Annotated in this window: 51 protein-coding genes and 2 tRNA genes (1 of these 53 cut by a window edge); 25 read left to right on the top strand and 28 right to left on the bottom strand. The window is 67.9% G+C overall.

What is annotated here, in order from left to right; translation table 11 throughout:
• Positions 1-153: 153 nt before the first annotated feature.
• A complete protein-coding gene (locus ACIA75_RS20690) occupies positions 154-399 on the bottom strand; it encodes a hypothetical protein (RefSeq protein ID WP_397106274.1) in 246 nt (81 codons plus the stop codon).
• Between the two features lie 281 nt (positions 400-680).
• Here ACIA75_RS20690 and ACIA75_RS20695 point away from each other — a divergent pair, with 281 nt between their 5' ends.
• Complete coding sequence (locus tag ACIA75_RS20695; RefSeq protein ID WP_397106276.1) at positions 681-1,886, top strand: ankyrin repeat domain-containing protein; 1,206 nt, start codon at positions 681-683, stop codon at positions 1,884-1,886.
• A 34-nt stretch (positions 1,887-1,920) separates the two neighbouring features.
• Here ACIA75_RS20695 and ACIA75_RS20700 read toward each other — a convergent pair whose 3' ends face one another.
• Together ACIA75_RS20700 and ACIA75_RS20705 are read right to left on the bottom strand one after the other, a co-directional pair.
• On the bottom strand, positions 1,921-3,099 hold the full coding sequence (locus tag ACIA75_RS20700) for a VWA-like domain-containing protein (protein ID WP_397106278.1): 1,179 nt from the start codon (positions 3,097-3,099) through the stop codon (positions 1,921-1,923).
• Positions 3,100-3,116: 17 nt separating this feature from the next.
• Positions 3,117-4,346 carry a sigma 54-interacting transcriptional regulator gene (locus tag ACIA75_RS20705; RefSeq protein WP_397106280.1) on the bottom strand — a complete coding sequence of 410 codons (1,230 nt, stop codon included), beginning with the start codon at positions 4,344-4,346 and terminating at the stop codon, positions 3,117-3,119.
• Positions 4,347-4,871: 525 nt separating this feature from the next.
• Between ACIA75_RS20705 and ACIA75_RS20710 the strand changes: the two genes are divergently transcribed.
• Positions 4,872-5,828: an EamA family transporter gene (locus ACIA75_RS20710; RefSeq protein ID WP_397106281.1), complete on the top strand. Its 957-nt coding sequence runs from the start codon at positions 4,872-4,874 to the stop codon at positions 5,826-5,828.
• Positions 5,829-5,870: 42 nt separating this feature from the next.
• Here ACIA75_RS20710 and ACIA75_RS20715 read toward each other — a convergent pair whose 3' ends face one another.
• The 4 genes from ACIA75_RS20715 to ACIA75_RS20730 all read right to left on the bottom strand — a co-directional run bounded on the left by ACIA75_RS20715 (position 5,871) and on the right by ACIA75_RS20730 (position 7,793).
• Entirely contained in the window at positions 5,871-6,524 is a 654-nt protein-coding gene (locus ACIA75_RS20715; protein ID WP_397106716.1) for a hypothetical protein, read from the bottom strand.
• A gap of 6 nt (positions 6,525-6,530) precedes the next feature.
• Positions 6,531-6,866, bottom strand: coding sequence for a helix-turn-helix domain-containing protein (locus ACIA75_RS20720; RefSeq protein WP_397106283.1), 336 nt, complete (start codon positions 6,864-6,866; stop codon positions 6,531-6,533).
• Complete coding sequence (locus tag ACIA75_RS20725) at positions 6,863-7,237, bottom strand: type II toxin-antitoxin system RelE/ParE family toxin (protein WP_397106285.1); 375 nt, start codon at positions 7,235-7,237, stop codon at positions 6,863-6,865. Before ACIA75_RS20725 ends, ACIA75_RS20720 begins: the two co-directional genes overlap by 4 nt.
• A gap of 82 nt (positions 7,238-7,319) precedes the next feature.
• Positions 7,320-7,793: a MarR family winged helix-turn-helix transcriptional regulator gene (locus ACIA75_RS20730; RefSeq protein ID WP_397106287.1), complete on the bottom strand. Its 474-nt coding sequence runs from the start codon at positions 7,791-7,793 to the stop codon at positions 7,320-7,322.
• 76 nt (positions 7,794-7,869) lie between these two features.
• Between ACIA75_RS20730 and ACIA75_RS20735 the strand changes: the two genes are divergently transcribed.
• The 3 genes from ACIA75_RS20735 (at position 7,870) to ACIA75_RS20745 (ending at position 9,889) form a co-directional block, all read left to right on the top strand.
• Positions 7,870-8,241, top strand: coding sequence for a VOC family protein (locus tag ACIA75_RS20735; protein WP_397106289.1), 372 nt, complete (start codon positions 7,870-7,872; stop codon positions 8,239-8,241).
• Positions 8,242-8,315: 74 nt separating this feature from the next.
• Positions 8,316-8,999 (top strand): TetR/AcrR family transcriptional regulator, encoded by a 684-nt coding sequence (locus ACIA75_RS20740; protein ID WP_397106291.1) that lies wholly within the window; start codon positions 8,316-8,318, stop codon positions 8,997-8,999.
• Positions 8,996-9,889 carry an alpha/beta fold hydrolase gene (locus tag ACIA75_RS20745; RefSeq protein WP_397106293.1) on the top strand — a complete coding sequence of 298 codons (894 nt, stop codon included), beginning with the start codon at positions 8,996-8,998 and terminating at the stop codon, positions 9,887-9,889. Before ACIA75_RS20740 ends, ACIA75_RS20745 begins: the two co-directional genes overlap by 4 nt.
• Before the next feature lie 138 nt (positions 9,890-10,027).
• Here the strand turns inward: ACIA75_RS20745 and atzF are convergent, their stop codons facing one another.
• The 8 genes from atzF to urtA are packed head-to-tail and all read right to left on the bottom strand — an operon-like array spanning position 10,028 to position 21,170.
• Positions 10,028-11,860 carry an allophanate hydrolase gene (gene atzF / locus ACIA75_RS20750; RefSeq protein ID WP_397106296.1) on the bottom strand — a complete coding sequence of 611 codons (1,833 nt, stop codon included), beginning with the start codon at positions 11,858-11,860 and terminating at the stop codon, positions 10,028-10,030.
• Complete coding sequence (gene uca, locus ACIA75_RS20755; RefSeq protein WP_397106298.1) at positions 11,857-15,516, bottom strand: urea carboxylase; 3,660 nt, start codon at positions 15,514-15,516, stop codon at positions 11,857-11,859. The genes atzF and uca overlap by 4 nt, the downstream gene beginning before the upstream one ends.
• A 50-nt stretch (positions 15,517-15,566) precedes the next feature.
• Positions 15,567-16,268, bottom strand: coding sequence for a GntR family transcriptional regulator (locus ACIA75_RS20760; protein ID WP_397106300.1), 702 nt, complete (start codon positions 16,266-16,268; stop codon positions 15,567-15,569).
• Positions 16,269-16,278: 10 nt separating this feature from the next.
• Positions 16,279-16,971, bottom strand: a complete 693-nt coding sequence (urtE, locus tag ACIA75_RS20765) for an urea ABC transporter ATP-binding subunit UrtE (RefSeq protein ID WP_397106302.1) — start codon at positions 16,969-16,971, stop codon at positions 16,279-16,281.
• Between the two features lie 6 nt (positions 16,972-16,977).
• Positions 16,978-17,865 carry an urea ABC transporter ATP-binding protein UrtD gene (gene urtD, locus ACIA75_RS20770; protein ID WP_397106304.1) on the bottom strand — a complete coding sequence of 296 codons (888 nt, stop codon included), beginning with the start codon at positions 17,863-17,865 and terminating at the stop codon, positions 16,978-16,980.
• Positions 17,862-18,977, bottom strand: a complete 1,116-nt coding sequence (urtC, locus tag ACIA75_RS20775; RefSeq protein ID WP_397106306.1) for an urea ABC transporter permease subunit UrtC — start codon at positions 18,975-18,977, stop codon at positions 17,862-17,864. Before urtC ends, urtD begins: the two co-directional genes overlap by 4 nt.
• Entirely contained in the window at positions 18,974-19,861 is an 888-nt protein-coding gene (gene urtB, locus ACIA75_RS20780; protein WP_397106308.1) for an urea ABC transporter permease subunit UrtB, read from the bottom strand. The genes urtC and urtB overlap by 4 nt, the downstream gene beginning before the upstream one ends.
• A 4-nt stretch (positions 19,862-19,865) precedes the next feature.
• Complete coding sequence (gene urtA / locus ACIA75_RS20785) at positions 19,866-21,170, bottom strand: urea ABC transporter substrate-binding protein (RefSeq protein ID WP_397106311.1); 1,305 nt, start codon at positions 21,168-21,170, stop codon at positions 19,866-19,868.
• Positions 21,171-21,490: 320 nt separating this feature from the next.
• On the opposite strand from urtA, the gene ACIA75_RS20790 reads away from it, so the two are divergent.
• Positions 21,491-22,096: a ClpP family protease gene (locus ACIA75_RS20790; protein WP_397106313.1), complete on the top strand. Its 606-nt coding sequence runs from the start codon at positions 21,491-21,493 to the stop codon at positions 22,094-22,096.
• A 147-nt stretch (positions 22,097-22,243) separates the two neighbouring features.
• Positions 22,244-22,834 (top strand): ClpP family protease, encoded by a 591-nt coding sequence (locus ACIA75_RS20795; protein WP_397106315.1) that lies wholly within the window; start codon positions 22,244-22,246, stop codon positions 22,832-22,834.
• Between the two features lie 154 nt (positions 22,835-22,988).
• On the opposite strand, the gene ACIA75_RS20800 is transcribed toward ACIA75_RS20795, so the two are convergent.
• Positions 22,989-23,357 carry a helix-turn-helix domain-containing protein gene (locus ACIA75_RS20800; RefSeq protein WP_397106317.1) on the bottom strand — a complete coding sequence of 123 codons (369 nt, stop codon included), beginning with the start codon at positions 23,355-23,357 and terminating at the stop codon, positions 22,989-22,991.
• A 272-nt stretch (positions 23,358-23,629) separates the two neighbouring features.
• Positions 23,630-23,947, bottom strand: coding sequence for a hypothetical protein (locus tag ACIA75_RS20805; RefSeq protein WP_397106319.1), 318 nt, complete (start codon positions 23,945-23,947; stop codon positions 23,630-23,632).
• A gap of 343 nt (positions 23,948-24,290) precedes the next feature.
• On the opposite strand from ACIA75_RS20805, the gene ACIA75_RS20810 reads away from it, so the two are divergent.
• The 3 genes from ACIA75_RS20810 (at position 24,291) to ACIA75_RS20820 (ending at position 28,011) form a co-directional block, all read left to right on the top strand.
• Complete coding sequence (locus ACIA75_RS20810; protein ID WP_030521844.1) at positions 24,291-24,494, top strand: cold-shock protein; 204 nt, start codon at positions 24,291-24,293, stop codon at positions 24,492-24,494.
• Positions 24,495-25,259: 765 nt separating this feature from the next.
• Positions 25,260-26,858 (top strand): phosphoglycerate dehydrogenase, encoded by a 1,599-nt coding sequence (gene serA / locus ACIA75_RS20815; protein WP_397106321.1) that lies wholly within the window; start codon positions 25,260-25,262, stop codon positions 26,856-26,858.
• Between the two features lie 145 nt (positions 26,859-27,003).
• A complete protein-coding gene (locus tag ACIA75_RS20820; protein WP_397106718.1) occupies positions 27,004-28,011 on the top strand; it encodes a 3-isopropylmalate dehydrogenase in 1,008 nt (335 codons plus the stop codon).
• Positions 28,012-28,203: 192 nt separating this feature from the next.
• Here the strand turns inward: ACIA75_RS20820 and ACIA75_RS20825 are convergent, their stop codons facing one another.
• Complete coding sequence (locus ACIA75_RS20825) at positions 28,204-29,430, bottom strand: MFS transporter (RefSeq protein WP_397106323.1); 1,227 nt, start codon at positions 29,428-29,430, stop codon at positions 28,204-28,206.
• A gap of 192 nt (positions 29,431-29,622) precedes the next feature.
• Between ACIA75_RS20825 and ACIA75_RS20830 the strand changes: the two genes are divergently transcribed.
• The 4 genes from ACIA75_RS20830 (at position 29,623) to ACIA75_RS20845 (ending at position 32,486) form a co-directional block, all read left to right on the top strand.
• Positions 29,623-30,384 (top strand): fumarylacetoacetate hydrolase family protein, encoded by a 762-nt coding sequence (locus ACIA75_RS20830; protein ID WP_397106325.1) that lies wholly within the window; start codon positions 29,623-29,625, stop codon positions 30,382-30,384.
• A 13-nt stretch (positions 30,385-30,397) separates the two neighbouring features.
• A complete protein-coding gene (gene gltX, locus ACIA75_RS20835) occupies positions 30,398-31,873 on the top strand; it encodes a glutamate--tRNA ligase (protein ID WP_397106327.1) in 1,476 nt (491 codons plus the stop codon).
• 321 nt (positions 31,874-32,194) lie between these two features.
• Positions 32,195-32,266, top strand: a tRNA-Gln gene (locus ACIA75_RS20840).
• 147 nt (positions 32,267-32,413) lie between these two features.
• A tRNA-Glu gene (locus tag ACIA75_RS20845) sits at positions 32,414-32,486 on the top strand.
• Between the two features lie 1,364 nt (positions 32,487-33,850).
• Here ACIA75_RS20845 and ACIA75_RS20850 read toward each other — a convergent pair.
• Positions 33,851-34,378 carry a pyridoxamine 5'-phosphate oxidase family protein gene (locus tag ACIA75_RS20850; protein ID WP_397106329.1) on the bottom strand — a complete coding sequence of 176 codons (528 nt, stop codon included), beginning with the start codon at positions 34,376-34,378 and terminating at the stop codon, positions 33,851-33,853.
• Positions 34,379-34,412: 34 nt separating this feature from the next.
• Positions 34,413-35,114, bottom strand: coding sequence for an IclR family transcriptional regulator (locus ACIA75_RS20855; RefSeq protein WP_397106331.1), 702 nt, complete (start codon positions 35,112-35,114; stop codon positions 34,413-34,415).
• A 143-nt stretch (positions 35,115-35,257) separates the two neighbouring features.
• Between ACIA75_RS20855 and leuC the strand changes: the two genes are divergently transcribed.
• The 3 genes from leuC (at position 35,258) to ACIA75_RS20870 (ending at position 38,138) form a co-directional block, all read left to right on the top strand.
• Entirely contained in the window at positions 35,258-36,673 is a 1,416-nt protein-coding gene (gene leuC, locus ACIA75_RS20860; protein WP_397106333.1) for a 3-isopropylmalate dehydratase large subunit, read from the top strand.
• Between the two features lie 53 nt (positions 36,674-36,726).
• The gene (gene leuD / locus ACIA75_RS20865) at positions 36,727-37,335 is read left to right on the top strand and encodes a 3-isopropylmalate dehydratase small subunit (protein WP_397106335.1); all 609 of its coding nucleotides are present in this window, start codon (positions 36,727-36,729) and stop codon (positions 37,333-37,335) included.
• Between the two features lie 155 nt (positions 37,336-37,490).
• A complete protein-coding gene (locus ACIA75_RS20870; RefSeq protein WP_397106338.1) occupies positions 37,491-38,138 on the top strand; it encodes an HU family DNA-binding protein in 648 nt (215 codons plus the stop codon).
• A 210-nt stretch (positions 38,139-38,348) separates the two neighbouring features.
• Here ACIA75_RS20870 and ACIA75_RS20875 read toward each other — a convergent pair whose 3' ends face one another.
• The 3 genes from ACIA75_RS20875 to cofC are packed head-to-tail and all read right to left on the bottom strand — an operon-like array spanning position 38,349 to position 42,260.
• The gene (locus ACIA75_RS20875; protein WP_397106341.1) at positions 38,349-39,314 is read right to left on the bottom strand and encodes an NUDIX domain-containing protein; all 966 of its coding nucleotides are present in this window, start codon (positions 39,312-39,314) and stop codon (positions 38,349-38,351) included.
• Positions 39,311-41,503, bottom strand: a complete 2,193-nt coding sequence (locus tag ACIA75_RS20880) for an RNA degradosome polyphosphate kinase (RefSeq protein WP_397106343.1) — start codon at positions 41,501-41,503, stop codon at positions 39,311-39,313. The genes ACIA75_RS20875 and ACIA75_RS20880 overlap by 4 nt, the downstream gene beginning before the upstream one ends.
• A 52-nt stretch (positions 41,504-41,555) precedes the next feature.
• Positions 41,556-42,260, bottom strand: coding sequence for a 2-phospho-L-lactate guanylyltransferase (gene cofC, locus ACIA75_RS20885; protein WP_397106346.1), 705 nt, complete (start codon positions 42,258-42,260; stop codon positions 41,556-41,558).
• Between the two features lie 30 nt (positions 42,261-42,290).
• Between cofC and ACIA75_RS20890 the strand changes: the two genes are divergently transcribed.
• Both ACIA75_RS20890 and ACIA75_RS20895 read left to right on the top strand, forming a co-directional pair.
• On the top strand, positions 42,291-43,286 hold the full coding sequence (locus ACIA75_RS20890; RefSeq protein WP_397106349.1) for an NAD(P)H-dependent glycerol-3-phosphate dehydrogenase: 996 nt from the start codon (positions 42,291-42,293) through the stop codon (positions 43,284-43,286).
• A gap of 56 nt (positions 43,287-43,342) precedes the next feature.
• Complete coding sequence (locus ACIA75_RS20895) at positions 43,343-44,458, top strand: D-alanine--D-alanine ligase family protein (RefSeq protein WP_397106352.1); 1,116 nt, start codon at positions 43,343-43,345, stop codon at positions 44,456-44,458.
• Positions 44,459-44,518: 60 nt separating this feature from the next.
• Here the strand turns inward: ACIA75_RS20895 and ACIA75_RS20900 are convergent, their stop codons facing one another.
• Positions 44,519-45,133 carry a DUF3515 domain-containing protein gene (locus tag ACIA75_RS20900; RefSeq protein ID WP_397106355.1) on the bottom strand — a complete coding sequence of 205 codons (615 nt, stop codon included), beginning with the start codon at positions 45,131-45,133 and terminating at the stop codon, positions 44,519-44,521.
• Between the two features lie 412 nt (positions 45,134-45,545).
• Here ACIA75_RS20900 and ACIA75_RS20905 point away from each other — a divergent pair, with 412 nt between their 5' ends.
• From ACIA75_RS20905 to ACIA75_RS20920, 4 genes are read left to right on the top strand one after another with little or no spacing between them, the layout of a single operon-like run.
• The gene (locus ACIA75_RS20905; protein WP_397106357.1) at positions 45,546-46,586 is read left to right on the top strand and encodes a thiamine-phosphate kinase; all 1,041 of its coding nucleotides are present in this window, start codon (positions 45,546-45,548) and stop codon (positions 46,584-46,586) included.
• Positions 46,587-46,597: 11 nt separating this feature from the next.
• The gene (locus ACIA75_RS20910; RefSeq protein ID WP_397106359.1) at positions 46,598-47,281 is read left to right on the top strand and encodes a uracil-DNA glycosylase; all 684 of its coding nucleotides are present in this window, start codon (positions 46,598-46,600) and stop codon (positions 47,279-47,281) included.
• Between the two features lie 37 nt (positions 47,282-47,318).
• The gene (locus ACIA75_RS20915; protein ID WP_397106361.1) at positions 47,319-47,558 is read left to right on the top strand and encodes a hypothetical protein; all 240 of its coding nucleotides are present in this window, start codon (positions 47,319-47,321) and stop codon (positions 47,556-47,558) included.
• A gap of 50 nt (positions 47,559-47,608) precedes the next feature.
• Entirely contained in the window at positions 47,609-48,472 is an 864-nt protein-coding gene (locus ACIA75_RS20920; RefSeq protein ID WP_397106363.1) for an alpha/beta fold hydrolase, read from the top strand.
• A 9-nt stretch (positions 48,473-48,481) separates the two neighbouring features.
• On the opposite strand, the gene ACIA75_RS20925 is transcribed toward ACIA75_RS20920, so the two are convergent.
• From ACIA75_RS20925 to rpmB, 3 genes are all read right to left on the bottom strand, one after another.
• Entirely contained in the window at positions 48,482-49,267 is a 786-nt protein-coding gene (locus ACIA75_RS20925) for an enoyl-CoA hydratase/isomerase family protein (RefSeq protein WP_397106365.1), read from the bottom strand.
• Entirely contained in the window at positions 49,264-49,662 is a 399-nt protein-coding gene (locus tag ACIA75_RS20930; RefSeq protein WP_397106367.1) for a GNAT family N-acetyltransferase, read from the bottom strand. The genes ACIA75_RS20925 and ACIA75_RS20930 overlap by 4 nt, the downstream gene beginning before the upstream one ends.
• Positions 49,663-49,944: 282 nt before the next feature.
• Positions 49,945-50,136, bottom strand: coding sequence for a 50S ribosomal protein L28 (gene rpmB / locus ACIA75_RS20935; protein ID WP_011210730.1), 192 nt, complete (start codon positions 50,134-50,136; stop codon positions 49,945-49,947).
• Between the two features lie 802 nt (positions 50,137-50,938).
• Between rpmB and ACIA75_RS20940 the strand changes: the two genes are divergently transcribed.
• Positions 50,939-53,077: a DAK2 domain-containing protein gene (locus ACIA75_RS20940; protein ID WP_397106370.1), complete on the top strand. Its 2,139-nt coding sequence runs from the start codon at positions 50,939-50,941 to the stop codon at positions 53,075-53,077.
• An 86-nt stretch (positions 53,078-53,163) separates the two neighbouring features.
• The gene (recG, locus tag ACIA75_RS20945; protein WP_397106372.1) at positions 53,164-55,434 is read left to right on the top strand and encodes an ATP-dependent DNA helicase RecG; all 2,271 of its coding nucleotides are present in this window, start codon (positions 53,164-53,166) and stop codon (positions 55,432-55,434) included.
• A gap of 442 nt (positions 55,435-55,876) precedes the next feature.
• On the opposite strand, the gene metE is transcribed toward recG, so the two are convergent.
• On the bottom strand, positions 55,877-57,671 hold the 3' portion of the coding sequence (gene metE, locus ACIA75_RS20950) for a 5-methyltetrahydropteroyltriglutamate--homocysteine S-methyltransferase (RefSeq protein WP_397106374.1). The gene runs 473 nt beyond the window's last position; the window shows 1,795 of its 2,268 coding nt (coding positions 474-2,268); the start codon falls outside the window, past its right edge; it ends in the stop codon at positions 55,877-55,879.

Raw genomic sequence — 57,671 nt, forward strand, 5'->3', positions numbered from 1 at the left:
GTGCGGGGGGGGGGGTGATTATGTTCTCTCCCGCTGCGGGGGGCCGCCCGCGGGGGGGGGGGGGGGGGGGGCCGCGGGGGGGGCTGGGGGGGGGGGGGGGGGGGGGGGGGGGGGGGCGCCCCGCGCCCGCCCCCCACTACCGCGTGCGCGAGGTCAGTTCTCCGCGCAGACCCACATCCATTCGGTGCCGTAGTGTTCGGCGGCGCCCTCGTCGAGGTGGACCCACTCGTAATGACCCGGCACGCCGCCACCCGCGGTGCACGGGTCGCCGACCTTCTGGCCGTCCGGCGGCGGGGGCGGGCCGGGCTGTTCCGTTCCCGGGAGCCCGGGCAGATCGGCGCTACCGGACGGGAGTGCGGCGGCCGTGGCCCCCGAGAAACCCATGACTGCCAGGGACATTGCCGCGATCATGCAGGCTTTCTTCATAAAATGCGTCTCCAGTCGACATTCGTTCACGGTCGGCCCCTGCGACCGGTCAGGGTCGCAAGGGGGAACGGAGTACGCCGCCTGCGCCCGAATCGGCCGGTCGTAGGAGAGCCGGTGCCATGCTAGTGGTGGAGCAGCTGTACTGCGAACCGGTACGCTCACGCTGCCAAGCGCTCAACGGCCGGTGGGACAGCTTGCGTCTATCACGGTATGAGGGTTGGCCGAAGCGCCGCGTCGGACGACATACTGCTGGGGTGGAACAGATTTCCTCACCGGAGCCTCCAGATCTGGCCGGGCCGGTCCGGGTGCGGTGTCGCGGCGCGCAACATTGGGTCGGTGTGGCAGGCGGCGTGGTGGTGGCGCCGGAACACAGCGTTGAAGAGATCCGGCGCGAGCAGGCGTTGCAGGCGTTGGGCGCGGAACTCGACGGATGTTTCGAGATGGTGCTGGGCGACGGCTATCAAAGGCAACTGGATCAGTTGCTGCGCAGTGCGATCGGCCGCGGCGATGTCGCCGCGATCGACACCCTGGTGGGGTGGGGCGCCGATCCGAACGCCCGGGTGAAATCCGGTCGGACCGCTCTCGTAGAAGCGGTACGCGGTGGCAGGCCGGATATCGTGCGGGCTCTGCTGGCGGCGGGAGCCTCCCTGTATTACTCCGAGGACGCCCTGGACGAGGCCGTCGGGACCGGAGTGATCGAGATCGTCCGGGATCTGCTGGCCGCCGGCGCGGACCCGAACCGGTTGCCCGGACGCTTCGGCGCATTGGCCAATGCGGTTGAGCGCGGCGATGCTGTGATGGTGCGGGTACTGCTCGACAGCGGTGCGGAGGTGCTCGACAGGCTCAACCCCGGCCGTTGGTCGATCCACCCGGGGTCAGTTCACGACACCGAGATCCAGCGCATCCTCGTCGAGACCGCCTGGCAACGCGACCGGCTCGACGCCACGGTGGTCCGGGACTGTATCTGGTCGGGTTTCATCGATCCGGACGAACCTGTCGGCGGAACGACCGCGCTGATCCGGAATGCCGGTGCCCGCAACGTGTCCGGGGTCCGGGTGCTGCTCGAGGGCGGTGCGGACCCGAACCTCGCGGATACCGCCGGGCGGACTCCCTTCGTCGTCGCGTTGGAGGCCGGCAGTTTCGAGATCATGGCACTGCTGGCAGATGCCGGCGCCGACGTGAATGTGAGCTGTTCGCGCGGGACGGCCCTGCACCTGGCCGCGGAGGAGGGCTCCCTGTGGTTCGCCCGGAAATTCCTGCGCGCGGGCGCCCGGGTCGATGCGCCCAGTAGCAACGGGTCGCCGCTGCACCGGGCGATCCGCCGGGGCCACGGAAGAATGGTTCGGCTTCTGGTCGTCGAGGAGGGTGCCGACGTGTCGGCGCGGGACCCGCTCGGCAGAACCCCCCGCGACCTTGCGGCGGCTCGCCCCGAGCTCCTCGAACTGCTCGGCGAGGTATGACGACCAGACCGGCGAAGTCCGGTTGTTCCGCGGGTCATGTCCGGCCGCGGGGGTCGATAACGACCGTTTCGACCCAATCGGGCGGCGCGGGCGCCTGTTCCCCGATGAGTACCGCGATCACCTTGGCGGAGGACGGTGTCAGGGGCCAGCCGGTGAAACCGTCCGTGAGCACAACCACTACCTGGGGGCGTGCGGGCAGCGCAATCGCGGCGTCGATACCGAGCGTGAGATCGGTTCCGCCGCCGCCCCGCAACTCGATACCCGCGACACCGGTGATATCGCCGAGTACATGGACTTCCGCATCGCAGGTGAGGGCCGTGACCCGGCCGGACCCGACACCCACGGCCCGCAATATCCCGGTGACCTCGCCGAGCGCGAGGCCGAGGATCTCCTCCTCCATAGACGCGGAGGTATCGATGACGACGGCAACGGAGAGGACCGGCCGAGCCAGGCGCGGGAGGGCCACACCCGGGAAGGCCGAGGCACGCCGGGACGGCCGGGTCCGGGTGTAGTCGGTGGCGCCGCCTGCCCAGGCCAGCGCCGCACGCAGGCTGCCGCCGAGCTGTTTGCGCCAATCGACCAGCGGCTGCCGGGTCCGGTTCGCCCAGCGCAGCCAACCTCCGGGGATCTCGCCACGCCCGGTGTTGTGAGCCACGATGGCCGCGGCCGTCGCCTGGCACAATGCCGCCGCCTCCATCCGGTCCACACCGGGTAGCGACCCGGCGGCGGATTCCCAGGGACGTTGCCCCGGTACCGCGCCCGACCCGCAATCGTGGTCGGGGTATTCGCCGGCGTCGAGGTGGTCCAATTCGGGAAGGTAGTTCTCGAACAGGTCACCGTCCGGAAGCCCGAAGGTGTACGGGTACACAGCCCCGTCCGGGAGCGGGATATCTGCGTCGCACAGGTCGTCGTTGATCTCGCAGTCCTGCGCGATGTTGATTGTGCGGGCAGGCATCCGCTCGGGCAGCTGGGCCGCCCGGTCGTGATGCCCGCGCAGCAGATGCCAGACCTCGTGGATCACCGAGCCGGCGAGCTCGGGAATATCGGTGTCCGCGACGAAATCCGGGTTCACGTAGCAGCGCCAGCGCGCGTCGACTGCGAGGGTGGGGACCCGCTCGGTGGGCACCATCTGCATCGCGTACAGCGCGGTGGCCAGGTAGGGGCAGGTGCCGGCGGCCCGGAAGCGCGCGGCCAGGAGCTTGGTGCGGTCCATCGCGGGAGAACCGTTCGTCACCGCGGTGTCAGGCGGCCGGACAGACGCAACACCTCGACGAAGGCGTCCAGAGCCGGCGGGGCGGGCCAATCCGTCCCGTTCCGCAGGACCGCCAAGTCGAGGGCGGCCTGCGCGGCGATATCGGGGGCACCGATATCCACTGCTTTTTCCAGTACCCGCCACGCCGCATCCCAGCGTGACCTGGTCGGTTCGGCGCGCACGGCCGCGACCACAGCCGTGAGGAACGCCAGTTGCCTGTCGCCACGATCGGGTAACGCGAAGGCGGCGGGATCGGCGAGAACCAGATCCGGGTCCGGCAGATCCGATTCGGCCAAGAATGTGAGGAATTCGATGCCGGCTGCCGGGCCGACCGCACCGGCCACGGCCAAGGCGAGGGTCTCGTGTTCGGCACGGCCGGCGAAGCCGAAGGCGAGCAGGCGCATGACCATCTCCCAGGTCCGCGGTGACGGCCACGCCCGGCCGCGCTCCTCGGCATCGCCGGGCAGCAGATGCACCAGACCCGGCCGGGCGGAGAGGAACCCGGCCACCGAGCCCCGCGCCCGAGCCACGGCCGATGCTGTGGCCTCAGGGTCGATCCGCGGGACAACGGCCGATGGCCAGGTGCCGCCGATTCCGCGCGCGACGACCCGCGGGTCGTGCACCCAATCCAGGTGTACGAAACGGTTCGCCAGCGGTGCGCTCAGATGCCAGCCGTCCGCCGCACTGGCCGCCGGATTCGCGGCCGCGACGATCCGGATCGGCGCCGGCAGTGCGAGACTGCCCACCCGGCGTTCCAGTACCACTCGCAGCAGCGCGGCCTGCACGGCCGGCGGTGCAGACGACAATTCGTCGAAGAACAGCAGCCCGTGTCCCGCGCGAGCGAGCCGCACCGCCCAGTCCGGCGGAGCCATCGGCACGCCGTCCCTGCCCGGATTCGGCCCGAGCACCGGGAGACCCGAGAAATCCGACGGCTCGTGGACGCTCGCGACAACGGTTTCGACCGTCACCCCGAGCCCGGCCCCCACCTGGTTCAGTACCGCTGTCTTACCGATGCCCGGCTGACCCCACAGCAGCACCGGCAGATTCGCACCCACGGCCAGTGCGAGTGCCGCGACAGCCGGTTGCGCCGAGGGCTCCGAACGGGATTCGGCGCACAATGCCAGCAGCTCGTCCGCGGCGGCGAGCTCGGGGGGTGCAGCGGCCCGGTCCACCGGTATGCCCGGATGCGAGCCTTCATTCTCCGTCACGACACGATTCTGTCGCCGATCGAAACACCGCGCCAGCGGATTCCCGCGCAGACGGCACGCACCGAGAGGGTCTCCGTACCGGCCGAGAATCCGGGCAACGGTATCCACGGATCCGCGCTGCGACTTGCGCCCGGATTGTGCCGCTACCGATCTCACAACGGAACTTGCGTAGACGTTATCTATCGGCGTTGGTGTCGATCACTGTTTCGCGCGGCGGGCCCAGGCGGCCAGGTCGACCCTGCCACCGGCTGGTCGCCGGGATCGGACGGAACATGCCCGCCTGCGTCCGAACCGGCCGGTCGTAGGAGCCGGTGTCATGGTAATGGCGGTGCGAGTGGACCGCGAACCGGTGCGCTCACGCTTGCGATGCGCTTGCCGGCCGACGGTAGTCACGGCGGCTCATCCGCCCGGGCAGTGAACGTTTCGTTAACTGTCCCGCCCGGAAACACAGAAACGCCGTCTGGTCATCGCCCGCGGTACATTCATTCGTCAGCCTGAGATTATTCGGCTGATTAGCGTGACGCCGTGACACTTGTGCCCGCGGTTCGCACCGCCCGATTACGTGGGCCGGGACGTGGCGAACGACGTTCCGTTCTGCCCGCACCGGTACTCCTGGTCGCCGCGATGGTCAGTATCCATCTCGGCTCGGCCCTCGCCAAGAATCTGATCGAAATCGCCGGCGCACACACCACCGTCTGCCTGCGTCTCGCCCTCGCCGGAATTCTCGCCCTCCTGATCTGGCGGCCCTCGCTGCGTGTCGACCCGCGCGCGTATCCCGGCATCATTGCGCTCGGCGCCGCAATGGCGGGGATGAATTTCTGTTTCTACGCGGCTATCGAGCGGATACCACTCGGCATGGTGGTCACCATCGAATTCCTCGGCCCGCTCTGCGTCGGCCTGCTCGCCGCGTGGCGGCCGGGCAACCTGCTGCTGGTCGGCGCCGCCGGCGTGGGAGTACTGCTGCTGACCGACTCCGCGGGCGCCACCTCCTGGACCGGGATCGGCTTCGCCCTGCTCTCCGGGCTCGGCTGGGGCAGCTACATCGTGTTCGGCAAGGTGGTCGCCCGGCACACCTCGGGCAACGATGCACTGGCCCTTGCCTTCGGCTTGGGTGCCCTGGTGAGCGTCCCGATGCTGCTGAGCGGTAGCGCGGACCTCCGGCTCGATCCCTGGTTCCTCGCCGGGTCGGTAGCGGTGGCCGTATTCGCCTCGCTGCTGCCGCACGCCATCGAGCTCAAAGCGCTGCGTGGTATGGACGTTTCGACCTTCGGGGTGCTGATGAGTATGGAGCCGGCGGTCGCCGCGCTGATCGGCCTCGCCCTGCTCGGCGAGACCCTGCGACCGGTGCAGTGGGTGGGAATCGCAGTGGTGGTCATGGCCAGCGTGGGCGCAACCAAGCTTGCCGCGCGGCGTGCGCCTGCCCCGGTCGGAACACTCGTGCCCTCCCGGCCGGTCCCGGACGCGGCCCTCCCGGTTCCCTGAACGGTGGTTGTACAGGGGCTGTTTCGTGGTGGCGTAGGCGCGCTACTTACCGGCGTTGGTGGCGAGTGTGCGGGCGGTTTCGATCACTGTTTCGCGGCGGCGGGCCCAGGCGGCCTGGTCGGTCTCCTCGTCCAGGACCATGCGGCACATTCCGGGGACCGCGAAGTTCCAGGTGATCAGTCCCATGAGAGTGAACAGCAGGTCCTGGGCGGCGCGGACGCGTGTGTCCGCGGGGAGGTGTGCGGCCGTGCCTCCGTCTATGAGCTGGTGGGCCTTCTCGCGGAAAGCGTCGCGGCGCTCGCTGTCGTCGGGTTCGCCGCGCATCTCGAGCGCCTCCCACAGCTGCTCGATCCGCAGTGCCGACGCCGGTAGGTACGAGCGGTATTCGGCGACGGACAGAACATAGGTCCACGCCGGCAGCCGGTGCCGGTCGAGGAGGGGGTGGTCGGTGAGTTCGCCGAGGCGATCGGCGACCGTGGCCGGTCCGTCCTGGATCGCGACCCACAGGGCGGCCTCGGCGTTGATATCGCCTATCGCGCCGAGCGGGTCGATGGTGTGCCAGTCGGTCGCGCCCTGCAGGACGTTCTTCGCCTGCGGGGCGGCATGCAGGACGTGACGAGCGGGAGTGGTTCGGATGGTCGGCCCGGTAGGCCAGAACCAGGATGCGAGGATAGCGGCACCGGGTGGGGGTATCAGTTGATGTCAGGCCACACGCCAGGTGCGATCGCCGAGGGTAGCGACGACGTCGACGGAGCCACCCAGGGCCGCGACATAGGCCCGGATGGTATCGATTCCCGAAATCTCACCACTTTCGATCTTGGAGATCCGGGCCTGGGATACGCCGAGAATCTCGCCGAGTTCCGTTTGTGAAAGGCCGACCGCTTGGCGCATCTCGGCGAGTTGGTACCCCCGCACGTACGCTTCACGACGGTCTTTGGCGCGCTCGGCACCGGCAGTTCGCTCCTCGTCGGTCCGAGGGTCGACGGCGCGTGCGGCCTTCTTGACCTCACTCCATTTCGTGTACTTCGGCTCGGTCATTTTCGCTCCTTCAACGCTGCCAGGTGCTCGGCGAAGCGCTTGTCAGCCAGTGGGATTGCTTCCCGATACCACTGTTGCCACTGGCCGGATTTGTCTCCGGCAACAAGGACGATTGCCTCACGCAGCGGGTCGAAAGCGAACAACATTCGAATCTCGGTTGTCCCCGCTGAGGGTGGCCGGAGTTCCTTCATGTTGTGATACTCGCTGCTCTTTATTCTGTCCACGAGGGGGCGTCCGACTGCTGGTCCCTCGTGTTCGAGTTGGTTCAGTGCATCCGCGACGAGGTCGCTGGAATGGGGATCGCTGACGCATAGTGCCAAATACCACGCTTCGACCTCCGGATGAAGACTGATTTCCAGCTCACCGGTCAACTATAACTTATTTGTCATACTCGGGGTGATCGCTTGCCCTGCACTTTCTGCTGCCGCTCGTTCGAGCCGCCGGCGGGTTCGGCTATGTGGCGGTTTCGTCGGCGAGGCGTTGTAGGTAGGTGGCGAACTGGTGGCGGTCGTGGGGTGGCCAGGTGGCGGTGAGCTGGTCGAAGCATTCGCGTTGCCAGGCGTGCGAGGTGGCCAGTAGTCGGTCCCCGGACTTGGTGAGGTGCAGGACCGCTCGGCGGCGGTCGTGGGAGGAGGTGGTGCGGATGAGGTAGCCGGCGGTGGTGGCGTCGCGGACCATGCGGCTGGCGCCGGAATGGTCGATGCCGAGCTGGGTGGCGACGTCGGTGACCGTGGCCTGGTCGCGGCTGCGGAGGGCGGCGGAGACGGCTTCGAGAACCTGGATGTGCTGGACGCGGCCGGCGTCGGCGGGCTGGGTCGTGTGCGGGTCGAAGATGCGGCCGCTCCAGCGGCGGGACCAGAAGCGGACCAGGCGGAACAGGGCCGGTCCGCCGTCGGCCGGCTGGGTGGGGTCGGGTGTGTCACGCACGCTCGACATTGTATGCGTTGCGCATTTATATTTATATGCGTAACGCATACAGTTCTGAACTTGTGAGGGGTCTTGTATGTCCATCGTGCTGAACCACACAATCGTCCCCGCGACCGACAAACGCGCATCCGCGAATTTCTTTGCCGAGCTGATGGGTTTGCCGGTCGCGGGTCCGGCCGGCCCGTTTGTGCCGGTCGTTGTCAACCGCGAGCTGACCTTGGACTTCGATGACCGAGGCCGGGTCGAGCCCGGTCACTATGCGTTCTTGGTCGACGACGACACGTTCGACGCGGTGCTGGGCCGGCTAGCGCAGTGGGCTGCCGTCGATTACGGGTCGGGGCCGGAAAATGGCTGGGATCGGAGGATCAACCGATTGTCCGGGGGTCGGGGCGTTTACGTGCGCGACCCGGACGGTCACAGCTACGAACTCTTCACTGTGGTCCCCTGAGCGCCGGAGCGGCGGTAGTTGCGGTACCGTAGTGACCGGTCGCAGTAAAGTGGTCACTACAGAACGGGAACCGGATGCCACGCCCTCTTGTCCCTGATCGCCGGGGAAGGATACTGACCGCGGCCGCCGAGCTGATCGTCGAATCCGGCTGGCCCGACACGACGGTCGCGCAGATCGCGGAACGAGCGGGGATCGGCAAGGGGGCGGTCTACCGCGAGTTCGACGGCAAGAAAGAAATACTGGGCGCGGTACTCGATCGCAGTATGCGGCGGATGACCGCGCAGGTGCACCGGCGAGTGGTCGACGCCGACGTCCTGGTGGACCTGCCCGCCGTATACCGGTTCGGTGTCGAGGCTTTGCTGTCGGAGCCGCTGATGCGGGCGTTGTACCTGGGTGATGATTCGGTCCTCGGTGACCACGTTCGTGCGGTCGGCGAGCGGCGCTATTCGGTCCGGATGGATTGGCTCACCGGCTACATCGAAAAATTGCAGCAGGCGGGAGTGATCGCGAGCGACGTATCGAGTGGCAGCATCACCCGCATGCTCGGTGTCTTCACCATCGGCCTCGTCAATGCGCCCGGCACCCTCGGCGCCGGGACTCCGGAGAGGTTGACGGATACCGTCGCGCTCTTCGCGAACCTGGTGGGCGCCGGTCTGCGCGGCCCCGGACCGGTGGATGTCGCTGCCGCCCGCCGCGCCCAGCTCGCCCTGCTGGAACAGCTGTCGGATCAACTCGCCGAATTCGAGGAGCCCGCATGACCTCCGCGTTCGAACGCTACGCCGACCTGACGATCGGCGGTGGACCCATTCGGCACTACCGGTCCGGGGAGCAGGGACCGCCCGTGCTGCTGCTACACGGCGGAATGATGGATACCGCCGAAGGGGTATGGCGCGATATCGCGCACCGGATGGCGGCGAAATACCAGGTACACGCGATAGATCTACCCCGGCACGGTGCCAGCAGGCCATGGCCGGGCCGCCTGGACCGGGAGTTCTTCGATCGTTTCCTCGACGATCTCTTCGACTGTCTCGAGTTGCCACCCACAGCCGTCATCGGGTTGTCCCTCGGTGGCGGAATCGGAATCGGTTACGCGCTACGCAATCCCGGCCGGGTCTCGGCGCTGATCGCGATCGGACCCGGCGGAATAGGTGCGAAACGGCGGGCCCAGTTCATCACCTGGGCGGCAATGCGAACACCAGGCGTTCTGAAACTCACCAGCAAGTACCTGGCCCGCAGCCCCGAAGCGGTCCGGCGATCGATGATCACCAGCCTGACCGCCGGCGCCGATCCCCGCGACTTCGACACCATCCTGGATCTGGTCCAGGCCGAAGCGGGGGCCAAGGCGCGGTACGGCGAACCGGCCCTGGATGATTGGATGGCCGACGCCTATGGCCCCTGGCGGATGCGCTTGGACTATCTCACCGAACTCGACCGGCTCGAGGTGCCCAGCCTCTGGATGCGGGGCGAGAACGATCCGCTCGTGGGTCATTCAGAGCTCGCTGCCGCCGCCGCGGCGGCACCCGGCGGCCGGCTCGTCACGATTCCCGATGCCGGGCATATCGTCACCTACGATCAGCCGGCCGAATTCTTCCGGTCGGCCGATGCATTCCTCGACTCGGTTGCCGCGGGTGGTGAGTGTGCCGGGTGAACCGGCGGAGTGCGTACGGACATACGCACTCCGCCGGCCGTGAGCGTTCGCAGGACCAGGCTCGGCCGAGCCCACCGCGCCCCTCATCGGTACGGTGGGCCGAGGTTTCGCTGTCGCTGCGAACCGGTGATCGGCCGATTATCGATCGGCGTTCAGGTAGTTCTTCCACCCTCCGTACTCGGTGATATCCGTTGCGTCATGTGACGATTCGTAGTCGCAGGCGAAACCCGTGACCCATTCGCCGGAATCCAGCTCGACCTTGCCCAATGTCATCGGTGACGGGAGGTTGCTCAGGAAGGTGCCGAGTGCGGCGGGGGAGAGACGGTACAGTTCGCCGGGCAGCGAGCGGCCGTCGCCGGGGCCCACCCGGAGCATCCCGGGTTTGGGCGGCGTCGAAGGCAGCGCGACCATGCGGTACGCGGTGGCCGTCGTCACCTCACCCACGAAGCGGGCCTGTGCTGATTCGAGCTGGTGGTGCAGGGGGAGACCACGGAGATGAGCGCCGACGACGAGAAGGTCGGTGCCGGTATCGGTGAGCAGCGGGGACGGTTCGCCGAGGAGGCGGGCGGCGATATCGATGCCGACCTGGTCGGCGAATGCGGGGGTTACCAGCATGACACCGAACGGATCGCCTTCGGCGGTGTCCTCACCCGGGACGGCGACCGAGGACAGGTCGAGCAGGTTGCAGAAATTGGTGAAGGTGCCCATGCGGCTGTTGATCGTGATCGGATCAGCCGCTACCGCTTCGATCGTCGGATGCTCGGTCGTGGCGGGCAGCAGCAGGGCCGGGTATTCGGCGAACAGGCGGCGGGCGGTAGCCGCGGCGCGGGCGAGGTGGTCGAGGTCGGAGACGTAGGAGTGGGCGGCGGGGCGGGCGCCGCCTTCGATGATCGCGGAGACCACGGGATCGGCGCCTTCGGGTTTGCCGCTGAGGAATTCCCCGACAGCGGCGTAGCGCTGGGCGACGATGGCGCCGTCGTAGAGCAGGGTGGCGGCGTCCAGGAGTTCCGCGATATCCACCGTCACGACGGCACCGCCGCCGGCGCGCCAACGGTCGACGGTGGCATCGAACGCGGTGCGGTAGGCGGGGGTGAGGGCTTTCAGGTTGTCGTCGGTGGGGACGGCGAGGGTGGCCTGGGCGGGGGCGCCGAGGGGAGTGTCGGCGGGCCAGGGGCGGGAGCGGGGGTCGGCCGGGTCCGGGCCGATCATGGCGTTGGCGACCCGGGTGGCCAGGGTGAGGTCGCGGGCGAACACGGTGACGGCGTCATAGTCGGGGCAGGCGGGGACCACACCGGTGGTGGGTACGAGGCCGAGGGTCGGTTTGATGCCGACAAGACCGTTCAATGCGGCCGGGACACGGCCCGATCCGGCGGTATCGGTGCCGAGAGCGGCGTCGACCATGCCGAGCGCGACGGCGACGGCCGAACCGGAGCTGCTACCGCCGGAGACGCGGTCGGGGAACCGGCTGTTGCGGACCGCGCCGTACGGGCTGCGGGTGCCGACGAGGCCGGTGGCGAACTGGTCGAGGTTGGTTTTACCGAGGACGATCGCACCCTGCTCGACCAGCCGGGCAACGGCGGGTGCGGTGAGGTCGGGGGTGCGGGCGAACCCCGGGCAGGCGCAGGTGGTGGGGATGCCGGCGATATCGATGTTGTCCTTCACGGCGAGGAGAAGCCCTGCCAACGGCAGCTTTTCCCCCTGCGCGATGCGGGTGTCGACCGCTGCTGCCTCGGCCAGCACGTCGGCTTCGGCGCGTAGCGAGATCCAGATCTCGGGCCGGTCGTGCTCCCGGATGGTCCGGTACGCGGCGGCGACCTTATCTGCTGCGGCAAGAGCTGCGCCGGTCGCGTTTCCGGCGTCACCGGCGACGCTGCCGGCGTCACCGGCGACGCTGCCGGCATCACCGGTGGTGTTGTCGGACGTGCCGGACTCGGTGCCTGCTTCGGCTAGCGGTAGTTGCTCCATGGTCATGCCGCTCCTTCGGTTTCGATGGCGACCAGAGGTGCGCCGGTGGTCACTTGATCGCCTGCGGTGGCGGTGATCGCGCGGACGATACCGGCGGTCTCCGCGAGCACGGGCAGCTCCATTTTCATCGCCTCGAGGACGAGCAGGGTGGCCCCGGCCTCGACGTGATCGCCCTCGGCGACCTCCACCCGCCAGACATTCGCCATCATGGGGGCGGCGACGATATCGCAGCCTTCCGGCAGTTCGAGCGTATCGGCGGTGTCGGGTACGGGATCCGGTTCGGCGTGCGCGCTGAGTTCGCCGCTGGCCTCCCAGCGCTGCCGTTCGGCGGTGAACGCGGCCTGCCGGTGTTCCTCGGTGGTGGCGATATCGGCGGCATGCTCGTTCAGGAAGTCGAGATGGTCCGCCATCGCGAATTCGCCGATGCTGGTGCGCATCTCGAATCGGCCGGCGGACATATCGGCGCGCAGATCGAGCAGCTCCTCGGCCGAGACCGGATACCAGCTGATGCGGTCGAAGAACCGGAACAGCCACGGTTTGCCGGTTTCGAACGGCGCGCGCTGCCGGTAGCCGGACCAGATCGGGACGGTGCGGCCGACGAGCTGGTAGCCGCCGGGGGATTCCATCCCGTAGACGCAGAGGTACTTGCCGCCGATACCGACGGCGTCGGAGGGGGTCCAGGTGCGGGCGGGGTTGTATTTGGTGGTCACCAGGCGATGCCGGGGGTCCAGCGGGACAGCGAGGGGTGCGCCCAGGTAGACATCGCCGAGGCCGAGCACCATGTACTGGGCGTCGAAGACGATATCGCGCACCTGGTCGATACTGTCCAGGCCGTTGATGCGGCGGATGAATTCGATATTCGACGGGAGCCAGGGAGCGTCGGCGCGGACACCGTGACCATACCGTTCGATGGCCTGCGCGATGGTGGGGTCGTCGAAGGAGAGCGGCAGTTCGATATGGCGGCTCGGGACGCGGAGGTCGGCAGTATCGGGGATATCGTCCTCGAGTTCGCCGAGCAGGCGGACCACGGTGCGCTGGTCGATGACGCCGGGGTCGAAATGCAGGTGCAGTGAGCGCACGCCGGGGGTGATATCGATCAGGCCGGGGATCGAGGCATGTTCGAGGCGTTCGCTCAGCGCGTGGACGCGCATGCGCAGGCCCAGATCGAGTTCCATCGGACCGTATTCGATGAGGACGTTATCGTCGCCGCCGCGCAGGTATTTGACCTCCGGCGTGCCGGTGCCGGCGTCGCGGCGGCCGAGCACACCGTTGTCCGCTTCGCGGGAGCCGAGCAGTGCGGGGGTGGACACGTTGCGGCCGCGGAGGGCGGGCGAGGTGCGGAATTCCGCGGTGCGCTCGTCGGCGACCGGGACGAAACGCACCTGGTCACCGGGGCGCATCTGGCCCAGTTTCCAGCGGTGCGCGGAGACCACGGTCAGCGGGCAGGCGAAACCGCCCAGGCTGGGACCGTCGGGGCCGAGCAGGATCGGGGTGTCGCCGGAGAGGTTGAGCGCGCCGACGCTGTAAGCGCAGTCGTGCAGGTTGGAGGGGTGCAGGCCGGCGTCGCCGCCGTCGGTGCGCGACCAGGCCGGTTTGGGGCCGGCCAGACGCAGGCCGGTGCGGTTGGCGTGGGCCTGTACCTGGTAGGTGGCGTCGTAGAACTGGGCGATATCGGCCGGGGTGAAGTAGTCGGGGGCGGGCTGGGGGCCTTCGCCGACACCGACATACCAGGTGTGGCCGAATTCGGGACGGTCCTCGGCCGGGACGGGTGCCGGCTCGAGGAGACCGCCGGCGTCCGGTTTGATGCCGAGGATATCGCCGGTGGCGACGGCGCGGCCGGTGATGCCGCCGAAACCACCGAGGGTGAAAGTGGCTGCGCTGCCGTGGTAATCCGGGGCGAGGATGCCCCCGCGGACGGCGAGGTAGGTACGCAGACCGGTGTCGTGCGGGGCGCCGATATCGAGCACCGAACCGGCGGGGACGGTGACCGGCTCCCACATCGGAACCGGCTCGCCGTCCACGGTGACGGGGGCTTCGGCGCCGGTCACGCAGATGACGGTGGTGTCGGTGCAGCGGAGCCGGGGCCCGAGCAGGGTCGCCTCGAGACCGTTCTCGCCGAGGGAGTTACCGACAGCGTGGTTGGCGAGCTGGAAGGACAGATCATCGAACGCGCCCGACGGCGGGATACCGACATTCCAGAGTCCCAGGCGGCCGGGGAAGTCCTGAATGGTGGTGGAGACGCCGGCGCGCAGAATCTCCAGCCGGGGCCGGATGGTGGCCAGGCTCGCGAGGGTCGCGGTGGTGTGACGGGCGTCGAGCATCGGGGAGCTCGTCGCGGCGGCACGCAATTGGGGCAGATTGGTGGTGATTCCGAACATGCGGGTTTCGTCGAGCGCCGCGCGGAGCCGGTGCAGGGCCTCGGGACGGCTCTCGCCGGAGGTGATGATCTTGGCGATCAGCGGGTCGTAGTAGGGGCTGATCTCGGTACCGGTTTCGACCCAGGTCTCCACCCGCGCGGACGCGCCGGGGATCTCGACACCGGTGAGAGTGCCGGCGCCGGGGCGGTAGTCGTTACCGGGATCCTCGGCGTAGACGCGGGCCTCCACGGCGAAGCCGGTGATAGGTGGGCCGGCGTCGGGGATGTCGTCGAGAAACGCGGAGTCCCCGCCCGCCAGGCGCAGCATCCATTCGACCAGGTCCACACCCGTGACCGCCTCGGTGACCGGATGTTCCACCTGCAGGCGGGTGTTCACCTCGAGGAAGGAGGCTTCGCCGCGGTCGACGTCGTAGATGAACTCGACGGTTCCGGCCGAGCGGTACCCGACCTCGCCCAGCAGTTTCCGGCTCGACTCGAGTAGCCGCTCGCTCACGGTGTAGGGGAGTCCGGGGGCGGGCGCTTCCTCGATGACCTTCTGGTTGCGCCGCTGCAGACTGCAGTCGCGGGTGCCCAGGGAGATGGCCCGGCCGCGGCCGTCGCCGAAGATCTGCACCTCCACATGGCGCGCCCGCGCGACGAAACGTTCCAAGTAGACCGCGGAGGAGCCGAAGTTGTTCTGCGCCAGCCGGATCACCCGCTGGTAGGCGACGGTGAGCTCATCGGGCCCCGCACAGGCGGCCATGCCGATCCCGCCGCCGCCACCGGCCGCCTTGAGCATCACCGGGTAACCGATCCGGTCGGCCTCCGCCAGCGCTTCGTCGAGACCGGTGAGCAGACCGCTGCCCGCCACCAGCGGGACACCCGCCGATGCCGCGGCCTTGCGGGCGCTGTGCTTATCACCGAAGAGCCGCAGATGCTCGGCGGCGGGTCCGACGAAAGCGATACCGGCGGCCTCCACCTCGGCGGCGAAATCGGCGTTCTCGGAAAGGAATCCGTAACCAGGATGGATAGCGGTGGCACCGCTGGACAGGGCCGCGTCGATCACCGCGTCCGCCCGCAGATAGGACTCCGCGGCCGGGGCCGGGCCGAGCCGGACCGCGCGATCGGCCATCCGCACATGCCGGGAACCCTCGTCGGCGTCGGAGAACACCGCGACCGTCTCGATACCCAGCCGCCGCGCGGTGCGCAGGATGCGGCAGGCGATCTCGCCGCGGTTGGCGATCAACAGGCATTCGGGCAGAGGTGTATGCAGTGGCGTATACAACTGCGGGGCGGTCTCGGTCACGGTCGATCCTCTCGGCGTGGACAGTGCGGCTACCGGGGTAGCCGGGGATATCAGGTCTTGGTCGCGCGGGCCAGGCGGGTCAGCTGGAGTACCTGACCGGCTCGGTCGGCCACCACGCGGCGGGATTGGTCGATATGGGCGAGGAGCTGCGCACGGGCACCGGTGAAATCGCGGTCGAGGACGGCCTCGCCGATGGCGATATGTTCCTCGATGGTCGCGAGCATGCGGTCGGGCGTCAGGTAGTCGAACATCCGGACCGGGCGGATCCGGGCGTTCACCGTGCGCAGGGCCTCGGTGAGGGCGTGATTGCCCGAGGACTCCAGCAGAACGGTGTGGAACTGTTCGTCGGCGTCGACGAAACCGGCGTCCGGGTCCGGGGGCCCGGTGCGGAACGCGCGCCACCGGTCGATCTCCGGGCCGAGTACGGCCCGGTCGTGGCCCAGTTCCGGATCGTCGAGGACACGGGCGATGCCCTGCACTTCCAGGGTGATTCGCAGTTCGTAGTAGTCGCCCAGGGTGTCGAGGCGCGGGCGGTACGGGAACAGCCCGGCATCGCTGCGTTCGACGAGACCGTCGGCCTGCAGCCGGGCCAGCGCCTCGCGGACGGGGGTCCGCGATACGCCGTACCGTTCGGCCAGCCGCTCCTCGCCGAGCCGCTCGCCCGGCGCCAGCGCACCGGCCATGAGTTCGTCGCGCAACGCCTTGTACACAGTGTCGCTACGGGATTCGCGTTTGCTTCGTGGTTCGGTCACGACGCGCAGCCTAAAGAGTCATGGCAGCGCGAACGGTATCCACCGCGCCCACGCCGCCCTCCCCGGACGAGGTGACCCGCCCGCTCTCCAGCACGTAGTACCGGCCGGCCGCCCGCAGCGCGAAACCGATGTGCTGTTCCACCAGCAGCACCCCGAGACCACCGCGTTGCACCAGTTCGGTGATGGTGTTCTCGATCTCGGCGACCACCGACGGCTGGATCCCCTCGGTCGGTTCGTCGAGAATCAGCATGCGCGGTTCGGTGATCAGCGCCCGGGCGATCGCGAGCTGCTGGCGCTGCCCGCCGGACAGCAGCCCCGCCCGGCGAGTGAGCAGTTCTTTCAGCGCAGGGAAGAGATCCAGCATCTCGTCGATGAGTGCAGTGCCGCGTTTCCGGCCGTCGGCCACCACGCGCAGGTTCTCGGCGGTGGTGAGATGACCGAAGCACTGCTGCCCCTGTGGCACATAGGCCAGACCACGTTTGACCCGCGCGCTCGGTCGCAGCGAGGTGATATCCGCACCGTCGAAGCGAATCCGCCCGCGAGTGGTCCGCACCAGCCCGACCGCCGCACGCAGCAGCGTGGTCTTGCCTGCGCCGTTGTGACCCATGATGGCGGCCACACCGTCCGCGGGCACCTCGATCCCGGCCCCGTGCACCACTTCGGTGCGGCCGTAACCGGCGTGGACGTCGATGAGTTCCAGCACCTTCCGTCACTCTCCTTGTCCATTGGTCCCGGACGAGGGCCCCGCGTGGTTACGCTGCGCTGCCTCCTCCGGGACCGACTTGCCCTCGGCGGCCGCGGCCGTGCCCAGATATGCCTCCTGTACCAGCGGATCGGCCTGGACCTCGGCGACCGACCCCTCGGCCAGCACCGCGCCGCGGGCGAGCACCGTCACCGAGGTCGCGAAGCTGCGCATGAAGTCCATATCGTGTTCGACCACCACGACCGTGCGTTCACCACCGATGCGGCGCAACAGGTTTCCGGTTTCCTCGCGCTCTTCCTGGCTCATCCCGGCGACCGGTTCGTCCAGCAGCAGGACCGAGGCGTCCTGCACGAGCAGCATGCCGATTTCGAGCCACTGTTTCTGGCCGTGGGCCAGCGTTCCGGCGGGCTTGTCCCGCAACTCGGTGAGCCCGATCGTTTCCAGCGCCTGCTCGACCGATTCGGACACCTGGGCCGGGCGGCGGCGCAGCATGGTCCAGACCGACCGGCCCGCGCCCGCGGCGATATCCAGGTTCTGCAGCACCGACAGCTCTTCGAAAACGCTCGCTGTCTGGAAGGTGCGGCCCACGCCCAGGCGGGCGATCTGGTGCACCTTCTTACCCAGCAGTTCGACCCCGGATTTCTGCACCGACCCGGTGGCCGGCACCAGACCGGTGATCGCGTCGATCATGGTGGTCTTACCGGCCCCGTTGGGGCCGATGAGGAACCGCAGATCACCCTGGAACAGGGTCAGATCGACATTCTGCACTGCTGTGAAACCGTCGAATTCGACGCTCAGCCCGCGGACCTCGAGGTAATCGCTGTGCATTCCGGCGTTACCGCCGGCAACCGGCGCACCGGTCACCGTGGGCTCGCTCGATACCTGCTGAGTCATGGCCTCGCTCCTACCGGGGTGGCGGGGGTGGGTTCCGGTACCGGATCGGGTGGTGCCGGATCCTCGTCGTCGCGCTGTCGCCTGCGCAGCAACGTGACCAGACCCGCCAGACCCGCCGGGAAGAACCCGACCACGACGATGAAGAGAATGCCCTGCGCATAGACCCACCCGGAGGGGAAGTTCTCCGAGAGACTTGTCTGCGCCCAGGCCACCGCGATCGCGCCCAGTACGGGCCCGAGCAGGGTGGTGCGGCCACCGATGGCCACACCGGTCAGGAAGGCGATCGAGGGGACGATCCCGATATCGGCGGGCGAGACGATCCCGACAATCGGTACGAACAGTGCGCCCGCGATACCGGCGAACAGCGCGGCCACCGCGTAGGCGACCACCTTGACGTTGGCCGGGTCGTAGCCGAGGAAGCGGACCCGTTCCTCCTGGTCGCGCACGGCGACCAGCAGTTCCCCGTACCGGCTGTACATCAGCTGCCGAGTCGCCGCGACGATCACCAGCAGGGCGCCCGCCGCGATGAAGAACAGCAGCCGCCGGTTGATCGGATCGTTGAGCGCCAGCCCGAAGAAACTGCGGAACCGGTTGAGACCGTTGCTACCGCCGGTGGACTGCTGCCCCACCAGCAGGATCGCGAAGGCGGCGGCCAGGGCCTGCGACAGAATCGCGAAATAGGCGCCCTTGACCTTCCGCTTGAACACCCCGAGCCCCAGCAGCACCGCGACCAGCGGTGGAACGATCAGGATGCCCAGGATCGTAACCACCGGCGACGAGAACGGCACCCAGTACGCCGGCAGCTCGCGGATCCCCGCGATCTGCATGAAATCGGGTACGGTGTCGCCGCGTAGTTCCGCGTCCGAGATCTTGAGGTGCATCGCCATGATGTAGGCGCCGAGCCCGAAGAACACGCCCTGCCCGAGGGTGAGCATTCCGCCACGGCCCCACGCCAATCCGATACCCACGGCGACGATACCGAAGCACAGGAACTTACCGAGCAGGTTGAGCCGGAAATCGGAGAGCACCGCGGGCGCCACCGCGAACAGCAGGACGGCGGCGATCGCGAACCCCGAATAGACCTTCCAGCGGGTGGTCAGGAATTCCCTCATACCAGACTCCTCGACCGGATCATGAACAGTCCCTGCGGGCGAACCTGCAGGAAGATCACGATGATGACGAATACGATCACCTTCGCCACCGAGGCGGTCGTGTTGTATTCGATGAACGAGTTCAGCAGCCCCAGCGCTATCGCGGCCAGCACCGCGCCCCGGATCTGCCCGAGACCGCCGATCACCACAACCAGGAAGGCGTCGACCAGGTAGGTGGTGCCGGTGTTGGAACTGGTGGAACCGATCAGCGTCAGCGCCACACCGGCCACCCCGGCGAGGCCCGAGCCGATGAAGAACGTCGTGATATCGGTGCCGCGGCTGGAGATCCCGCTGGTTTCGGCGAGATCACGATGCTGGACCACGGCCCGGATGCGCCGGCCCATCGCGGTGTATTTCATGGTCACCGCGATGGCCGTCACGCACAGCACCGCGAGCAGCATGATGAAGATCCGGGTCTTGGGCACTACGGCCCCCAGGATCTCCACCCCGCCACCGAGCCAGTCCGGGCTCACCACGCGGACCGCGGGTGCGCCGAAGATATCCCGGGCCGCCTGCTGCAGGATCAAGCCCAGCCCGAAGGTCACCAGCAGGGTGTCCAGGGGCCGGTCGTACATGCGCTTGATCAGCGTCACCTCGAGGGCGACGCCCATCAGACCGCCGACCAGGAATCCGACGAGCAGCGACACGATCAGCGAGACGTCCGCGTTGGAGACCAGGTACGTCTGCACGGTGTAGGCGGTATAGGAACCCGCCATGATGAACGCGCCGTGGGCCATGTTGATCACGCCCATCTGCCCGAAGGTCAGCGACAGCCCGAGGGCCGCCAGCAGCAGGATGGAACCCAGGCTCAGGCCGGTGAACAGCTGCCCGACTAGTGCTTCCACGGGGTCAGCCTCCGAGTCCCTCGGCCCACGAGTAACCGGCCAGGTACGGGTCCGGTTCGATGGGCTGACCCGAATCCCACACGCTGTAGATCAGGCCGTCGGGCCGGATCTCACCGATGCGGGCGGTTTTGGTGATGTGGTTGTTCTCGCCGTTGATGGTCACCGTGCCTTCGGGGGCGTCGAACGACACACCGCCGGCGGCCTGCTGCACATCCGCGACCGCGAAGGACTGCGCCTTCTCCACGGTGTTCTTCCACAGGTAGACCGAGGTGTAGGCAGCCTCCATCGGATCCGAGGTCGGCTTGGCGGCGCCGTATTTCGCCTTGTAATCCTTGACGAAGGAGCTGTTCACCGTGTTGTCGACGGTCTGGTAGTAGTTCCAGGCGGTCAGCTGTCCGGCGATGTTCTGGATGCCGATACCGCCGACCTCTTCCTCCGCGATCGACACGGAGACGACCGGCATAGCCTGCGGCGTCAGGCCGACGTTCTTGTACTCGCGGAAGAACGCCACATTGGAATCGCCGTTGAGGGTATTGAACACCGCGTCGGCGTCCGCGGCGCGCACCTTGTTGACGATGGTCGAGAAATCGGTCGACCCGAGCGGCGTGTAATCCTCGCCCTTGATCTCGATCCCGTTGGCCTCGGCGTACGCCTTGATGATGCGATTCGCGGTCTGCGGGAACACATAGTCGCTACCGACCAGGTACAGCGATTTCACGCCGCGGCCCTTCAGGTAGTCGAGGGCCGGCACGATCTGCTGGTTGGTGGTGGCCCCGGTGTAGAAGATGTTCTTCGAGGATTCCAGGCCCTCGTACTGCACCGGGTAGTACAGCAGTGCGTTGCGGTCCTCGAAGACCGGCAGCATCGCCTTACGGCTCGACGAGGTCCAGCCGCCGAAAACCGCCGCGACACAGTCGCTGCTGATCAGTTTCTCGGCCTTCTCCGCGAACACCGTGGGCTCCGAGGCGCCGTCCTCACCCACCAGTTCGATCTGCTTGCCCATCACCCCGCCGGCGGCGTTGATCTGATCGACCGCGAGCCGGATGGAATCCCGGACGGTGACCTCCGAGATCGCCATCGTGCCCGACAGGGAGTTCAGCGAACCCACCTTGATCGTGGGACCCGCGGTGTCGACACAGGATTCGGCACTCGCGCCGGCCTGGTCGGTGGCCGAGCTGCCGCAGGCGGTGAGCGCCAGCGCGGTGACGCAGGCGGCGACCGGTAGCGCGAGCAGTGTGCGCCTCCGGCTTCCCCTGGTGTGGTGGTTACCCGCAGCACTCGCAGGTTCTTCGGTTCTGGCTGCATTCATGACCGTTCGGCCTCCACTCCGGAAAAGGTCAGGCCCGCTGACTCGCTCGTAGCTCGCTGTATACAGCGGCGTATACGAGGAATTACGCTAAGGACGCTGTGTTTCCACCACGTATCGCAGCGTGAAACTCGGGTATCCGTTTCCTCTCAGCGTGAACAGGTTTCTCGGCGCGAGCAGGCCGCCCTCCGTGGTTACGGAGGCTGCCGCCTCCGGGCGCCGCCTGTTCGGTGCGCCCGCCCACCCGTCCCCGCTGCCGAGAGCAGATCCGCTCACAGCAGCGTGCGCTTCCCGTCCCCGCCCTGGTCGGGCACCGTGAAACCATGGCTCACGACGACAAATCCCCGCTGTTCGGCTGGCGCGCCCGCGAACAACTGCTGTCCCGGCGCATCCTCGTACTCGACGGCCCACTCGACGACGACAACGGCACCCTGCTGGCCACTCAGCTCCTCACCCTCGCGGCCGAAGACGCCGACGCCGGGATCTCCCTGTGGATCCACTCACCGGGCGGATCGGTACCGGCGATGCTCGCCATCCGCGATGTCATGCGCCTGGTGCCGTGCCCGGTATCGACGCTGGCCCTCGGGCTGGCCTGCAGCGCCGGGCAATTCCTGCTCTCCTCCGGCAGTCGCGGCAAGCGCTTCGCGCTCCCGCACGCCCGGATCCTGATGCACCAGGGCTCGGCGGGAATCGGCGGTACCGCGGTCGATGTCGAGGTCCAGGCCGACGACCTGCGCTACACGGTGGAAACCGTGCTCGGCCTGATCGCCGAGGACACCGGCCAACCCTACGACCAGGTCTACGAGGATTCCCTGCACGATCGCTGGTTCAGCGCCACCCAGGCCAAGGAGTACGGCTTCATCGACCACATCGTGGGCGAGTTCGGGCAGGTCGTCCCGCAACGCCAGCGCGTGGGGATCTCCGCATGAGCGGGTCAGGCCCGGAGGCGGCAGCCTGCGTAACCACGGAGGGCCCCCGTTCATGCGCAATGGGCACAGCATGAGCGGGTCAGGCCCGGAGGCGGCAGCGGGGCGTCCGGACACTTTCGCAGCACACCTTCAGCGAGGGGAGACCCGATGAGTACTTACACCATTCCCAATGTGATCGCCCAGCATCCGCGTGGCGAGCGCATCACCGATATTTATTCGCATCTGCTGGCGGAGCGGATCGTCTATCTCGGGACGCCGATCGACTCCGGTGTGGCCAACGCGTTGATCGCGCAGTTGCTGCATTTGGAATCGGAAAGTCCCGGCCAGCAGATCGATTTCTATATCAACTGTGAAGGCGGCGACCTGTCGTCCATGCTGGCGGTCTACGACACCATCCAGCACATCGGCGCGCCGGTCCACACGACCTGTGTCGGGCAAGCCATCGCGGTCGGCGCGGTGCTGCTGGCGGGTGGCGCGCCGGGGCATCGGGCAATGCTCCCGCACGCCAGAGCGGTGCTGCACCAACCGGCCGCCCGCGGCCAGGGTGCCATCCCGGACCTGATCCTGCAGGCCGACGAACTGGTCCGGATGCGGGCCGAAATCGAATCCATCCTGACCAGGCACACCGGCCAGTCGTCGGAACGGCTCCGGCACGACACCGACCGTGACCGCGTCTTCACCGCGGCGGCCGCCGTCGAATACGGGCTGGCCGATACGGTGCTCGCACCCCGGGGTTGAGCCTTGGGGCACCGCGCCGTCGGCCCGTTCGGGATCGACCCGCGGATGCTTCCGGCCGCATGGTTCGCGGGTGGTGGAGCAGTCTGTCCCGCGGCGACCCGAGTCCGGTCACCGCGCGGACTCGGACGGCCGACTCGTACCGGGGTGATGCCGATCAGGCCGCGCGCAGCATCGGCACGTGCGCGGCGCCCGGCCGAGCTGCCGGGGCGGGCCGGCGCAGGGTGCGCAGATCCTGGGCGACCTGTTCGGTGAGCGCGCCGAGGGAGGTGCCGAGCGCGCCCGCCAGTGCGGCGATCATTTCGCTCGACGGCTCTTTGCGGCCGCGCTCGACTTCGGAGAGGTACTGCGGGGAAATCCCGGCCCGCTCGGCGGTTTCCGCGAGGGTTTCGCGCTGTTCGCGGCGCAGGGTGCGCAATCGGCCGCCGAGTACTTCGCGCCAGAGGGGTTCGGGCTGTTCCGGCTGCCGGCGCGGCGGCTCGGTCCGTCCACCGGGGATCGCGTGGAGTCTGCGCGGCTCGCTCATGGATCGAGCCTAGGTTTCGGTCCGTTGCCGGCGACACCGTTTACGCTACGGGCGAAACCCGCAAGCGCGGCAGGGCCTGGCCGGCTGGGGTGCGTCCTGGTTGATGCCCTGGTGCGCAGGGCTTTTCCCGTTCCAGGGCGTCTCACTGCCAGGGCTGACGGGGTCCGGGTGGCGGGCTCGGCGCGGCGGACCTGCGGTCGGTCCCCGCCGGCCCGCGCTCGTGGGCGGGCAGAAAGCGGGCCCGCATCCCGGGGAATGCGGGCCCGTATTCGTCAGCTGCTGCCGAACGATCCGCGCAGCATGTGGCGGAACCACTGCGCGGGGTCGTCCCACCCATGGTGCCCGTGCCGGTCTTCGTTCCAGTGGCGGTCCCGGTCGCGATGATGGTCGCGGTCGCGGTGGTGGTCGCGGTCCCATCCGCGGTCCCGGTCCCGGTCCCAGTGGCGGTCCCGGTCGACCTCGGTGTATCCGGGTGTCGGTGCCGCGGGATCGGCCGCGGCCGGAGCGGCCAGTGCGGCCAGGGGGAGTAGAGCGATGGCACTCGCGACGGCGACCCGGCGGGTCGCGAGCGCTCGTTTCGTGCGGAACACGTCGTATCCTCTCGAACTGCGCCGCGGCGCGGCAGGAAATCCGCGCCGGAATCGGCGATAGAGCCCTCACTCTCGCGCAGCCGGGGTGGCATGTCACCGCTTTACGAGGAAATCATCCCTGGGTATTACGGGGTTCCCCTGGGGTGGCCCTCGGGCCGGGGCGCCGGACCGGCGATCCCTGTCCCGAGCGGGTCATATCAGGGTGGACATCACCGCGTTCTGCCTCACAGTGAGTAGTTTTTTCTGTGGAGGAACTTTCCGGGACGTGGCATCGTTGTCAGAGAGATCAGTCGGATCGACCGAGATCCGTCTGGCTCGCAACAGAAAGTATGAAGTAAGTATCATGGCTCAAGGCAGCGTGAAGTGGTTCAACAGCGAGAAGGGCTTCGGCTTCATCGCGCAAGACGGGGGCGGACCTGACGTCTTCGTGCATTACTCGGCAGTCTCCGGTTCCGGGTTCCGGACCCTCGAAGAAGGCCAGCGGGTCGAGTTCGAGATCGGCCAGGGCCAGAAGGGTCCGCAGGCTCAGGATGTTCGCGCCATCTGAGTGATGTGACGAAATGACAGGGCCCCGCACCGCAAGGTGCGGGGCCCCTCGTCGTTTCGGGGGCAGCCGGGACAGGGCCGGTAATCGGGGGCAAGGTCATTTTCCTTCAGTGTTCCGATGTCTGCTGTGTGTCGGTGATTTACGCAACAAGAATTGTCCGCCGGTATATGTCCAAGGAATCAGGGGCATGGTCACCGTGCGGTACATATATGCCACCGGAGCAAGATCAAATTATCCGACCTCGTTCCCTTCCGGTGGGCCAATTCGCAGGGATGACGCAGGTAGAAGCCATGATGGCGTCTTGTTTGCGCCTATCTCGAAGCTATATACCGTGATACACAACACTCATTCGGGGAAATTCGTAATAGAGCGAATCCTGCCGTCGATGTATCGCATGGCAGTCGATTCACGGCTGGTTTCCCGGACGAAAGGATATTTCCATGATCCCCGTTATCATCGATACCGGTTCGGCCGCTCTGGGCGGAGTCTTCAACACCCTGTGGACCCTCCTCTTCGGCTGATCCACCGGCTGACGCCCCGGTCTCCGACTGCGCTGGAGACCGGGGCGTTCCCGTCCGTCCAGGCTGTCTGCGCGCGCACCCGGGTCCCGCGAGCGTGATTCCGCCCACCCGTGCGACGGGGTCCACGCTGGTTGTGCCGGGTCGGGTTGCGGGTGACCACGAGGGGGCGAGTCGCCGCCGGATTCGCTGGAACTAAGCTTGGCCGCGTCAACTGGCCGTCCCCGTCATCCAGGAGAACCCCACCGTGAGCCAAGCAGGCCGTCCTGTAGTTCTGATCGCCGACAAGCTCGCCCAGTCGACCGTCGATGCGCTCGGTGACGGTGTCGAGGTCCGATGGGTCGACGGCCCGGACCGGCCCGCCCTGCTGGCGGCGGTGCCGGAGGCCGACGCGCTGCTGGTGCGCTCGGCCACCACCGTCGACGCCGAAGTGCTCGAGGCCGGCAAAAAACTGAAGATTGTCGCCCGGGCCGGCGTCGGCCTGGACAATGTCGACGTGCCGGCGGCCACCGACCGCGGTGTCATGGTCGTCAATGCGCCCACCTCCAATATCCACACCGCCGCCGAACACGCCGTGACGCTCATGCTGAGCGCGGCCCGCCAGATCCCCGCCGCCGACGCCACGCTGCGCGAGCGCACCTGGAAGCGCAGCAGCTTCAACGGTGTGGAAATCTTCGGAAAAACCGTCGGCGTGATCGGCCTCGGCCGGATCGGGCAGCTGTTCGCCGCGCGGCTGGCCGCGTTCGAAACCGACGTCGTCGCCTACGACCCCTACGTCTCCCCGGCGCGGGCCGCCCAGCTCGGAATCGAACTGCTCACCCTCGACGAGGTGCTGGAGCGGGCCGACCTCATCTCCATCCATCTGCCGAAGACCCCCGAGACCAAGGGCCTGCTCGGCAAGGAAGCAATTGCCAAGACCAAGCCGGGCGTCATCATCGTGAATGCTGCGCGCGGCGGGCTGGTGGACGAGGCGGCGCTGGCCGAGGCGATCAAGTCCGGGCATGTCCGGGCCGCCGGTATCGACGTCTACGAAACCGAGCCGTGCACCGACAGCCCGCTGTTCGAATTGCCGCAGGTCGTGGTGACCCCGCATCTCGGTGCGTCCACCAGCGAAGCGCAGGACCGGGCCGGTACCGATGTCGCGAAATCGGTCCTGCTGGCCCTGGCCGGTGAATTCGTGCCCGGCGCGGTGAACGTGACCGGCGGCGTGGTCGGCGACGAAGTGGCGCCCTGGCTGGATCTGGTCCGCAAACAGGGTGCGCTGCTGGGTGCGCTGGCCGACGAACTGCCGGTCAGTGTCGAGGTGCAGGTCCGCGGCGAACTGGCGGCTTCCCCGGTCGAGGTGCTGCAACTGGCCGCGCTGCGCGGCGTGTTCTCCGCCCACATCGATGATCAGGTGACCTTCGTGAACGCGCCGGCACTGGCCCAGGAGCGCGGGATCACCGCCGAGGTGACCACGGTCACCGAGAGCCCCAGCCACCGTAGCCTGGTGGATCTGCGCGCGGTCTTCGGTGACGGGCGCACCATCAATGTGGCCGGCGCGCTCACCGAACCGGCCCAGGTCGAGAAGATCGTCAACATCAACGGCCGGAACTACGATATGCGCGCCGAGGGCATCAACCTGGCCGTCCTCAACTACGAGGACCGGCCGGGCGCGCTGGGCAAGGTCGGCACCGCGCTGGGCGCCGCCGACGTCGATATCCTCGCCGCCCAGCTCACCCAGGACGTCAACAAAGAAGGCGCCACCGTGATGTTCCGGGTCAACAAGGAAGTGCCGGAGTCGGTGCGTTCCGAGATCGCGGCCGCGGTGGGTGCCGCCAAGGTCGCACTGGTCGACCTGTTCTGATGTAGCCGTGCGCGATGCCGTCCGCCCGGGCCTCGGCGCCCGCGCGGACGGCGCCGCGACACTGTCCCCTCGGCGGGCATACCCGGTCCGCCGGCCGCGGCCCGCTCTGCTCGCGGCATCGTCGTACGTAGAAAGCGTGGTTGTCATGAAGCTCGCCGTGATCCCCGGTGACGGTATCGGCCCGGAAGTTGTCGCCGAGGCACTCAAGGTGCTCGATGTGGTGCTGCCCGGCGTGGAACGCACCGAATACGATCTGGGCGCCAAGCGCTACCACGCGACCGGCGAGATCCTGCCGGAATCGGTGCTGCCGGAACTGAAGCAGCACGACGCGATCCTGCTGGGCGCGATCGGCGACCCGTCGGTACCCAGCGGAATCCTGGAGCGGGGACTGTTGCTGCGCACCCGGTTCGCGCTCGACCACCACGTGAACCTGCGCCCCTCCAAGCTGTACCCGGGGGTCAGCAGCCCGCTGGCCGGCAACCCCGATATCGACTTCGTGGTGGTCCGTGAGGGCACCGAGGGCCCGTACACCGGCACCGGCGGCGCCATCCGGGTCGATACCCCGCACGAAGTCGCCACCGAGGTCAGCACCAACACTCGCTTCGGGGTCGAGCGCGTGGTCCGCTACGCCTTCGCCAAGGCACAGGCCCGCCGCAAACACCTCACCCTGGTGCACAAGACCAACGTGCTGACCTTTGCCGGTTCGCTGTGGCAGCGCACGGTCGACGTGGTCGGCGCGGAGTTCCCCGAGGTCGAGGTCGCCTACCAGCACATCGACGCCGCCACCATCCATATGGTGAACGATCCGGCCCGCTTCGACGTCATCGTCACCGATAACCTGTTCGGCGATATCATCACCGACCTCGCCGCCGCGGTCAGCGGTGGTATCGGCCTCGCCGCCAGCGGCAATATCGACGCCACCGGCACCAACCCGAGCATGTTCGAACCGGTCCACGGCAGCGCCCCCGATATCGCCGGCCAGTCCAAGGCCGACCCGACCGCCGCCATCCTCTCGGTCTCCCTGCTGCTCGAGCACAAGGGCGAAACCGAAGCCGCGGCCCGCATCCAGGAAGCGGTAGCCAAGGACCTCTCCAGCCGCACCGGCACCTCCTCGACCACCGATGTCGGCGACCGGATCGCCGCCGCCGTCTGATCGCTTCCGGCTGTCAGCGAGCAAGTTTCGCGACACTATCGCGAATATTTGCCGGTGTTACACAGGGCCGGCGCCCTCGTTTGTGTCAGAAGGTCCCGAGCGCTCGCCGGAACAGCGCAAAGTCTGTTCCGGCGAGCGCTCGGTGATGTAGCGGCACAGCTGAACTATGAGTTGCCGCCCGAGCGTGTCTCGCTACTTCAGTGGTTTCTCCGAACCCTGCGGAACCAGTGGGATGGCTACGGCGGCGAGGGCGGCCGCCGCGAGGTAGGCGGCAGGGAAGCCGGTCGCGGTGATCACGGCACCCAGGACCGGCGGTACTGCCGCGATCATCAGGTTCTGGCCGGTGTTCTGGATGCCCAGCCCGCGGCCGCTCCAGTACGGGCCCGCCAGCTCGGCGATGGCGGTGAAGGCGAGGCCGTTATCGGAAACGGTGACCACCGAGGCGATGACGAGCAGCGGGACGGCCGCCCACCACCATTCGGTCCAGGCCGTCAGGGCGAGCAGGGCCATGGTGGTGACCGCGGCGACGGCGATCAGGCGCAGTGGGCGCATCCGGCTGCCCAGCCGATCGGACCAGGCGCCGGCGCCGATGCGGCCCAGGGCTCCGAGGATTTGCGTGCCGGTGACCAGTGCCCCGGCCGCGGCCAGCGACCAGCCGATATCCCGATGCAGCCAGAGCAGCGCGAAGGTCCAGACCGTGCCCTGCGGGATGACCAGCAGGATGGATACCCCGTGGATACGCCAGAGAGTGCCGCCCGCGCGGTACGGGTTGGCGCCGGCGGATTGCGCGCGTGGCGGCCGGGGCGGGTCGATAATGCCTACCAGGCAGCCCAGGGCCGCCAGGCCGGCCAGCACGGCGGGGACGACGAGCGCCGCCGCGATACCGAAACTGTCCGCGACCAGCGGAATGGACAGGGCACCGATACCCACGCCGATGGGCTGGCCGGTTTGCCGGATACCCATGGCCAGACCGCGGCGTTCCGGCGGGAACCAGCCGACGATCACCCGGCCGCTGGCACCGTTGGTGCTGGCGGCGCCCATGCCGCCGACGAACAGCAGGACTCCGAGCAGCGGGTAACTGGTGGTGAAGGCCGCGGCGATGCCCGCCGCGCACATGATCACGGGTCCGGCGACGAGCGCCAGGCGTTCGCCGAGGCGGTCCACCAGGTATCCCCAGGCGATAAGCGTGCAGCACAATCCGACGGTCGGCAGGGCGACCAGCAGGCCCGCGGTCGGCAGCGGCATACCGCCCGCGGTGAGAGCGGGCAGGAGGAACGGGACGCCGTGGACGAAGATCGCGCTCGATGTCTGGGCGAAAACCCCCAGGGCGAGCATGAGCCAGCGGCGGGCCGAGGTGACCGGATGTGCCTGCTTTCCCGGGTCGGCGGGCCGTGTGGCCGCCGATGAGCTGTGCGCCATAGTTCCCCATCTCGGAATACAGCAGCAGCTTCTCAATATGTGAGATCTGCTTCTCAAATCTTGAACTATCACGGTCACGGTACACCTGGGGCCCATGCACTTTCCAGGTGGTATCGCGCTTCTCACGGCCGCGCCGAGCCGACCGGTCGGGCGCATTCGGGCTGGTGGAACCGGGCTGGATAGACTCCGACCATGCGTCTAGGTCGAGTTGCCAGCCCCGACGGGGTCGCTTTCGTCGCCATCGACGGCGAGACCGCGAAGGAAATCGCCGAACACCCGTTCGGCACCCCGACATTCACCGGCCGTACCTGGCCGCTGGCCGATATCCGCTTGCTCGCCCCCATCCTGGCGAGCAAGGTGATCTGCATCGGCAAGAACTATGCCGCGCACGCCGCCGAATTCGGCGGACAGGCGCCGGACGAACCGGTGATCTTCATCAAACCCAATACGTCCATCATCGGGCCGAACGTGCCCATCCAGCTGCCGCCCAGCTCTTCCCGAGTCGACTTCGAAGGCGAGCTGGCGGTCGTGATCGGCCGGCCGTGCAAAGACGTCACCGCCGCCCGTGCCAAGGATGTGATCCTCGGCTACACCGTCGCCAACGACGTCACCGCCCGCGACCAGCAGGCCCAGGACGGCCAGTGGACGCGTGCCAAAGGCTACGACACGTTCTGCCCGCTGGGCCCCTGGATCGAAACCGAACTCGACCCCGCGGACCTCGAGATCACCACCGAACTCGACGGCGAAATACGCCAGCGCAGCACCACATCACTACTGCTGCACGATATTCCGGAAATCATCGAATGGGTGACCCGGGTGATGACGCTGCTGCCCGGTGATGTGATCCTCACCGGCACTCCCGAAGGCGTCGGCCCGATGAAAGACGGACAGAGTGTCTCGGTAACCGTATCCGGAATCGGGACACTCACCAATCCTGTTGCCGCCAAACGCTGAACGAAAGAGAGACATGACAAACGTACGGGTCCGTTTCTGCCCGTCGCCCACCGGGACACCGCATGTCGGGCTCATCCGCACCGCTCTGTTCAACTGGGCCTACGCCAAACATCACGGCGGACAATTCGTCTTCCGAATCGAAGACACCGACGCCGCAAGGGATTCCGAAGAATCCTATCTGGCACTCCTGGACGCGCTGCGCTGGCTCGGTCTCGAATGGGACGAGGGCCCCGAAATCGGCGGGCCCTATGCGCCGTACCGGCAATCGCAGCGGCGCGAAATCCACCGGGACGTGGTACAGAAACTCCTCGACGCCGGAGAAGCCTACGAATCCTTCTCTACGCCAGAGGAAGTCGAAGCGCGCCACCGCGCGGCCGGACGCGATCCGAAACTCGGCTACGACAATTTCGACCGCGATCTCACCGCCGAACAGATCGCCGAATACAAGGCCGCCGGGCGCGGTGCCGTGGTCCGGTTGCGTATGCCCGACACCGACCTCACCTGGAACGATCTCGTTCGCGGCGAAACCACCTTCAAAGCCGGCAGCGTCCCCGATTTCGCCCTCACCCGCGGCACCGGCGACCCGCTCTACACGCTGGTGAACCCGGTCGACGACGCCACCATGCGGATCACCCACGTCCTGCGCGGCGAAGACCTGCTCTCCTCCACCCCGCGCCAGCTCGCCCTCTACGCGGCGCTCCGGCGAATCGGCATCACCGACTTCACCCCGGAATTCGGTCACCTGCCCTTCGTCATGGGACAGGGAAACAAAAAACTGTCCAAACGCGACCCGGAATCCAACCTGTTCCTGCACCGCGACCGCGGCTTCATCCCCGAAGGTCTGCTCAATTACCTGGCACTGCTCGGGTGGAGCATCGCCGACGACCACGATGTCTTCTCCATGGACGAGATGGTCGCCGCGTTCGACGTATCGAAAGTCAATTCGAACCCGGCCCGATTCGACCAGAAGAAGGCCGATGCGATCAACGCCGAACATATCCGGATGCTCGCCCCCGCCGATTTCGCTGGACGGTTGCGCGAATACCTGACCCGGCACGAATATATCGGCGAGGGAATCGACGATAAAGTCTTCGCCGAAGCCGCGGAATTGGTCCAGACACGAATAGTCGTCCTCGCCGATGCCTGGGACCTGCTCCGCTTCCTCTTCGCACCTGCCGACGAATTCGCCATAGACCCCGCGGCCGGAAAGAAAAACCTCGGCGACGACGCGCGGCCGGTCCTGGACGCCGCAGTCGAAGCACTCGAACCAGTCACCGCGTGGACCGCCGCCGAAATAGAAGAAGCGCTGAGAACGGCGCTCATCGAACGGCTCGAACTGAAACCGAGAAAAGCGTTCGCACCGGTGCGGGTCGCGGTCACCGGATCGCATATCAGCCCCCCGCTGTACGAATCCATGGAACTGCTCGGCCGCGACGAAACCATGCGGCGGCTGCGGGCCGGGCGCGAATGGGTCGCACCCGCGGAATAACCACATGCGGCGCGCGGGCGGTACCGCACCGGACGGTCCCGGCCGCCGCCCGTGGTAGCCGGCGACCGGGGGCCGCTCTCCGGTGTCGACCGCCGCGCATCCGCAATCCCAGGGGCTGTCGTCTGGACGCGTACCACGCGCGTCCGCTCCGGCCGCCTGCCCCGCCCGGTCGCCGCGACACCCGAAATGGTCCGGCAAACCCGTGACAACCCGGATCTGACCAGGCGATTTGTAGTTTCACCCGAACAGTTTGGTACTCTCTTTCTCGGCCGGAACGACGGTGCCGCCGCAGCCAGCGACGAACCCGAAAGCCCAGGTCATTGGGGTATGGTGTAATTGGCAACACAGCTGATTCTGGTTCAGCCATTCTAGGTTCGAGTCCTGGTACCCCAGCGGAAATCGCTCCCTACTTCATCCTCCAGATGCGGTGCGCGACGATAACCAGGCGATTTGGTCGCCACCGCCCGGTCGGTTACGCTGATCGAGCTTCGGATCGAACGATCCAGATCCACTCCAGCCAGGAGTTGATCGACAAGTCCTGGCCCCGTCGTCTAGCGGCCTAGGACGCCGCCCTCTCAAGGCGGTAGCGCGGGTTCAAATCCCGTCGGGGCTACTCAGCTGGCAGGCTCATGCTCATGGAGAGCATGAGCCTTTGCTGATTCGCGATGTTTTGCGGGGGTGCAACCCCCGCACCCCGCCCAGGCGGGCTCGGCGCCCCCTGGACCCCCCTCAGCGGATTGGGTTCCTACGAAGGTGTTGCCGGGGCTGCGCCCCTGGATCCCTTTGTGGTTGGTCTCATACGGATAGACGTTGGCGGACGGTTGCTTGTGGGACGCTCGGTCGGGCTGGTGGTCCTGGGCGCCTTCCGCGGATCGGATTCCTGCCGTTGTTGTGCCGGGGCTGCGCCCCTGGAGCCCTTTGTGGTTGGTCTCACACGGATAGACGTTGCCGGACGGTCTGCTCTGGGGGCTCGGTCTGGTGGTGGCTCCTGATCCCTGCCGCGGATCATGTTCATTCGGTTGTGGGGCCGGGGCTGCGCCCCTGGAGCCCTTTGCGGTTGGTTTCATGCGGATGGGCGCTTGCGGCGGTCGCGTGTGGATACTCGGTCGGCTGGGGGTTATGGACGCTTGCCGTGGCTCGGGTTCCTACGGAGGTGTTGCCGGGGCTGCGCCCCTGGAGCCCTTTGCGGCTGGTCTCATACGGAATGGCGTGTCATGTGGGTTTGGGCGAGTGGCCTGGCAGTCGCCCGGCTGGGCGGCCGGGGGCGTATGAGTAACGGGCCTCAGCGGGGCACAGGCGACTTGTTCGAGAGAGGTACAGGCCAACTCGTTTGCTCACTTTTCCAGCGGCGGTGGCGAATTTGCGAGGTCCTTGAAGGTTTGGTCCGCCTTGCCCCTCGCCCTTCGGGCGGCGTGCGTTGCGGGCGCTGGTCTCGAGGGCTGTAGGGCAGTGCCGAGGGGTCTATACCCTGTCGGCGCGCCCTCTGGGGAGCGCTGTTCGATGCGCTCCGCGCGGCGGCGCGCGACCGCACGGTGCGTGCGCTGGTGCTTCACGGGCACCGGAGAAATTCAGCGGCGAGGATTGGATTCGGCGCCCATGTCGCGCATTCTCTTCTGCGAAGGTCGCTCCGCCTGTGGGGACGGTCAAGAGGATGGGTGCTCTTCTCGCGTCGAACGTTGCTCTCGGTCTCGAGGGGCGGAGCTTTGAAGTCCGTCGTGGGTGGAACTTGGCGAGGAGGCTGACGCCCTCATGTTTGTGGGGCAACTCGCGTCTCGTCTTCTGCTGTCGTCGTATTGCGTGCGGGCTTACCCGTTACGTTCGAGAGCCGGCCCGGCTCGAGCCTGTCGTTGTATCAGATCCCTGGACGGTTCGGCTCGAGGGGACGGCGTACCGGGCGATGATCCGGTGGTGGTCGGTTTCGCGCGACGGATCGGGCGTGGTCCTTCCGGGTGCCGGTGGGGGCACCCGGAAGGAGATTCAATCGTCCAGGGCGCCCGCGGTGGAACCGCCGAGAGGCATTTCGGGGAGGCCTAGTTTGCGGTGGTCCCAGCTGCGGATGCGGTCGGGGACCACGCGAACCGCTACTCGTTTGTTGAGCATTCCCTCGACGTATTCGCGCATATCGTCGGTGTACGGGCCGGTGTAGCGTTCCCAGACGCTGACGCCGACGGCGAAGAGTTTTTCGGGGTCGTCGATGACCTCCGCGTGGCCTTCGATGGAGACCCCGCGCAGCGTGTCGTAGGTTTTTCCGGCTTCGACCATGCAGGTGACCGCGGGGTTGCGGCGCAGGTTGACGGCTTTCTGGGATTTGCCCTTCGTTTCGAACCACAGCTCGGGGATCGCGTCGGGGCGGGCCGGATCGGCGATGAGCGCGTACCACATGGCGGTCAGGTGCGGTTTTCCGTCCGCGCCGAGGGTGGCCAGGGTGGCCACGCGGCTGCGGGTGAGGAAATCGGTGATCTCGGCGTCGGTCATGACGATTTGTGACCGTTGGTTCACTCCCATGGGGCAACCATAAGTGACAGCGCCCGCCCGCCGCTCAGAGTCGGCGGTGCAGCGCATCCGCGGCCGCGACCAGATCCGCGGCCCAGCGGGCACCGGGACGGCGGCCCATGCGGTCGATCGGGCCCGAAACGGATATCGCCGCCACTACGGCGCCGTTCTGGTCGCGGACGGGCGCCGAGATGCTCGCAACGCCGGACGCGCGTTCGCCGGCGCTCTGCGCCCAGCCGCGTTTGCGCACGTCGGCGAGGGTGCGCTCGGTGTACGCGGCGTCGGCGAGCACGCTGCGCTGCAGGTCGGAATCGGCGAATGCGACCAGGACCTTGGCGGCCGAGCCCGCGGTGAGCGGGAGCCGGGAACCGATCGGCACGGTATCGCGTAACCCGGCGGGTGGTTCCAGCGCGGCGACGCAGACCCGTTCGCGGCCGTCACGGCAGTACAGCTGCACGCTCTCGCCGGTGATCTCGCGTAGTCGCGGCAGGATCGAACTCGCGGCCTCGAGCAGCGGATCGGCGGCGCCGGCGGCGAGTTCGCCGAGCGCGGGGCCGGGGCGCCAGGCGCCGTCCCCGTTGCGGGCCAGCAGCCGGTGGGTTTCCAGGCCGACGGCGAGGCGGTGGGCGGTGGCGCGGGGCAGGCCGGTGCGGTCGCACAGGTCGTTGAGGCCGCAGGGCTGCTCGGCGACCGCATATAGCACTGCCACCGCTTTGTCCAGAACGCCGATACCGCTATGCTGTCTCATACAACGATATTAGCGTCCTGCATTCTGAGATGCCATCACGAACAGCCCAGGTGGGTCATGGGATGAGGTCGCGACATTCCAGCTAGTGCGTATCCGCGCGGGGCGACCCGATCGGATGCCGGGCCCGAAAGGTGATCGCAACAATGCCACGTACGCTGGCCGAGAAGGTATGGGAACAGCATGTCGTCGCCCGCGGTGAAGGAGAGGGTGAGGCGCGCGAACCCGATCTGATCTACATCGATCTGCATCTGGTGCACGAAGTGACCAGCCCGCAGGCCTTCGACGGTCTGCGTGCGGCGGGGCGACCGGTGCGCCGGCCCGATCTCACCATCGCGACCGAGGATCACAATGTCCCGACCGTCGATATCGACAAACCTATCGCCGACCCGGTTTCGCGTACTCAGGTGGAGACGCTGCGGCGTAACTGCGCGGAATTCGGCATCCGGCTGCACCCGATGGGCGATCGCGAACAAGGCATTGTGCACGTGGTCGGTCCGCAGCTCGGGCTGACCCAGCCGGGGACAACGGTGGTGTGCGGCGACAGTCACACGTCCACCCACGGCGCCTTCGGCGCACTGGCCATGGGAATCGGGACCAGTGAGGTCGAACACGTCCTGGCCACACAGACTCTGTCGCTGCGGCCGTTCAAGACGATGGCGATCACCGTCGACGGCGAACTGCCGGCGGGGGTCACCAGCAAAGACCTCATTCTGGCGGTTATCGCCGAAATCGGTACCGGTGGCGGGCAGGGATATGTGCTCGAGTATCGCGGTTCTGCCATTCGCAATATGTCGATGGAAGCGCGGATGACGATCTGCAATATGTCCATCGAAGCCGGTGCGCGGGCCGGGATGATCGCGCCGGACGAAACGACCTACGAGTTCCTGAAGGGGCGGCCGCATGCCCCGCAGGGCGCGGACTGGGATGCCGCGGTGCAGGCGTGGGAGGCGTTGAAGACCGATGAGGGCGCGATTTTCGACCGGGAAGTGCATATCGACGCCGGGGCGCTGACGCCGTTCGTCACCTGGGGCACCAACCCGGGGCAGGGATTGCCGCTCGGTGCGAATGTGCCGGACCCGGCGGAGATCGCCGACGAATCCGCGCGTGACTCGGCAGAGAAGGCGCTGCGGTACATGGATTTGACCCCGGGTATGCCGCTGCGCGAGGTCACGGTGGACACGGTGTTCGTCGGATCGTGCACCAACGGCCGGATCGAGGACCTGCGGGCCGTGGCCGGGGTTCTGCAGGGCCGCAAGGTCGCCGACGGCGTGCGGATGCTGGTGGTGCCGGGGTCTATGCGGGTACGCGAGCAGGCCGAAGCCGAGGGGCTGGGGGAGATCTTCACCGCGGCCGGGGCCGAATGGCGGCAGGCCGGATGCTCGATGTGCCTGGGGATGAACCCGGATCAGCTGGAGCCCGGTCAGCGCTGCGCCTCCACCTCGAACCGGAACTTCGAGGGCCGGCAGGGCAAAGGCGGGCGCACCCATCTGGTGTCGCCACTGGTCGCCGCCGCCACCGCGGTCCGTGGCCGGCTGTCGGCGCCGACCGATCTGAACTGAGCCCCCGCGCCGCATTCCGAAACGAACAGACAGCCCGAAACAGGAGAAATACGATGGATGCCTTCACTGTGCACAAGGGGATCGGGGTCCCACTGCGCCGGTCCAATGTGGACACCGACCAGATCATCCCCGCCGTCTATCTGAAGCGCGTGACTCGAACAGGTTTCGAAGACGGCCTGTTCGCCGCGTGGCGCGGCGAAGCGGACTTCATTCTCAACACCGAACCGTACAAGCGCGGCAGCGTACTCGTGGCCGGTCCGGATTTCGGCACCGGTTCATCGCGTGAGCATGCGGTATGGGCGCTCATGGACTATGGCTTTCGAGTAGTTATCTCTTCACGTTTCGCGGACATCTTCCGCGGTAATGCGGGCAAGGGTGGTCTACTGGCCGCGCGAATGTCACAGAATGATGTCGAAATGCTCTGGAAGCTGCTCGACGAACAGCCGGGACTGGAATTGGTTGTCGACCTCCAGGAGCGCACGGTGACCGCCGGAACCATCGTGTTGCCGTTCGAAATTGACGACTACACCAGGTGGCGCCTGTTGGAAGGTTTGGACGACATCGGCCTGACACTACGGCGTAGCGATGTGATCGCCGAGTTCGAAAAGGCAAGGCCGGCTTGGAAACCAAAGACCCTTCCGGAACCTATTTCGCAGGCGTAATGTTGTCGGCCTCTTATGGGGGCCCGGATGGTGCGGTAGCTGTGCGTGTGCTAGACCACATGAATTTTGGCGTGGCACATAGACTCTTGCCCAATGTGGGTTTACCGTGGTACCTAGTCGGTCCGACGACGGGCCATTAGTCTGCGGAGGATTCAATGAACAAGGCGGAACTGATCGACGTTCTGACCGAAAAGTTGGGTACTGACAGGCGCACGGCCACCGCGGCAGTCGAGCATGTGGTCGATACGATCGTGCGTGCGGTACACAAAGGGCAGAGCGTCACCATCACCGGATTCGGTGTGTTCGAACAGCGGAAGAGGGCAGCCCGGGTCGCGCGGAATCCGCGTACCGGGGAAACCGTCAAGGTGAAGCCCACTTCGGTGCCGGCGTTCCGGCCCGGCGCCCAGTTCAAGGCGGTTATCGCGGGTAAACAGAAGCTCGCGGCAACAGGCCCCGCGGTGAAACGCGGTGTCAATGCTCCTGTGGCGGCCAAGAAATCCACGGCCAAGAAGACGACGGCGAAGAAAACCACCGCCAAGAAGTCGGCCACCAAGGCGCCCGCCAAAACAACGGCACGGAAGACCGCCACCAAGGCGCCGGCCAAGAGCACCGCCGCCAAGAAGGCAGCCACCAAGGCCGCGGCGAAGACCACGGCCCGCAAGACGGCGGCCAAGAAGGCCCCGGCCAAGGCTGCGGCGAAGAAGACCACCGCCAAGGCCACGGCCAAGAAGACACCGGCGACGAAGAAGGCCACCACCGCGAAGCGGACCACGGCCAAGAAAACCGCCAAAAAGGCTCGCTGACCCACGGAGCCGCGGATGCCGCGGAAATCCCTGACGGCTTGCGGAAATCCCTGACGGCTTTCCGACCCGCGAACGGTGTCGATCGGTGAGCATCGCGTGTCGTATCTCGGCCCGCTGCTCGCCACTTCCACAACCGAAACGCCGGACGGACCAGCCCCCGGGCGATCCCCGGGGGCGTGACCGTCTCTACGGCCGGTGGTGCGGCCGGGTCTACTCGGTCGCCGGAGCTGTATCGACCGATAGCGATCGGTCCAAGTGATCGGCGGCCACCAACCGGCCGCCCGCGAAAGACAACACCCAGACCGACCCCTTCCGGGTCCGGGCGGGTGACAAACGCATTCCGTCCTGTTCCGCCCACCAGGCGACGAGATCCGGCACGGTATCGCCCTGGCTGCACAATACGGGCACGGAGCGCGACGAAAGCACCAGCGAACGGATATGGTCCCGCGCCTTCTGCGTATCCGCGGCATATCCGATATCACCGAGGAGCGGTTCGATCGCTACCTCGACACCCAATTCCTCGGCCAGCGGAGCCACCGTCTGCACACAGCGCAACGGTTCGGCGGAATAGACCGTTTCCGCGCCGAACGCCAGCAGATTAGGTACCAGCGCGAGGGCCTGCTGGTGTCCGGCCACTTCGAGTGGGCGCTGTTCGTCCGGGCCGCGGAAACGGTCGCGGCGGCCGGCCTTCGCATGCCGGACCACCAGCGCGGTCCGGGTATCGGCCGGGAGCCGCGTGAACGCCCGCACGATCTGGCGGTCCATCGGATACGACAGCGTCGACATCACTGTTTCCAGCGGACACCAGGTGAGTTCGTCGACCTCGTGGTTGGCGCTGAACTCACCCCCGGTCACCTCGGCCGCCCAGTAATCGACCCGTTTCATCCTGCGGTGGCCCGGGATCGGATAGGTGACCTTGCCCAGGTAGCGGCCCAGCCGGGGACGCAGGCCGGTCTCCTCCTCGGTTTCCCGGACCGCGGCCAGCACCGGGGTTTCGCCGGGATCGAGTTTCCCCTTGGGCAGCGACCAATCCTGGTATTTGGGCCGGTGGATCACCGCGATCTCCAGACCCCCGAGGGATCCGGGCGCATGCCGCCACAACACGGTGCCGGCCGCGTGAATATTGGGTGTGGTCCGGGGATCCGGATAGGACGGCGGAGTATGCGTGCCGTTCACTGCTGATCGGGACGGCGTAGCCGCATCAGCGCCACCTGATGGTCGCGAACCTCGATCCCGTCCCCTTCCGGTCCGGTTCCGGCTCTGTCCGGGCTGGATTTCCAATTACCGTCGGCATCCAGCACCCAGCAGCGGGTCATGGGGTGCAGGGCGGATTCGAAGATCTCGTCCAGCCGTTCCCGCAGTTTCGGGTCTTTCACCTGGGCCATCACCTCCACGCGTCGGTCCAGGTTGCGATGCATCATATCGGCGCTGCCGATCCAGAACTCGTCCTGCGCCGCGAAGTTGAGCAGCCGTGAATGTTCCAGCACCCGGCCCAGGATGGAGCGCACTTCGATGTTCTCGCTCATCCCGGGCACACCCGGGCGCAGCCCGCAGATACTGCGGACCACGATCTGCACCGGTACACCCGCCTGCGACGCGCGGTAGAGCGCGTCGATGACCTGTTCGTCGACAAGCGCGTTGGCCTTCAGCCTGATCCCGGCCGTGGCCCCGGAGCGGGCCGCTTCGATCTCGCCTTCGATCCGGGAAATGATCCCGGCCCGGATCCCGTGCGGGGCCACCAGAATATTGCGGTAGTCGGCTTTGCGGGAGTAGCCGGTGAGCGAATTGAACAGGTCGGTGAGATCGGCGCCGATCTCGGGCGCTGCGGTGAGCAGGCCGACATCTTCGTACAGGCGCGCGGTTTTGGGATTGTAATTACCGGTGCCGATATGGCAATAGCGGCGAATGGTCGAACCCTCCCGGCGCACCACCAGACAGGTCTTGCAATGCGTTTTCAGCCCGACCAGCCCGTAGACCACATGGACCCCGGCCTGTTCGAGGGTGCGTGCCCATTTGATGTTCGCCTGCTCGTCGAACCGCGCCTTGATCTCCACCAGCGCCACCACCTGTTTACCGGCTTCGGCGGCGTCGATGAGCGCGTTCACGATCGGGGAGTCGCCGGAGGTGCGGTACAGGGTCTGCTTGATCGCCAGGACCTGTGGGTCGGCGGCGGCCTGCTCGATGAAACGCTGCACGCTGGTGGAGAACGAATCGTACGGGTGGTGCACCAGGACATCGCCCTCGCGCAGGGCGGCGAAGACATTGCGCGGCGTCTCCCGTTCGCCGAACGCGGGCGGGGTCGCGGGAACGTAGGGGGCGTCCTTGAGATTCGGGCGGTCCACGCCGTACACCTGCGACAGGCAGGACAGATCCAGGAGTCCGGGGACCTGGATGACATCCGCCGGGTCGACTTCCAGCTCACGCAACAGCAGATCGAGCATATGCTCGGTCATATCGTCGGAAACCTCGAGTCGTACCGGCGAACCGAACCGGCGGCGGGCCAGTTCGCGTTCCAGCGCCTGCAGCAGATCCTCGTCCCGGTCCTCGTCGACCTCGAAATCGGCATTGCGGGTGATCCGGAACGAATGGTGCTCGACCACCGTCATCCCCGGGAAAAGATGTTCCAGATGCGCGGCGATCAGTGCTTCCATCGGCAGGAACGCGGCGATCGAGGCGCCGTTGCCGGAACTCGGCCGCCGGACCCGCACGAAACGGTCCACATTGTCGGGAACCTTCACCCGGGCGAAGTGTTCACCGCCGGTGGTCTGGTCCTGGACGGTCACCGCGAGATTCAGGCTCAGACCGCTGATATAGGGAAAGGGATGGGCGGGGTCCACCGCCAGGGGCGTCAGGACGGGGAACACCTGGTCCTGGAAATGCGCGGATAACCGCTCCCGTTCGGGTTCCTGCAGATCGGCCCAGTCGATGATCTCGATACCCTCGGCGGTGAGCGCGGGCAGTACTTCGGTGAGAAAGACCTCGGCGTGGCGGACGGCCAGATCCTGGGTCCGGGCCGCGATCAACTCGAGTTGTTCGCTCGGCGACCGGCCGTCGGCCGACCGGACCGAAAGCCCGGTTTCGGCGCGGCGTTTGAGACCGGCGACACGGACCATATAGAACTCGTCGAGATTCGAGGCGAAGATCGACAGGAATTTCGCCCGTTCCAGCAGCGGCAGCGAACTGTCCTCGGCCAGGGCCAGTACCCGGGCATTGAAGTCGAGCCAGCTCAACTCCCGGTTGAGGTAGCGATCGGCCGGCAAACGGGTTGTGCTCCCGCCGGCCGGGATCTGGGTGGCGGCCGGAGGTGGGGTGGGTAGCACCTGTTGCTGCTTGACGGTTTCCGTATCGCTCACACCTACGATCATTCCTTACGAACCGGGTGGTGTGCATATACGGGCGGTGACTGTTATCTCTAGTTCACGAGGTGGCGACCGGCCCGCACACCTGGGTGACCATTGCACGAACACGATGGGGTAGGCCCAGCTCACGCAGCAGTCCGGCGGTCTCGTGGCCCGTGCCCAGCGCCTGCACCGCCGCCAGATCCGCGGCGGTATCCACATCGTGGCGCAGACCGGGCCATTCGCCGTGCAGTTCGAGGGCGCCCTCGGCGCGGTGGCGGTGAGCCGAATCACGACCGAACCGGGGCAGCAGCGGCACGCCCGGGGGCGCGAGCAGCGCCGCGGTCCCGGTACCGGCATGGTCGGCCACCAGTGCGCGGGTGTCGCGGGGTGCGGCGGCCAGCACCGCGGACAACTCCTGCGGGCACAAGGCGGGCAGATCGGCTTGCAAGGCCAGCAAGCCGACGGCGCCGTGCCGGGCTCGCAGCGCGGTCGCCGCATCGGCCAGGGCGATATTGAGCCCGTCCGGATCGGCGCCGGCGCCGGCCGGTTCGGGATGGACATCGGCCCCGAGGGCGCGGGTCGTCTCGGCGACCACCGGGTCGGGAGTGACAACCGTGACCGAGGCGACCGCCGGGACCGCCGCGGCCGCGCGCACGGTATCGGTGAGCATGGCCAGCACCAGCCGGGACCGGTGCGCCGGCGGCAGGACACCGGCGAGCCGGCTCTTGGCGCTGTCCAGGGTTTTCACCGCGATCACGGCGTGCACGGAGTGCGGGCACATGGCCCCATCCTGTCATGGCATATTGGGCTGATGACGAGGGCGGCGGTAATGGGTGCGGGATCGTGGGGGACGACCCTGGCGAAGGTATTGGCGGACGCGGGCACCGAGGTCACGATCTGGGCCCGCCGGCCGGAGGTCGCCGAAGCGCTGAGCACCGACCACCGCAACCCCTATTACATGCCGGGCGTGCAGCTACCGCCGGTCACCGCCACCGACGATTACGCCCGGGCCATGGACGGCGCCGAGATCGTGGTGCTCGCGGTGCCGTCGCAATCACTGCGCGGGAATCTGAAGATCTGGGCGCCGGCCATCGGCCCGGATACCACCCTGCTCAGTGTGGCCAAGGGGATCGAAAGCGGCACCCTGCTGCGGATGAGCGAGGTGATCGCGGAGGTCACCGGCGCGGACCCGGGCCGGATCGCGGTGCTGTCCGGACCCAACCTCGCCGGGGAACTCGCCGCGGGGCAGCCGGCGGCCACCGTGGTCGGCTGTACCGACGCGCAGCGGGCGGCCGCGGTACAGCGCGCCTGCGTCACCAGCTATTTCCGGCCCTACACCAATACCGATGTGATCGGCTGCGAAATCGGCGGGGCCTGTAAGAATGTCATCGCCCTCGCCTGCGGTATCGCCTCCGGCATGGGATTCGGCGACAACTCCATCGCCGCGCTGATGACCCGCGGCCTGGCCGAGATCATCCGGCTCGGTATGGCACTCGGCGCCGAACCGGCGACCCTGGCCGGGCTGGCCGGTGTCGGAGATCTCATCGCCACCTGCACTTCGCCGTTGTCACGCAACCGGTCCTTCGGCCAGGTACTCGGTTCCGGCGGGTCCATGCAGGCCGCACAGGAAGCGACGCACGGGCAGATCGCCGAAGGTGTGAAATCCTGCAGTTCGGTGCTCGCGCTGGCCGCGGCGCACCAGGTGGAGATGCCGCTCACCGAGGCCGTGCACCAGGTGTGCCACGAGGGCCTGGTGGTGCGGTCGGCGATGGACAAGTTGCTGGGCCGCCGGATCAAACCCGAATAACCGCCGGTGATGGTGTGCCGCGATTATCGAGTGCCCCGGCAGGGTACCGTTCGGGCATGAACCGGATCAGAGTTGCCGTCGTTTTCGGCGGCCGCAGCAGCGAGCACACCGTGTCGTGCGTCTCGGCCGGCGCTGTGCTGCGCAATCTCGATCCGGAACGGTACGAGGCGGTACCCATCGGGATCACGCCGGCGGGAACCTGGATGCTGGCGGATATCGATATCGCGGCGCTGGCCCGGCACGACCGGACCCTGCCGTCGGTCACCGGCGGTGGAATCGAACTGGTGCTGGCCGCCGATCCGAGCCGCGCCGGAACCCTGGTCGCGCTCGACGATCCGCGTACCGTGCTCGAAACCGTCGATGTGGTGTTCCCGGTGCTGCACGGACCGTTCGGTGAGGACGGCACCGTGCAGGGCATGCTGGAACTGGCGGGAATCCCGTATGTGGGTCCCGGTGTCCTGGCCAGTGCGGCCGGTATGGACAAGGAATTCACCAAGAAACTGCTCGCGGCCGACGGCCTCCCGGTGGGCGTGCAGGTGGTTCTGCGGCCGGGTACCGCGACCGTGGCACCGGCCGACCGGCAGCGGCTGGGGCTGCCGGTTTTCGTCAAACCCGCGCGCGGGGGCTCCTCCATCGGGATCACCAAGGTCACCGACTGGGCGGATCTGGACACCGCGATCGCGACCGCGCGCGGACACGATCCGAAGGTGATCGTGGAGGCCGCGATCATCGGCCGTGAGGTCGAATGCGGGGTACTGGAATTCCCGGACGGCCGGGTGGAGGCCAGTGTGGTCGCCGAGATCCGGATGCCCGAGGACCTCGCCGACGCCGACGCGGGTGAGCAACCGGGCCCGGCCTTCTACGATTTCGACACCAAATACCTCGACGATGTCTGCGAATTCGACGTCCCGGCGAAACTGGACGACGACCTTGCCGAGGAGGTCCGCGCCATGGCGGTGCGCGCCTTCCGCGCCCTGGACTGCCAGGGACTCGCCCGGGTCGACTTCTTCGTCACGGAGGACGGGCCGGTGATCAACGAGATCAACACCATGCCCGGATTCACTCCGATTTCCATGTTCCCGCGGATGTGGCAGGAGACCGGGGTCGGTTACCCGGAACTGCTGGCAGGCCTCATCGACACCGCTCTGACCCGCGGTACCGGGCTGCGCTGAACTGCCCGCGGCACGAACGGTGACACTGCCTGCGGTACGACGGTGGACCCGGCGGGGGTCTCAGTTGGGCAGTTCGCCCGGGTCGATCGGTTGTGCCGGTAATTGTGCGGTGATGGTGTCCGACACCACCTGCAGCGGGGTCGGTCCGGAGTCGTCGGGAACCGTGAGCGCGATATAGGTTTCGCGGTCCACGGCGAACCAGGTGGCGGTGGCCGCGGATTCGTCGCGCACCTCGAACCACTGCACGTCGTTGACCACCTGCAACGGTGAAGCCCGGTTGAATTCCAGTGGCCGGTCGAGCCCGCACCGTAGGACAACCGGGTCGCCGCCCTCGGGCCGCTGCCAGGCCGCGGTCGCTGGGGGTGCCGGCTCGACCAGGGTCGACCTGGTGAAATCGCCGAGTTCCGCGGGGAGTGCGGGTAGCAGCGCGGAGCAGGCGGGTCCCTCGGCGGCGGGTGCCGGAACGGGGCCGAGCGCCAGCGGTTCGCGTTCGGCCGGAGCCCGCAGCACGATCACTGCCGCCACCACGACGCCGACCAGCAGCGCAACCGGCAGCGCCACCGCGGTCGCGATGAGCGCGGGCGAATAAGGCCGGCGTTCGGTTTCGGTGTCGTCAGAGGTCTCGGTGGCGTCGGCCGGGGCCTCGGCTTCTTCGTCCGGCGATGTCCCCGGCATGCTCGGCGTTCCTCTCTGTGGTGCGTGGGCGCTGTGGTCCGTTGCTGCTGCTCCACCGGGTACGGCGGCACGGCAATGGCCGGTCGCCCACGCGGGGATCGCCGGCTGCCGTGGAGCCGGCCGGTGTCCCGCGGGGCGGCGATGAACCGACTGTCGCGGGTACGGCGACGATCAGCGGCCGGCGGTGTCTCGACCGGTCGGCCGCGGCCCGGCAGCCGCAGGTGCGGTGTCGTTCCGGCTGCCGCTTCGGTTCACCGGGCACAGGGTACCGTCAAGGCCGGAAGTGCCGGGTTACCGGCCGCAGCGCTCGCGGCGCGGGTTGTGCCGGCGCGGCATGCCGGTTCGGTGTGGACGCCCCGGATCGGGCCGGCCGCCGGGCAACGGAAGAACCCACGACTGCGCGGCAGCGGTGGTGAGCGAGAAAGGTCGCACGATCAGTAGCGAACCGACAGTGCGCGATCTGGGCGAGTTCGCCCTGATCGACCGGATCAATGCGGGCCGGACACAGGCGCCCGCCGTCCGGCTCGGCCCCGGTGACGACGCCGCCGTACTGTCCGCGGCTCGCGGACAGTACGTGGTGAGCACGGATATGTTGATCGAGGACCGGCACTTCCGGCTGGACTGGTCGGATCCGGAGCAGATCGGGCGCAAGGCGATCGCGCAGAACGCTGCCGATATCTATGCGATGGGCGCCGAGCCCGTGGGTTACGTGATCGGGCTGGGGCTCCCCGGCGATACACCCGTGGATTTCGTGACCCGGCTCGCGGACGGATTCTGGGCCGAGGCGGCGCGGGCGGGCGGCTCCGTCGCCGGTGGGGATATCGTGCGCAGCGCGCATCTGATGATCTCGGTAACGGCTTTCGGTGATCCGCTGGGCGACCGGCCGGTCACCCGGTCCGGTGCCCGGGCGGGGGGCACGGTCGCGATCGCGGGCCGCCCGGGATGGTCCGCGGCCGGATTCGAGCTGCTGGTCCGCACGCATGGGGTTCTCCATCGGTACGAGGATTCGGTGGCGACGGCTGTCGTGGCGGCGGCCGCCGCGCACCGGGCGCCGAAACCGGCCTACGACCTGGTTCGCGCGGCCATGGCCACCGATAACCCGCCGGAAGCGCTCACCGATATCTCCGACGGATTGCTCGCCGATCTCGGGCATCTGGCCGCGGCATCGGGGGTCGCGGTGTCGGTGGACTCCACGCGCCTGCGCGATCCGGAGCTGGAACTGTGCGCCGCGGAGCTGGAAGCGGATGTGCGGCAATGGATTCTGACCGGTGGGGAAGATCATGTCTTCGCCGGTGTCTGGGAACCCGGGGTGACACCGCCATCCGGCTGGACCCCCATCGGAGGTATCGAGCCTGGTGAGGGCGTCACCGTGGACGGCGCGCCGTACCGGGGTTCCGGGGGCTGGGAAGCTTTCTCGGGGACGGACTCGGCGAAATCGGATCACTCACGATAGGTTGTGCGGTCATGGGCACGAAACCACTCGAGGAAATCATCGATCCGGGCTGGGCGAAAGCATTGGCGCCGGTGGCCGATCGTATTTCGGCGATGGGTGAGTTCTTACGTGCCGAGAATGCCGCGGGCCGCGGATACCTGCCCGCCGGGGAGAATGTGCTGCGCGCCTTCCGGCATCGGTTCGAGGATGTCCGGGTGCTGATCGTCGGCCAGGATCCCTATCCCACCCCCGGGCATCCGATGGGGTTGAGCTTCTCGGTGGCACCGGACGTTTCGCCGGTACCGCGCAGCCTGGCCAACATCTTCGCCGAGTACAGCAAGGATCTCGGCCACCCCACGCCCACCAGCGGGGATCTGAGCCCCTGGTCGGACCGAGGGGTCCTGATGCTGAACCGAGTGCTGACGGTCTCGCCGGGGAAACCGGCCTCGCATCGCGGTAAAGGCTGGGAGCAGGTCACCGAACAGGCGATCAGCGCGCTGGTGAGCCGGGACGAACCGCTGGTGGCGGTCCTGTGGGGCCGGGACGCGGCATCCCTGAAACCGGCGCTGGCCCAGGCCGAGGTGCCCTGTATCGAATCCGCGCATCCGTCACCCCTGTCGGCATCGCGAGGATTTTTCGGTTCGCGTCCGTTCTCCCGGGTCAACGAACTCCTGGACGAACTCGGCGCGGAACCGGTGGACTGGCGCCTGCCCTGACCCGGGCGTCGAAGAAGAAACAAGTGAGGAGCACACCATGAAACTGCGCGGCATCACCGCCACGCTCGCGCTGAGCGCCGCCCTGACCGGCGCCGCCGGGGCGACGGCCGGGGCGGCCCCGCTGACCCTGGAACCGGCACAGCCGGTCACCGAGCCGGCGCAGCCGGTCGCCGAGGATTTCACCTCGAGCGGCTCGTCGACCATCTCGGCGTCGGTGAACGCGAAGGGCGCATGCCTGTTCCAGCGGACCCTCAGTGCCATGGACCTGGACTGCTGATTTGTCCGTTCGTACGGCGTAACGTCCGCATATTTGCGATGCTGCAAATCGTGAGTAATGCGAACTATCTGCTCGATCCCGTCCGGCTGCGACTACGCGGCGCGGGCGGGATCGAGCTCGTTGCGGACCGGCACGGCCCGTCGGACGGCCCATTAGTGCTGTTCCTGCACGGTGGCGGCCAGACCCGGCACTCCTGGAAACAGACCGGCGACCGGCTCGGCGCCGCGGGGATCCGCGCGGTCACGCTGGACGCGCGCGGTCACGGGGACAGCCAGTGGGCGCCGGATCGCGACTACCGCTACGACGCCATGGTCGGCGACGTATTCGCGGTGCTGGAACAGCTGGGTGGCGGTCCGGCCGTCGTAGTCGGCGCCAGTATGGGCGGAATCACCGGGCTGCTGGCCACCGGCGCACCGGGCGGGGAGATGATCTCCGCGCTGGTCCTGGTGGATATCGTCACCCGGCCCGAACCCGCCGGAGTCGACCGGGTCGTCACCTTCCTGAGCAAGAACCCCGATGGTTTCGCCACCGTGGACGAAGCCGCCGACGCGGTGGCCGAGTACATGCCGCACCGGCCCCGGCCCGAATCCAGCGCGGGACTGCTGCGCAATCTGCGCGAACGCGACGGTCGCTGGTATTGGCACTGGGATCCCGGCATTCTCGGTGACAAGGGAGTCGACCCCGACGAGATGGCCCGCAACCTGGAAAGCGTCGCCCGGGCGCTGACGATTCCGGTACTGCTGGTGCGTGGCCTGCAGTCCGATGTCGTCAGCGCCGAGGGAGCGGCCGAATTCCAGACCCTGGTACCGCACGCGGAAATCGCCGAAATCGGCAATGCCGCGCATACCGCCGCCGGTGACGACAACGACGCATTCACCGAAGCGGTGGCGAAATTCGTGCTGCGGACCCGCTGAGGGCCTCGATCAGTTCAGTCCGGAATAGTCGGGGGTGCGTTTGGCGAGGAAGGCGTCCACGCCTTCGCGGCCGGTCGGGCTGCCCGCCGCTGTGCCCATGGCATCGCGTTCGGCGTCCAGCTGATCGCTGAAGGTCGCGGTGGCGGACCGGCTCAGCAGGGTGCGGATGGAGGTGTAGCTGGCGCGGGGGCCGCGCGCCAGGGTCCGGGCCAGATCGCGGGCGGCCTCCTGGACCGCATCGTCGCTACCGGTCAGCCGCGCAAGAATGCCGAGGCGGTGGGCCTCCGCCGCGTCGAGGACCGTATCGGTGAGCAAGATATCGCGGGCCTTGGCCGCGCCCACCAGACGCGGCAGCGTCCAGGACATCCCGCCGTCCGGGCTCAAGCCCACCCCCGGATAGGCGGGACGCATCCGGGTGCCGGGGCCGCCGACCGCGATATCGGCGGCGCACACCAGGCTCATTCCGGCCCCGGCCGCCCAGCCGTGTACGGCCGCGACCACCGGGACCGGTGCGGCATCCAGGGCGCGGACGAAAACGTGCAGGGTATCGGCGAGCTGGTACAGATGTGCGGCGCGATCCTCGGCGGCCGCGAAATCCCGGACATCGCCGCCGGCGCAGAAGTTGGGGCCCGAACCGGTCAGCAGTATGGCACCCACATCCGGACCGGCCGCGGCCAGAGCGGCGGTTCCCGCGGCGACCCCGGCGAAATCGAGGGAGGTGCCGCGGGCCGCGGTCGACAGGGTGATCTCCAGGACCCCGTCGTCGATTCGGATGTATTCGGTTTCGGTGCTCATGATCGGAACTCTACTGCCGGGCGCACCATCCTGATCTCGGTTGCGGTGGCGAACCGTTCGGCCCGGGCGGTGCCGTCGGGGGCGAAACCGTACTTGGCGTAGAAGGCGCGGGCGCGCGGGTTGCGTTCGAAGACCCACAGAGAGCAGGACAGATCCGGTTCCAGTACGGCATCCATGAGGGCTTGTGCGAGCCCGGTGCCGTACCAGTGGGCGCGGACGTACATCGCGCTCAGCTCCCGCGCAGCGGCCGCGGGCAGGTCGCGGGGCAGTCCGTACTGGGCGAATCCGATGATCTCGGCACCGTGCTCCGCGACCAGAGTCGTCTTCCCTGGATTGTCGCGTGCGATTCGCTCCCAGCCCGCGGCGCGCTGGTCCTGATCGAAAGCCGCAAGCACATGATCGGGTACGAGTCCCTGGTAGGCCTCGCGCCAGCAGGCGATATGGCATGCCGCCAGCGCCGGTGCGTGCGCAGGGGTGAGTGGAACGATCCGCCATGACGGGGCGGGCGCAATCCGGCCCCCGAAGTCGTGTTCGATGGGTGTCCCTCCGCTCGAATACCGGCACGACTTCGCCCCGGCTGCCGAGCGGCAACCGGGGCGGAGTCGACTGTATGAAGATATGCGCCGGAAAGCAGCGCGAGGGTCACCCCGGCTCGGCCGCGGCGCGGTGGTCGCAGCTCAGCCGCGGACGACCTTGCCCGCCTTGAGGCAGGAGGTGCACACATTCATCCGGCGAGTGTTACCCGGGGCGACCTGTGCGCGCACGGTCTGGATATTCGGGTTCCAGCGACGGTTGGTGCGCCGGTGCGAATGCGAGACCGACTTCCCGAAGCCGGGGCCTTTGGCGCAGACGTCGCAGACGGCAGCCATAGTCGCGAACTCCTTCATGTCATCAGGGGGACCGGCCACCGGTACGGCGGCCGATCCGAGATCATTGTCATCATGCCTGCCGAGGAAACCACGGCGAGCGCAGACCGGTCCGGTCGCGCCAGGCAACCCTGCAAGATTAGCCCGGCCCGCGGTGATCCTCCAAACCGGGGGTGAACCGTGCCCTGACCGGACGAACGGGTCGAGACCACCGGTGTGGGCGTTGGCGGTCCGCCCCGGTGTCGGGCACCGGAGGGCCGACCGGGGGCAAGCGCGCCTTGTGCGCAGTGTTCGTTGTCATGCTCCGCGGCTCTGTGCCGCTGTCCCTGCTCGTGGGCGATGAGAAGGCCCCGAGCCGAGCCATATTCTCACCGGGCGCCCTTGCCGGGACGACGGTGAGGCCGCCGCTGCCGCTCCGTGTTACCTGTCGCACTCAGGATCTCGCTGTCGGCCCGGTGTGTGAGCTTCGCGGTACCCGAAGGTCCCTGGTGCTCGGGCGCTACCGCAGCAGACGGCGCGCGGTCACAACTCGACCCCGCCATTGCACAACTGATCGAGCGCCGGGGTCGCACTCGTCGGTGCGGCTCGGCGCTGCCGGCCAGCGGTACGTTATCGACGTATCCCTCGGCCGGTTCTGGACGCGCGACGGCCTGGGCAAATCATGTATAGGAAGCCCGCGGAGCCCGGCGGCGTCCGTGGGCCGTGGTTCGAACCGGCCGGCGCCTGCCCGGTGTTGTGCGCCCGGTCGGCTGTGTCGGGCTTCGCCGCTAACCTGGCGGGCGACGATCCGACGAGCAGGAACGAGGTGGCAGTGCCCGAAACCCGGCAGGCGAGCGGTGTTCCGGACCGGTGGCGCCCGGGGGTCGATGACGCACTCACCGCCGGCGGCCTGGTTTCGTCGGCCGGCGACGCTCCCGAATCGGGGCTCGGTGGCGTGGAATTGCTGTACTGGGGTCGTGCGTGCGTCCGCGCGCTGGAGCAGTCGCGCGGGGAGATCGACGCGCTCAATGTCTTCCCCGTACCGGACTCGGATACCGGCAGAAATCTGCTGGCGACGATGCGTGCCGCGGTGGCGGAAGCGGAAGCGGTCTCGGGGAACCTCGTGGGCGGCCCCGGCGATACCCCGGGGGACGGCCACGGGAGGACATCTGCGGGCGGCGTCGGCGAGGCATCCGGGGTCGGTGCCGGTGGGATATCCGCGGGTGGCGTCGCTGAGACACACAGGGACGGTGCCGGCGGCGGGGCGCAGGGGCTGGTACACGGGATCGCCGCGGCGATGGCACGGGGGGCGACGGTCGGTGCCCGGGGGAATTCCGGGATCATCCTGTCGCAGGTGCTCCGGGGTTTTGCCGAGGCTACGGCGGAGACCGCGATGACCGGCCGGACCTACCAGGACGCGCTGGCGCGGGCCGCGGTATTGGTCCGGGGCAGTCTGAGCGAGCCGATCGAGGGAACCATTCTCACCGTGCTCGACCGGGCGAGCGCCGCGGCGGCCGGCTGTCCCGAGTCCGGACTGGACCGCGTCGCGCGGGCAGCCGCGGAGGGGGCGGCGCGGGCGCTGGACGATACCCGCGAGCAGCTGGCTGCGCTGCGCGCGGCCGGGGTCGTGGACGCGGGCGCGCGAGGGCTACTGGTGCTGCTGGACACGATGGTGGCGGTGGTGACCGGGGAAATCCCCGTTCGCCCCGGGTACGCGGCCGCCGCCGGTGCGCCGGGTACCGGCCACCGGCAATCCGCGGCGGTGCCGGAGCGGTACGAGGTGATGTTCCGGATCACCGGTGGTGATGATGATCATGCCGCCGCGTTGCGTTCCCGGTTGGCTCTGCTGGGTGATTCCGTGGTGGTGGCGGCCGATGGAGCCGGGGGCTGGGCAGCCCATGTCCACTGCGCGGACGCGGGGGCGGCGGTGGAAGCCGGACTGGCTGCGGGAAGTGTGCGGGATATCCGGATCGAATACCTCGCCGGGACCCAGCCGGCAGTCGGTGCCGCCGGCGGCACGGAAACTGCCGGTCCGGACAGAGCCGGAGGATGCCCGGTAGCGGATCCGTGGACGGCGAGCGGCGAGCTCGGTCCGGCGGCACGTTCCGCGCTCGGACCGGCAGGTGCTGCTGAGCTCGGTTCGCCCGCGGCGGATGTTGCCGGGCTCGGTTCCCTTGCGGCGGGTGCTGCCGATCGTGGTGAGCCGATGGTGGGCGGTGCCGACGGTAGGGCGGCGGTGGGTGCGACGGTCCATCGCGGGGGACCGATGGGTGCGGCGGCTGATCGCAGTGTGTCGGTGGTGGGCGGGGCCGGCCGTGGTGTGCTGGCGGTTGCCGCGGGGGCCGGGGCGGCCGCGCTGTTCGAAGCGGCCGGTGCGGTGGTGCTGACCGCCGAGACCGCGCTCGAATCGGCGGTGCTGCTCGCGGCGATCCGGGAGATGCCGCACCGCGAGGTGCTGGTATTGCCCAACGGCGCCCTACCGGCTCATGAACTGGTCGCGGTCGGCGTCGCGGCGCGCGATGCGCACCGCGACGTCCTGTTGCTGCCCAGCGCCAGCATGGTGCAGGGGCTGGCGGCGATGGCGGTGCACGACCGGGCGCGGATCGCGGTGGACGATGGGTTCGCCATGTCCGAAGCCGCCGCCGCCACTCGCTGGGGGGCCCTGCGGCGGGCCGGTGAACGCGCGCTGACGATGGTCGGCACCTGCGCATCCGGCGACGGTCTGGGGCTGGTCGGACACGATGTGGTGGTCATCGACAGGGATGTCCTGGCCGCGGGACACACCCTGCTGGATCGAATGCTGGGGCTGGGCGGGGAACTGGTGACGCTTCTGGTCGGTGCGGGGGCACCGGATGAACTGGCCGCCGAACTCGCGCGGCATATCGGGGACGAATTCCCCGGCGTCGAGGTCACGGTGTATTCCGGGGGCCAGCGTGCGGACCTGATACAGATCGGTGTGGAATGAACAACCGTCCGACCAAGGGTCCGGTGCAGACGGGAGGATCGCGATGGTGACGCTATCGCGGGGTGACACGGTGAGAGTGGGGTGAGATGGCCACACTGAGCGATCGGCTCGATCATGTGCTCGGGGCGAAAGCGGCCGGGTCGCTGGCGGATGCGTTCGATATGGGCACCGTGGAGGATTTGCTGCGTCACTATCCGCTGCGCTATGCCACCCAGGGGCAACCGCTCACCGAGGAAGCGCCCGAGGACGGTGCGCATATCACGGTGATCGGCCGGATCACCAAAGCCGAACTGCGGCCGATGCGGCAGCGGCGCGGCTCGCTGCTGAAGGTGGTTCTCGATACCGGCTCCGGCCGCGGGGTGGATGTCACCTTCTTCAACGGTGACAAGGTGAAATACGTTGTGCGTGAAGGCGCCCGGGCCATGATGTCCGGCACGGTGAACTACTGGCGCCCGGGCCAGTGGAATCTCAGCCACCCCGGGTACCTGATCCTGCCCGAGGCCGATACCGACGAACCGCAGCTGACCACCGTGCGCGGCGGCGGCGACCTGCGTGGAATCGCCCAGAGCGCGAAAGGTGCGGGCGGGGTGGATATGTCGTTCTTCGACCGCGAGTTCATTCCGGTGTATCCGGCGACCGCGAAAGTGCAGAGCTGGGAGATCCTGGCGTGCGTCCGGCAGGTGCTCGACCAGCTCGATCCACTCGCCGATCCGCTGCCCGACGATATCCGTGGCGAACGGGAGTTGATGCCGGTGGGTGACGCGCTGCGGTTGATCCACCTGCCCGAAAGCCAGTCCGATATCGAGCGCGCGCGGGAGCGGCTGCGCTTCGACGAGGCACTGGCACTGCAACTGGTGCTGGCCGAACGCCGGCACGAGGTGTCCGGCCGGACGGCGCGCGCCTGTCCACCGCGGGCGGACGGGATCGCCGCGGCCTTCGACGAGCGACTGCCGTTCGAACTCACCGAGGGGCAGCGCCAGGTGATCGCGGAGATCTCCGCCGACCTGTCCCGGGAACAACCGATGCATCGCCTGCTGCAGGGTGAGGTCGGGTCGGGGAAGACCATCGTCGCGCTGCACGCGATGCTGCAGGTCGTCGACGCGGGACAGCAATGCGCGCTGCTCGCGCCCACCGAGGTACTCGCCGCTCAGCACTATCGGTCGCTGTGCGCGATGCTGGGTGATCTCGGGCAGGCCGGTGAACTCGGCGCGGCCGAGACGGCGACCCGGGTCACGCTCGTGACCGGTTCGATGTCCACGGCCACCAAACGGGCAGCTCTGCTCGCCGCCGTGACCGGGGACGCCGGGATCGTGATCGGCACCCACGCGCTGATCCAGGACGCGGTCGAGTTCTTCGATCTCGGGATGGTGGTGGTCGACGAACAGCATCGCTTCGGTGTGGAGCAGCGGGACGCGCTGCGGGCCAAAGCGAAGGCGGGTATCTCCCCGCACCTGCTGGTGATGACCGCGACCCCGATCCCGCGCACCATCGCGATGACCACGCTCGGCGATCTGGAGACCTCCACACTCACCCAGTTGCCCCGCGGCCGCTCGCCGCTCGCCTCGAAGGTGGTGCCACGTCGCGTCCATCCCAACTGGGTGGACCGGGCCTGGGAGCGGATCACCGAGGAGGTGGGCGCGGGCCGGCAGGCCTACGTCGTGTGTTCGCGGATCGGCGAGGACGAGGACGGTGCCGGCTCCAAGGGCGGCAAATCCCGCGGTGCGGACTCCGGGAAGGAGCCGCCGGCCACTCAGGCGGTCCTCGACGTCTTCGATCGGCTGCGCACCGGCCCGCTGGCGCAACTGCGGATCGGGCTCCTGCACGGGCGGCTGCCGTCCGACGAAAAAGACCAGGTGATGCGCGACTTCAACGCCGGTGATATCGATGTGCTGGTCTGTACGACCGTCGTCGAGGTCGGCGTCGACGTACCGAACGCGACCGTGATGGTCATCGTGGACGCCGACCGCTTCGGCGTGAGTCAGCTGCACCAGCTTCGCGGCCGGATCGGCCGTGGCGCGCACCCCGGGCTGTGCCTGCTGATCACCGACGCCGCTCCCGGCGGTCCGGCGATGACCAGGCTGGAGGCGGTGGCTGCGACCACCGACGGTTTCGAACTGTCGGTGCTCGATCTGCGGCAGCGGCGCGAAGGCGATGTGCTGGGCTCGGCGCAGTCGGGGACCGCGCGGTCGCTGCGGCTGCTGTCGCTGCTCGACGATCTCGAAGTCATCACCGCCGCACAGGAACTCGCACGTTCGGTCGTTGCCGTCGATCCCGGCCTGACGCGGCATCCGGGCCTGGCCGCGATGATGCACGCCGCTGTCGACTCGGAACGACTGGAGTATCTGGCGAAATCCTGAGCGCTGCGGTGTGAGTTACCGGACGGCCGGCATTCGCGGGCCCGCGCGGCGGGTTTGCTTCGCTGCCCGGAGTCTTGCGCATAGTGCCGCCGCGGCCACCGGATATCCACCGCTCATCTCACGTCGACTCGGTGGTTTCCGGAAATTGTTGTGGCAGGGCGGAACCGAAGCGCTGCTCATGACGTCAAACCTGACACAGAGTATCGGCGAGGGATAGGTGGGCGGAATGAGACCAGAACGAGGGTGCCGTGTGGTCCGGCGGGTGTTGCCGGTCCCGCAGTCACGGGTCCGGCCGGTTCTCCGGATGACCCGGCGTTGCCCGGAATGTGCTGCGGTCGAACGAATGCGGGGCCGGGAGTCCGGGGCGGGGGAGTTGGAGGGGTGACCCGGCCCAGGGTGCCCGCTGTCGGGGCAGTCACCCGGGCCGGATCGGTTCGTCGGATCAGCGCACGTTACGAGCCGCGGCGACCATATTGCGCAGGGATGTTTCCACCTCGGCCGTCCCCCGGGTTTTCAGACCGCAATCGGGGTTGACCCAGAGTCGTTCGGCGGGAACGGCTTTCAGTGCGGCCTGCAAGGCGGCGGTGATCTCCTCGATGCTCGGCACCCGGGGTGAGTGGATATCGTAGACACCCGGACCGACGCCCGCGTCGAAGCCGGCGGCATTCAGGTCGTCGAGGACCTCCATATGTGAGCGGGCCGCCTCGATCGAGGTCACATCCGCGTCCAGTCCGGCGATCGCGTCGATCACCTCACCGAATTCGGAATAGCACAGATGGGTGTGGATCTGGACGGAATCCGACACCCCGGAGGTCGCCAGCCGGAACGCGCCCACCGACCAATCCAGGTAGGCCTGATGGTCGGCGCTCCGCAGCGGCAGCAGTTCGCGCAGCGCCGGTTCGTCCACCTGGATGATCCGGATTCCGGCGTTCTGCAGGTCGACGGTTTCATCGCGGATCGCCAGCGCGACCTGGCGTGCCGAATCCCCGAGCGGCTGATCGTCGCGGACGAAGGACCAGGCCAGGATGGTGACCGGCCCGGTGAGCATGCCTTTCACCGGTTTGTCGGTGAGCGATTGCGCGAACCGGATCCAGTCGACCGTCATGGGCGCGGGCCGGGACACGTCCCCGAACAGGATCGGCGGGCGTACGCAGCGGGTGCCATAGGACTGCACCCAGCCGAGTTCGGTAGCCGCGAAACCGTCGAGCTGTTCGGCGAAGTACTGCACCATATCGTTGCGTTCCGGCTCGCCGTGGACCAGCACGTCGAGTTCGAGCTGCTCTTGCAGGGCGATGACCTCGGTGATCTCCTCCCGCATCCGCCGCTCGTATTCGGGCCGGTCGATATCGCCCTTGCGCAGAGCCGCCCGGGCCAGCCGGATCGCCGAGGTCTGCGGGTAGGAGCCGATCGTGGTGGTGGGCAACGGCGGCAGCTGCAGCCGGTCCTGTTGCAGGGCCCGGCGCCGCGCCGCGGGGGCGCGCTCGATCGCGTCCGGCCCCAGCGCGGCCAGGCGTGCACGCACCTGCGCGTTGCCGATCCGCGGATCGGACCGGCGGGTCGCCGCTGCCGCGCGGGCCTGCTCCAGCTCCGCTGCGATGGCCTCGATGCCGGTGTTCAATCCGGTGGCGAGGAGCCGCACCTCGGCCACTTTCTCGGCGCCGAACGCGAGCCACGAGCGCAGGGCGTCGTCCAGCTGTGTTTCCGCGGCCAGCGTGTAGGGCACGTGCAGCAGGGAGCAGGAGGTGGATGCCACGACGTATTTCGCGCTGCCGAGCAGTGTGGCGAGGGTGGACAGGGCCTGGTCCAGGTCGGTGCGCCAGACATTGCGTCCGTCGACGACCCCGGCGACCAGGGTTTTGTTCGCCAGTGCGGGGACGGCGGCCGGCGCGTCGACGGTGCCGCCGGCGACCAGGTCGACCGTGAGCCCTTCCACGTCGGTCCCGGCCAGGGCGTCCAGGGCCGGTCCGGGGTCTCCGAAGTAGGTGGCGACCAGCATGGCCGGCCGGTTCGCCGGTGCTGTCAGTTCGGTGTAGACGTGCCGGACCACCGTCAGTTCCTCGGCCGTGAGGTCGGTGACCAGCGCGGGCTCGTCGATCTGCACCCACTCCGCGCCTGCCGCGGCGAGCAGGCCCAGCAGTTCGCGGTAGAGCGGGATCAGCTCGCCGACGCGATCCAGGGCGGCCGCGCCGGTCGACTTCGACAGCTTCAGGAAGGTGATCGGGCCGATCACCACCGGG

Source organism: Nocardia sp. NPDC051750, assembly GCF_044453135.1.
In the GTDB taxonomy this organism is placed as follows: Bacteria; Actinomycetota; Actinomycetes; order Mycobacteriales; family Mycobacteriaceae; genus Nocardia.

Coding starts and splice junctions, on each gene's coding strand:
- ACIA75_RS20690 (WP_397106274.1), bottom strand. CDS start 399: ATGTCCCTGGCAGTCATGGGTTTCTCGGGGGCCACGGCCGCCGCACTC.
- ACIA75_RS20700 (WP_397106278.1), bottom strand. CDS start 3,099: ATGGACCGCACCAAGCTCCTGGCCGCGCGCTTCCGGGCCGCCGGCACC.
- ACIA75_RS20720 (WP_397106283.1), bottom strand. CDS start 6,866: ATGACCGAGCCGAAGTACACGAAATGGAGTGAGGTCAAGAAGGCCGCA.
- ACIA75_RS20735 (WP_397106289.1), top strand. CDS start 7,870: ATGTCCATCGTGCTGAACCACACAATCGTCCCCGCGACCGACAAACGC.
- ACIA75_RS20740 (WP_397106291.1), top strand. CDS start 8,316: ATGCCACGCCCTCTTGTCCCTGATCGCCGGGGAAGGATACTGACCGCG.
- ACIA75_RS20745 (WP_397106293.1), top strand. CDS start 8,996: ATGACCTCCGCGTTCGAACGCTACGCCGACCTGACGATCGGCGGTGGA.
- atzF (WP_397106296.1), bottom strand. CDS start 11,860: ATGACCATGGAGCAACTACCGCTAGCCGAAGCAGGCACCGAGTCCGGC.
- urtD (WP_397106304.1), bottom strand. CDS start 17,865: ATGACTCAGCAGGTATCGAGCGAGCCCACGGTGACCGGTGCGCCGGTT.
- urtC (WP_397106306.1), bottom strand. CDS start 18,977: ATGAGGGAATTCCTGACCACCCGCTGGAAGGTCTATTCGGGGTTCGCG.
- urtA (WP_397106311.1), bottom strand. CDS start 21,170: ATGAATGCAGCCAGAACCGAAGAACCTGCGAGTGCTGCGGGTAACCAC.
- ACIA75_RS20790 (WP_397106313.1), top strand. CDS start 21,491: ATGGCTCACGACGACAAATCCCCGCTGTTCGGCTGGCGCGCCCGCGAA.
- ACIA75_RS20795 (WP_397106315.1), top strand. CDS start 22,244: ATGAGTACTTACACCATTCCCAATGTGATCGCCCAGCATCCGCGTGGC.
- ACIA75_RS20800 (WP_397106317.1), bottom strand. CDS start 23,357: ATGAGCGAGCCGCGCAGACTCCACGCGATCCCCGGTGGACGGACCGAG.
- ACIA75_RS20810 (WP_030521844.1), top strand. CDS start 24,291: ATGGCTCAAGGCAGCGTGAAGTGGTTCAACAGCGAGAAGGGCTTCGGC.
- ACIA75_RS20820 (WP_397106718.1), top strand. CDS start 27,004: ATGAAGCTCGCCGTGATCCCCGGTGACGGTATCGGCCCGGAAGTTGTC.
- ACIA75_RS20825 (WP_397106323.1), bottom strand. CDS start 29,430: ATGGCGCACAGCTCATCGGCGGCCACACGGCCCGCCGACCCGGGAAAG.
- ACIA75_RS20830 (WP_397106325.1), top strand. CDS start 29,623: ATGCGTCTAGGTCGAGTTGCCAGCCCCGACGGGGTCGCTTTCGTCGCC.
- gltX (WP_397106327.1), top strand. CDS start 30,398: ATGACAAACGTACGGGTCCGTTTCTGCCCGTCGCCCACCGGGACACCG.
- ACIA75_RS20850 (WP_397106329.1), bottom strand. CDS start 34,378: ATGGGAGTGAACCAACGGTCACAAATCGTCATGACCGACGCCGAGATC.
- ACIA75_RS20855 (WP_397106331.1), bottom strand. CDS start 35,114: ATGAGACAGCATAGCGGTATCGGCGTTCTGGACAAAGCGGTGGCAGTG.
- leuC (WP_397106333.1), top strand. CDS start 35,258: ATGCCACGTACGCTGGCCGAGAAGGTATGGGAACAGCATGTCGTCGCC.
- leuD (WP_397106335.1), top strand. CDS start 36,727: ATGGATGCCTTCACTGTGCACAAGGGGATCGGGGTCCCACTGCGCCGG.
- ACIA75_RS20870 (WP_397106338.1), top strand. CDS start 37,491: ATGAACAAGGCGGAACTGATCGACGTTCTGACCGAAAAGTTGGGTACT.
- ACIA75_RS20880 (WP_397106343.1), bottom strand. CDS start 41,503: ATGATCGTAGGTGTGAGCGATACGGAAACCGTCAAGCAGCAACAGGTG.
- cofC (WP_397106346.1), bottom strand. CDS start 42,260: ATGTGCCCGCACTCCGTGCACGCCGTGATCGCGGTGAAAACCCTGGAC.
- ACIA75_RS20890 (WP_397106349.1), top strand. CDS start 42,291: ATGACGAGGGCGGCGGTAATGGGTGCGGGATCGTGGGGGACGACCCTG.
- ACIA75_RS20895 (WP_397106352.1), top strand. CDS start 43,343: ATGAACCGGATCAGAGTTGCCGTCGTTTTCGGCGGCCGCAGCAGCGAG.
- ACIA75_RS20900 (WP_397106355.1), bottom strand. CDS start 45,133: ATGCCGGGGACATCGCCGGACGAAGAAGCCGAGGCCCCGGCCGACGCC.
- ACIA75_RS20910 (WP_397106359.1), top strand. CDS start 46,598: ATGGGCACGAAACCACTCGAGGAAATCATCGATCCGGGCTGGGCGAAA.
- ACIA75_RS20915 (WP_397106361.1), top strand. CDS start 47,319: ATGAAACTGCGCGGCATCACCGCCACGCTCGCGCTGAGCGCCGCCCTG.
- ACIA75_RS20925 (WP_397106365.1), bottom strand. CDS start 49,267: ATGAGCACCGAAACCGAATACATCCGAATCGACGACGGGGTCCTGGAG.
- rpmB (WP_011210730.1), bottom strand. CDS start 50,136: ATGGCTGCCGTCTGCGACGTCTGCGCCAAAGGCCCCGGCTTCGGGAAG.
- recG (WP_397106372.1), top strand. CDS start 53,164: ATGGCCACACTGAGCGATCGGCTCGATCATGTGCTCGGGGCGAAAGCG.